Consider the following 56,956-nt stretch of genomic DNA (forward strand, 5'->3'; position numbering starts at 1 on the left):
GCGCCCTCGCCCACCTGCGCCGGGTGATCGAGTGCGAGGGCCCCGGCGCCATCGCCGCTATTTTGCTGGAACCGATTCCCGGCGCCGCCGGCATCCTGGTGCCGCCGCGCCAGTACCTCAAGGGCGTGCGCGAACTGGCCGACGAGTTCGGTATTGTGCTGATCTTCGATGAGGTCATGGCCGGCTTCGGGCGCACCGGGCGCTGGTTTGCCTTCGAGCACTTCGAGGCGGTTCCTGATCTCATCGTCTTCGCCAAGGGCGTCAATTCCGGCTATGTGCCCTGCGGTGGCGTGGTGATCTCCGATGCCATCAGTCAGCACTTCGACGACCGCATGTTCTTCGGCGGCCTGACCTACTCCGGCCATCCGCTGGCCATGGCGTCTATCGTCGCCACCCTGGACGCCATGCAGGACGAGGGCGTGGTGGCAAATGCCGACCGGGTCGGGAACGGCCCGCTGGCTCAGGGACTGGCCGGCCTGGCCGAGCGTCATGCCATCGTCGGCGAGACCCGCGGCATCGGCGTCTTCCATGCCCTGGAGCTGGTCAGCGACCCGGCCAGCCGCACGCCCCTGGCACCCGACGCCGTGGCCGATATCCGCGGCCGACTACTGGATCGCGGCCTGATGCCCTTCGTTGGCGGCAACCGCATTCATGTCGTGCCGCCCTGTATCGTCAGCGAGGCCGAGGTGGCCACAGGTCTCGCGATCCTCGATGAGGTGCTCGGCGACGCCTCACGCAAATACGTCAATTGACCCGCAGAGCCGTTGCGGGCCCTGCGATGAACCCCATCATGCTCCCGTGATGAACCATACCCCGTGCCATGACAGCCCGCTGTAGCGGGGTGTGTGGCGCGGGGCATGTGTGGCACCGGTCCTGGTTGACCAAGGCTTCGTTCGCCAGCGCAGGTGTCTCGCCGCCCTGGTTCCTGTCTTGCCTACACTCTCGGTTGCTGCCTCACAGCAGCGAGGCCAGCCGCTGGATACCGGGCACGATGCGCCCGGCCTCGATGGCACCGAAGCCCAGCCGCAGATAATGGCGCGGCGGTACCCGATCGAAGAAGTGCTGGAACCCAGGCTCGATCAGCACCCCCTGCTGCGAGGCCTGCCAGGCTAGGCGCTGGGTATCCACGCCCTGGGGCGCGCGCAGCCAGAATACGCTGGCCTGATCCTCGCTGACCCGATGGCACTGGGGCAGGTAACGACCAATGGCCTCATCCAGCAGGCTCCAGCGCTTGCCCATCTCGGCCGAGAAATCCCTGAGATAGCGCTCGTAGTGGCCCTGAGCGATGAACTGGGAAAGCTGCTGCTGAAGGCTTGAGGGCGGATGACGATACATCAGCCGTCGCAGTGCCCGCAGCTCATCGATCAGCTCGGCATCGGCGACCAGATACCCAAGCCTCAAGCCAGCCGAGAGCGGCTTGGACAGGCTGCTCATATAGATGACCCGTGATCCGATGCGGCTAGCCTTGAGCGCCGGCTGGGCATGGCTGTTGAAGTTGATCTCGGCGTCGTAGTCGTCTTCCAGCAGGATCTGGTCATGCTTGACCACCTGCGCCATCAGGGCCTCGCGGCGCTCACGGCTCATGGTGACCCCTGTCGGCCCCTGGTGGCCGGGCGTCACATACAGGTAATCGCACTCCCGGGCGGCCTCATCCAGACACATGCCTTCCTGATCGACTGGCTGATAGCTCAGTCGCGCGCCTTGCCGCTGGAAGACATTGACCGCCTCCCGGTAGCCCGGGTTTTCCACCGCCACCCGCGTCTTCTGGTCACACAACAGCTGCGCCAGCAGGTAAAGGGCATTCTGCGACCCTAGGGTGATCAGGATCTCGTCGCTGCGGGCATGGATACCCCGCTTGGGCAACACTCGGGTACGCAGCTGCTCGATCAGGGTCGGATCATCACGATCGTAGCTGTCGTAAAGCCAGTGGCGCTCGCGCTGGCTGCCGAGCAGCCGTCGCGAGGCTTCGCGCCATTGCTCCAGCGGGAAGAGCCGGGTATCCAGCTGACCGTAGACGAAGGGAAATTCGAAATCCTGCCAGTTGCTGGGGCGCAGGACGCCCTGCAAGTGACTGGGGCGGTGGGTGAGCCGTTCGCCCCATGATGGTGCATCACTGGGGCGCGGCTGCTCCGCGGCCAGGCCACCGGCGTCCCGGTAGGCAGCGTGCAGGAAGTACCCTCTGCGCGGCCGACTGACCAGGTAGCCATCCTCCACCAACCCCTCATACACCAGGGCCACCGTATTGCGGGACACGCCCAGCGACTGGGAGAGCCGGCGACAAGACGGCAAGGGCTCCTCAGCGGGCAGGGTACCGGCGAAGACCGCTCCCAGCAGTGCCTCGCGCAGCTGCTCCTGCAGGCTGCGCTGGTGATCAAACTCGAGTCGAAAACATTGACCGGACATGGCGCGCTCCTGACGATCGATTACGCGCTAATTTCATGCAATTTTTACACCACAAAATCTGGTTCAGCGCTTCGCTGTCACAACCACGTCGACAATCTGACCCTATGACCAAAGTTGAAGCCTTCATTAGGGTGGATGACAGCCAGCCGGCTGGAGCCTGCTCTCAGCCCCCTGGCAGGGCCACGATCACGACAGGCCCACTCAGACACCGCCCCGACAACAATTAAGGTGGAAGACAAGATGGCAATCTCATCCCGTAATAGCCGCATCCCGCAGCGCTTCTCTCGGCTGATGGCCGCCACCCTCGCCGGCACCTTCCTCGCCCTGTCGGCCACCAGCCAAGCTGCCGACATGAGCGACATCGAGAGCCAGGGCCTGAAGGTCGCGACCGAAGACAACTACGCCCCCTTCAACTTCATCACCAACGGCGATGCGGTCGGCTTCAATGCCGATATGTTAGAAGAGTTGAAAGCCTATGCCGACTTCGAGGTTTCCCAAGAGATCCTGCCCTGGACCGGCCTGCTGGCGGCCGTTTCCACGGGGCAATACGACATGGCCCTGACCGGGGCCTTGGTGTCCGACGAACGGCTGCGGGTCTTCAACTACACCCCGCCCTATGCCTCCGCCCAGCACTTCTACATCAAGCGAGCCGACGACGACCGCCTGACCAGCGTGAAGGACCTGAGCGGCATGACCGCAGGGGTCCAGGCCGGTAGCGCGCTGCTCACTCGCCTGCCGGAGCTCGAGGCCATGCTCGAGGAGAGCGGCGGTGAACTCGGCAAGGTAGTGCAGTACGAGTCCTACCCGGAGGCCTTCGCCGACCTGGCCAATGGTCGCCTCGACTACGTGGTCGACTCTGCGGTGCCGGCCAACGCCCTGGTCGCCTCCAAGCCGGACCTGTTCGCCAAGGGGCAGGCGGTATCCGGTGCGGGCTACGTGTCCTGGCCGATTCCGAAGAACAACCCGGAACTGCTCGCGTACATGACCGACTTCCTGAATGAGATGCGAGAATCCGGACGCCTGGCGGAGCTGCAGCAGAAGTGGTTCGGCGAAAGCTTCCCCGACCTGCCCACCGAGACGCTGACCAGCGTCGAGCAGTTCCACGAGCTCGCCGGCCTGGCCGACTGACCCGACTCCGCCCTGCCCATGGCCCGGCCACGCCGGCCATGGGCCCCGCCCAACAAGGGGAGTGACACCATGGACGCTAGTGCATGGCAAATGCTGCTGGAAGGGGCCTGGACCACCGCCTGGATCTGCGCCGTCTCTATCGTCATCGGCGTGACCGCCGGACTGCTCATCGCTCTCGTGCGCATCGCCAAGATACCCGTCATCGATCAGCTGCTGGTGATCTATATCAGCATCGCCCGGGCCACCCCGCTGGTTACCCTGGCGCTGTTCATATTCCTGAGCGCCCCGACGCTGGGACTGGGCATCGACCGTAACCTGGCCGGCATCCTGGCATTGAGCCTCAACACCACGGCCTTCAACGCCGAGATCTGGCGCAGTGCCTTCCGCAACTTCTCGCGGGAACAGACCGAGGCCGCCATGGCCGTGGGCATGACGCCTTGGGTCCGCTTCCGACGCATCATGCTGCCGCAGATGCTCATCACCAGCCTGCCGGGCCTGGTCAACGAGATGTCGTTCCTGATCAAGGGCAGCCCCGCCATCGCCGTGATCGGCGTGGTGGAACTGACCCGGGTGACCAACCGCATCTCCGCGGTGACCTACGAGCCACTGCCGCCCATCCTCGCGGCTGCGGTCATCTACATGCTGGTGATCGGCGCCCTGGTATGGGCGCAGCGTATCGCCGAACGGCAAGCCAACCGACTGGCCATGTAAGGGGAACGCATGAACAACTGGGAAATCCTCTGGGATGCTCGCGAAAAGCTCTGGAACGGCTTCCTGAGCACCCTCGAGATCTTTGGTCTCTCGATCTCGGTGGCCTTTCTGATCGGCTGCGGCGTGCTCTACCTGCTTGAGGGCAGTCGGCCCCGTCTCGCCGCACCGCTGCGCATCTTCATCGACACCATGCGCACCCTGCCCTTTCTGATTCTGGCCTACCTGCTCTACTACGGCCTGCCGACGCTCGGCATTCGCCTGGACGCCTGGTGGGCCGGAGTCGGGGCCCTGGCCGTCTATCACGGCGCCTACTTCGCCGAGATCATGCGCGGCAGCCGGCTGACCTTTCCGCCCGGTCAGGTGGAGGCCGCCGTAGCCCATGGCTTCACCCGCAGCAAGATGTTCTTACGACTCATCCTGCCGCAGGTCGTGATGCAGACGCGTCCGCTGCTGGGCAACCAGCTGGTGATCGCGCTCAAGGACACCGCCTTCCTGGTCATCATCACGGTTCAGGAGCTAACCGCCACCGCCAATAGCCTCTCGGGCACCTACTTCATTCCCACCGAAGCCTTCATCGTCGTCATCGGCTTCTACTGGGCGGTCAGCATCGTGATGGAAATCATCATCAAACAATGTGGGCGTTTCAGCGCCAAGCGGGGATTCGACAATGTCTGATACGCACGCGGTATCTATCCGCCACCTGTCCAAAAGCTTCGACGATGTCGAGGTCCTCCGTGATGTGACCCTGGACGTCAAGAAGGGCGATGTGGTCACCATCCTGGGGTCGTCGGGGTCGGGCAAGTCCACCCTGCTGCGCTGCATCAACTGGCTGGAGCAACCCGACCACGGCAGCATCCACATCGCCGGCGAGCGCATCGGCCGCAACGAGAACGGACGTCCGATGGCGACGCGCGACCTGGCGCGGGTCCGCGCCAAGACTGGTATGGTCTTCCAGAGCTTCAACCTCTGGCCCCACCTGAACGTACTGCACAACGTCACCGAGGCGCCGATCCATGTTCAGGGCAAGTCCAAGGCCGAGGCCGAGACCCTGGCTCGTTCGCTGCTCGAGAAGGTCGGCATGGCACACAAGGCCGACGCTTACCCCAGTACCCTGTCCGGTGGCCAAAAGCAGCGTGTCGCCATCGCCCGTGCTCTGGCCATGCAACCCGAGGTGATGCTGTTCGACGAGCCCACCTCGGCGCTGGACCCGGAGCTGGTCGGCGAGGTGCTGGCGGTGATCAAGGACCTGTCCGCCGAGGGCTACACCATGGTGATCGTCACCCACGAGATGGCCTTCGCCCGGGCGGTCTCCGATCAGGTGGTGTTCCTGGAGAAGGGCATCATCATCGAAAAGGCCGAGCCGGAAACCTTCTTCACCCGCTCGAGCTCACAGCGGGTGCGCCAGTTCCTCGAGCGCACCGAGGCCTGAGCCGAGCGCCCAGGCCAGGGCTCGCTCTCTTGCTAAGGCCCGCCTCGCGCGGGCCTTGGCGCCGCTGTCTATGACGGCTGCCCGCCTTGCCCCTATTCATCGGACGCTCGGACAGGGACAATACGCGGTTTTCTGACGCTTCCTGCCCGAGACCCACGCCATGCAACTCTGGCAATACTTCGCCATCTTCCTAAGTCTGGCCCTCGCCAGCTATGTCCAGACCCTCACCGGCTTTGCCTTCGGCTTGATCGTCATGGGGCTCCTGACGGCTCTCGAGGTGCTGTCCATCGAGAGCGCCGCCCTGCTTTGCACTCTGCTGGCCTTGTTCAACAACACCATGGCGCTTCGCGGGCACTGGCGCGACATCGACCTCGCATTGCTGCGCCGCCTGCTGCTGTTCGGCATGCTGATGCTGCCGGTGGGCTACTACCTGGCAATCTGGCTGGGCGAGTCTCGCGCCCCCTTGCTGGGGATGTTGCTGGGGTTCGTGATCCTGATCGCCTGCATCGCCCTGATGCGCTCTCCGGAACCCCGCGAGACACGCTCGCCGACCTGGCAATTTCGCCTGGCGGGGATGCTGTCGGGGCTGATGGGCGGCCTCTTCGCCGCCAATGGTCCGCCCCTGGTGGTGATGCTCTACCGCCAGCCGATGACCTTGATCGCGATCCGCTGCACCCTGCTGGGCACCTTCTTGATCATGGGGCTGGCGCGCATGGGGTTCTCGCTGGTGTCACCCGGCCGCGCCGGTGAACAGCTCCACGAGCTGCTGGTGTTGGGTGGCATCGGTGCCGTCGTGGTCGCCATCGTCACCGAGCTGGCCAGGCGGCTACCGCCGCCGCTAAGCGATCGCAACTTGCGTCGCACTGCCTATGCCATCCTGCTGCTGGCAAGCCTCAACCTCATCTACAAGGGGCTGACCGCCTGAACGCGATATCGACTGCACCAATGTGAAAAACGCAGGCCACGCCATGACTTGAGCCCGAAACCTCCTGTACCTGACGCATCCACGGCAGCGGGTGGACCAGCCGAGGGGCATCATGCGGTATCATCGCGGCCCCATGTCCGAGCCAAGGGTCAAAAATGCCGATTCTGACTAGCATCGTTCACACCATCGACAAGGCCGGCAGCGACGCCCCGGCGACCCTCAGGCCCGCCACTGCGGCCAGCGCCGAGAGCCCCGCCATGGGCGAACTGCTGGCCGGCCTCAACAAGGCCTATCACGGCAAGGCCAAGGCCTGGGGGCGCTTCGCCGAGGGCGAGGACGCCGGCGACTTCGCCCCACGCCTCGCGGCCTTCCTGGCGGGCGACCAGGACTTCGTGACCTTCACCCGCGAGCTTGCTGAGCGGGTCACGGCACTGGTCGACGACCACCTGCCGCTCGGCGGCCAGCTGCTCATCGCCCATGAGCGCACATGCGATACGGAATCGCTGATGCTGGCCCTGCTGCACCCGCGCCAGGGCTTCGCCATCGATAACGAGCAGCAGGTGGTACCCGCCAGCCAGCTCAACCTGACTCAGCCCTCACTGGCGGCTCGCATCAACCTCACCCAGTGGCAGGACGCCTCGCCGTCTCGCCAGTACCTGTCCTTCCTGCGCGATCGCGGCGGCAAGAAGCTCGCCGATGATGTCGCCACGTTGCTGGGCGCCCAGGAGGGCGTGGACGCCTCAAGCGAGACCCGCACCCTGCTCAAGGCGTTCAGCGACTATGTGGAGCAGGAAGACCTGCCCGAGGAGCAGAGCCGCGAGAAGACCGATGCGGTGATCGACTATGCCAGCGACCAGGCCAGCCGCGGCGAGCCGATCACCCTCGACGAGCTCTCCGAGCTGGTCGACGAGCAGCAGCCCAAGGCCTTCTACGACTACATTCGTCAGCAGGACTACGGCCTGGCGCCGGAGATCCCGCCGGACAAGCGAGCCCTTAACCAGTTTCGCCGCTTCACCGGCCGGGCTGGCGGCGTCTCGATCAGCTTCGACTCGCACCTGCTGGGCGACAGTGTGGAATACGACGCTGACCAGGACCGGTTAATCATCAAGAAGGTGCCCAACCAGCTGCGCGACCAGCTCAAGCGGAGCTAACCCCCGAACGACGGCTCAGCACCTCGAGAGCGGCCCCCTCTTGCCCCACGTCAGCCTCGGCCCACCCGAGGTTGGCTACCCTGCATTCAGAACCTGCCTCGTTGCGCAGACTCGCGTGCCGGATGGCGAAGCCAGGCGGGCATGCGAGACCCTGGTGGGCAGCGTAGAGACGATGAGCGACAAGACTCGCCAGGCCTGGTTTCGCAAGCTGCGCCGCCTGACATGACACCTGGCGCCCAAGTACCTACTTGATCTCGACCTTGCGCCGGTTGGCTTCCTTCTGCTTGGGCAGGGTCAGTTCCAGCACGCCGTCGTTGAAACTGGCCTCGGCCTTGTCGGTGTCGACCTCGCAGGGGAGCGACAGGGTCCGGGAATAGCTTTTCTGGGAGATCTCGCTGCGGAAATACTCGCCGGTCTCCTCCTTGGTTTCCTGCTTGCTCTCGCCCTTGATCGTGACGCTATCCTCGGTCACCGAGATGTCCAGATCCTCGCGCTTGATGCCGGGCAGCTCGGCCTTGACGATCAGTTCGGCATCCCGGTCGATGACATCGACCTTCGGAAGGTCCTGTTGCTCCAGGTGGCCGAAGCGCTCCCAGAGAGGATGCTCGCGGCGCCACATGGACGGCATCCAGCCGCGCTCGAACATCTTGTCGAACATGCGCTCCATTTCATGGAACGGGTTCAGTGCCTGGTGCTGGGGCTCCGTCAGCGCCTGGTCCGGCTCAGCCGTTGCCTTGTTCACCGCGGCGCTGGTCGGGTTGATGTGCTTGACGTTCTTCCTGGCCATGGTGTGTCCTCCTCGAAAAAGGCCCAATACCCATCAGGAAAGCTAGTCTGCGTCCGTCAACGGCTCGTTGACGTGTATCAAGAAGACAAGGGCCAACGGGAGCGCGGGCCCATTTTCAGTCGCCGGCATGAGCTCCGAATGGCCGATAGAGAAGAACAGCTTCATGATTCCGCCTGCCCGCCCTCAGCCGCCTATCTCATAGGCCGAAGGGATAGGTCTCGGGCACCTCCTCCTTGCGCCAGGGGCCGCCGGTGTCGAAGGGCTCGACCGCTGTGGTCTCGTCGAGATGGAAGACCGCATCGAACTGCCTGGCTAGCGAGGCGCGGAAGTAGTGGCTGCCCCGCTCCGTCTCCGGACGATAGATCACGCCGATGGCACGCTCCAGCAGCGGTTCATCGAGCGGCTCCGCCGCAGCGCCGGCCAGCGGCAGATAGAAGCGGTCCAGGCCGCTCTGGTGAAAGAGCCCCTCGTAGCTGTCCTGGCGAGCCGGGCGCACCCAGCGATGCTCGACCGGCCCATCCCAGTCGCGGGCGGCGGCCACATGGCCGGTGTAAGTGGTGAACCCGACCAGCAGCACCCGTTCGGCACCGAAGCGCTGGCGCGCCAGCTGGCCGATGTTGTGCTGGCCCCGCGCCCTGCCCATCTCGGTGGCACGGGCGTCGCCCAAGTGGGAGTTGTGCGCCCAGACCACCACCTTGCCCATCCCGCCCTGGCGGCGCAGGTGGTCGTGCAAGGCGGCCAGGGTCTCGGTCATGTGGGTATCCCGCAGGTTCCAGGTATCGACCCGGGAGCCGAACATCTCGCGGTAGTATTCCTCGGCGTGGACCACCACCCGCGCATTCTGCTCGGCGAAGAACTGCGCATCGGCCGCCCGCCGACCATCGGCGCTTAGGTAGTCCGGGGCCTTGTGAAGCAGCTCGATCAACAGCCGGATGGAGGCCGCCTCGCAGGAGGGGGTGAGGCCGAAGGCCACATCGCGCCCGTAGTGGAAGGGATCGCCGTGATGATCGAGACAGGCATAGCTCTCGCGGGCACGCTTGGCCTGCTCGGCGTCGATGCCTTCGAGGTAGGCGATCACCGCCTCGGCACTGCGGTGCAGGCTGTAGAGATCCAGGCCATGAAACCCCACCGGCGCCCCGGACCTGGCCGCGTTATGGTCGGCCAGCCAGGCGATGAAATCGCCCGCCTGGGCATTGCGCCACATCCACTGGGGAAAACGCTGGAAGTCGCCGAAGGCCTCGAGCAACGTGTCCTCGCCCTCGCCGGCCACGAAGCGGTTGAGGCGCAAGGCATCGGGCCAGTCGGCCTCGACCAGCACCGCCTCGAAGCCCGCCTCCTCGATCAGTCGCCGGGTGATCTCGCCGCGCAGGCGATAGAACTCGGCGGTACCGTGGGAGGCCTCGCCGAGCAGCACGAAGGAGCGATCAGCGACGCTTGAGAGCAAGGCATCGTAGTCGCTGGGACGCTCCTCGAGTCGCGTGGCAAGCTGGCGGACACAGGCAAGCGGCGTCACCATGAGAAAGCCCTCCCCACCCTTGTGAGCATGCCTTGAGTCTAGTCGCGGACCACGCCTCGACGGTCCGGCAACTGATCGTTCCTTGATGTGGGTCAGGCGCTTGCGTTGTCCGCAGGCACGCCGCAGGGTAAGGCCATCCGAACTTGAGGAGAGCAGACGATGAACAACGGCAAGGTGGTCTACATCACGGGCGGCGCCCAGGGCATCGGCCGAGGCATGGCGCTTGGCCTGCTGTCACGCGGCTACCGAGTCGTGATCGCCGATCGCGATCGAGAAGCCGGCGAGGCGTGCCTGGCGGAACTCGCCGAATGCGTGGAGGGGGCAGCGGCCCCTGGCGACCCCGAGGCCCTGAGCTTCCAGCAGGTCGACGTGTCCGACGAGGACCAGGTCAAGGCCAGCCTCGAGGAGACCCTGACGCGCCACGGGCGACTCGATGGGGTAATCAACAACGCGGCCCTCGCCGACCCCTTCCTGGGGCCCATCGAGTCTTTGACGCTTGAGACCTGGCACAAGGTGCTCGACACCAACCTGACCGGCGCCTTCCTGACCACCAAGCATGCGGCACCGGCGCTACGCAAGCATCGTGGCGCCATCGTCAATATCGCCTCGACCCGGGCGCTGCAATCCGAGCCCGACACCGAGGCCTATGCCGCCAGCAAGGGCGGCATCGTGGCGCTGACGCATGCCCTGGCGATGAGCCTGGGTTCAGCGATTCGCGTCAATGCCATCAGCCCGGGATGGATCGAGGTCGGCGAATGGCAAAAGCCCTCGCGCCGACAGGCCGCCGAGTTGAGTGACGGCGATCATGCTCAGCATCCCGCCGGCCGGGTCGGCGAGCCACGCGACATCGCGTCCATGGCGGCCTTCCTGCTTTCCGATGAGGCAGGCTTCATCACCGGCCAGAACTTCGTGGTCGACGGCGGCATGACCCGCAAGATGATCTATGCCCTCTAGATCTATGCCCTCTAGATCTATGCCGACTAGCTCTTGCCCGCCGGTCACTCCGGCAACGCGAACCTGTTGCATGCCGTCATGAGGCCATCGGGGCATCAGCACGCACTCACCCCTGCAGGTGCTCGTGGCCTAATAGCCCTCATAACAGATGCGGGGCCAGCCACTGCTTGAGCTGAGGGCCCTGCATGACGCCTGCCTGGCGGGCGACTTCCCGGCCGCCCTGAAACACCGCCAGGGTCGGAATGCTGCGGATGTTAAAGCGCCCGGCCAGCGCCTGCTCGGCGTCGGTATCCAGCTTGGCAAAGCGCATGCGTGGTTCCAGCTCACCGGCTAGCTGGGCGAAGATCGGCGCCATCGCCTTGCAGGGCCCGCACCAGGCGGCCCAGAAATCCACGACCACCGGCAGGTCGCTGCGGTTGACCACGGCATTGAAGTTGCCGCCATTGAGCTCGATCGGCGCGCCGGTGAACAGCGCCTGCTTGCACTTGCCGCAGCGTCCCTGGGCCAGTCGGGCGCGAGCAACCCGGTTCATGGCGACGCAATGGGGGCAGGCAAGGGTCAGGGTGTCCGCGGATGAGTCCGTCGTTGTATCGGCCATGAACGCTCCTGAAGTCGATGAAGGGGAAATTGTCAGTACGGGTTAGGTCGTTGGTAATATGGTCACGAGACGCATCTCCTTCAAGAGGCCTTCACCGGACCGCGTCGCCGCAGACCTCTCACCGCGTTCATCACTCGATCGCCACTCTCCATGCCCAGCCGAGGCCTGACACCCTCCATGACATCACGCCCGCATCCCCGCATCCTGCTGCGCCTGCTCTCGCTGCTGAGCCCCTATCGCACCCGCCTGATGCTGGCGGGCCTGGCCCTACTGGTGGCCTCGGGCAGCGTGCTGCTGGTCGGCCAGGGGCTCAAGCTGGTCATCGACCAGGGCTTCATCGCCGAGGATGCGGCGCGCCTCAATCAGGCGCTGCTCGGGTTGCTGGCGATCGTGGCCCTGCTCGCGGGGGCCTCGGCGCTGCGCTACTACCTGGTCACCTGGATCGGCGAGCGGCTGGCCGGCAATCTTCGCCGCCAGGTCTTCGATCATCTGCTGACTCTCGAGCCGGCCTTCTTCGAGCAAGAGGCGACCGCCGCCGACGAACCCCGCCATGGCGGGGCCGGCGAGATCCAGTCGCGACTGACCGCCGACACCAGCGTGCTGCAGAGCCTGTTCGGCTCGTCGCTGTCGGTGGCGCTGCGCAACCTGCTGATGCTGATCGGCGCGGTAGTGATGATGGTCGCGACCCAGCCCTGGCTCTCGGCGCTGGTGCTGTTGGGCATTCCCGCCACGCTATTGCCGATCCTGTGGTATGGCCGCCGGGTGCGGCGCCTGTCGCGATCGAGTCAGGATCGGGTGGCGGAGCTTGGCCGCTATGCCGGCGAGGCGCTGACCGGCATCCGCACGCTACAAGCCTTCGGCCACGAGCCCATTGACCGTCGCGACTACGGCACCCGGGTCGAAGAGGCCTTCTCCACCGCCATCGATCGCACCCGTCAGCGGGCCTGGCTGACCGGCATCGCCATGCTGGTCGTGTTCACCGCCGTCGGCCTGATGCTCTGGCAGGGCGGCCATGCGGTGCTCGCGGGCGACATGAGTGCCGGCGAACTCTCGGCGTTCGTCTTCTATGCGGTGCTGGCTGCCGGCGGTGTGGCAGCGCTAGCCGAAGTGGCCGGCGACGTACAGCGTGCCGCCGGCGCCGCCGAGCGGCTGCTGGAGTTGCTCGATGCCCGCCCGGCCATCACGGCCCCGGCCACTCCGCGAGCACTGCCCGCTAGGGTCGAGGGTGCCATCGGCATCGAGGCGGTGCGCTTTGCCTACCCGAACCGCCCCGACGCTCCGGCGCTCGATGGCATCGACCTGAGCATTCGCCCCGGCGAGCGAGTGGCGCTGGTCGGGCCCTCCGGCGCCGGCAAGAGCACCCTGCTGCACCTGCTGTTGCGCTTCTATGACCCCCAGGCCGGCCGCCTGACTCTGGATGGCATCGACCTGCGCGAGCTCGCCCCCCAAGCACTGCGCGCGCAGCTGGGGCTGGTCGCTCAGGAGCCGATGCTGTTCTCGGGCTCCGCTGCCGACAACATCCGCTACGGCAAGCCCGAGGCGAGCCTCGACGAGGTGCGCGATGCCGCCCGGGACGCCAATGCCCTGACCTTCATCGAGGCCCTGCCCCGGGGCTTCGATACGCCGCTGGGGCCCGGTGGCGTGCAGCTCTCTGGCGGCCAGCGCCAGCGGCTGGCGATCGCCCGGGCGCTGCTGCGGGATCCGCGGGTGCTGCTGCTGGATGAAGCCACCAGCGCGCTGGATGCAGAGAGTGAACGCGTCGTGCAGCAGGCGCTGGATCGCCTGATGCGCGGGCGCACCAGTCTCGTGATCGCCCATCGCCTGGCAACGGTCATCGCCGCCGACCGGCTGCTGGTCTTCGACCAGGGCCGCCTGGTGGCATCGGGCAGCCACGCCGCCCTGCTGCAATCCAGTGCGCTATATCGTCAGCTCGCGACCCTGCAGTTCACGCCGGATCTCTCCTAGACGAAATCAAATGACGCCTGTCGTCACTAAAAGTAATAAAACGTGATTAAAGGTGTGGTCATTCCTGCCGATCATTAGCGTATTAGATAAAACATGCATGTCAGATGTCGTCGCCAATCACGGACAAGGACGATCCGATCCCATGTCTATTGCGCTACTCCTGCCCATGGCTGCCTGCTCAGTGGCACTCGCCGCCTGGTGGTGGGTCGAGCACCTCTATCGACGCCCGCTGAAACGGCTGATCAATCACCTTGACGCCGTCGAGCCCCCCGCCATCGGTGAGGCCTTGCCGAGTGGCCCAGCCCCTCAGGGGACGCTGATCGACCAGCTGAACCAACGGATCATCCGTCTCAACGACATGAACCATCGGTTACAAGAACAGGCCATCAAGGACCCGCTCACGGGACTCGGCAATCGGCGCCTGCTGGAGCAGCGCCTCGACATCGCCCTGCCGCTCAGTCGACGCTGGATGCATACCATCTCGGCACTGGTGATCGACGTCGATCATTTCAAGGAATACAACGACCTCTACGGCCATCAAGCCGGCGACGAATGTCTTGTCGAGATCGCCAACGTGCTGCGTGACACCTTTCGCCGCGAGACCGATATCGTGGTCCGCCTGGGCGGGGAGGAGTTCCTGGTGGTGCTGCTCGATGCAGACGAAGACGAGGCCGTCGGCCTCGCCGAGGCCATGCGCGGTATGCTGCAGGCGGTAGGTATCGAGCATGAGGCCTCCAGCGTCGCCGACGTAGTCACCGTCAGCATCGGTGTCGCCGTGACCCAGACCGGCGAACCCCTCAGCCTCGATGCCATGATCGCTACCGCCGATACCGCCCTCTATGCCTGCAAGGCAGCCGGCCGTAATCGAGTGATCAGCCGACCGGTCTCGCCGTCCGACGACACGGCAATCCCTTCGATCGCCTGACCGGAAGGCTCGCCCTTGTCGTCACTCGAGCTATCATGGGGAGTCAGTGGCCGCGCCTCCCTGGCGATGCTCCCCTAGCTCTCCGGTCTCTCGACGGCAAAGGCCAGACTGCCATGATCCGATGCTTTGCCATCCTGCTGCTTGCCCTGGGGCTCGTCGCCTGCACCGGCCCGGCCCGGGAGCAACACGAGGGTTACCGAGTCGATCATCGCCATGTCGCCATGTCCCATTCGAGCCGCGTGCGCCACCTGGTGATCCACTACACCGATGCCGATGAAACCAAGTCTCTTGTCGCCCTCACCGGCCCAAGCGTCAGCAGCCATTACCTGATTCCCCCGCCCCGCGACGGCAAGCCGCCTCCGGTCTACCAGCTGGTCGAGGAAACGCGGCGGGCCTGGCATGCCGGTGCCAGCGGCTGGGCCGGTCGCGAGAACCTCAACGACACCTCCATCGGCATCGAGATCGTCAATGCCGGCCCAACGCTGACCTTCGCCTCACTCGAGGCCGCGCTGGCCGCCGATGCACCCATCACCTGGGCGTCCTTCCCAGACGCCCAGATCACCGCGCTGATCGCCCTGGCCCGGGACATCATCGCCCGCCACGCCATTTCCCCCACCGCCGTGGTGAGTCATGCCGAGATCGCCCCGACTCGCAAGATCGACCCGGGGCCCGCTTTCCCCTGGCAACGGCTTCACGCGGCGGGCATTGGCCCCTGGCCGGACCCGGCCCGAGTCGCCCGCCATCGCCGCCACTTCGCCAAGGCCCCGCCCTCGCTGGAGCACCTGCAGCAGGGGCTCGCCGCCTGGGGCTTCGCACTGGCGGCCACCGGCCGGCCGGATGCGACCACTCGAGGGGCGCTGCGCGCCTTCCAGATGCGCTATCGCCCCGACGACTACCGGGGCCTGCCGGATATCGGCACCGCCGCGCGGCTGTGGGCGCTGCTCGAGGAATATCGTCCCGAAGCCTATGCCAGGCTCCTCGAAAGCGCTGACTCCCTGGCACCCGCCCCTTGAGGCGCCGGGATTGGCGATGCGCGTCGCCCCTGCTAGGGTCGCGACTACCGCTCCCGCCGATGAGACGACTCCTGCCATGAACGACCTCACCCTGACCACCTGCCAGGGGCAGGGCATCACGCCCTACCTCGAGGCCCTGGCCCGGCTACGCATCCGGGTCTTCCGCGACTTTCCCTACCTCTACGATGGTGATCTTGCCTATGAGGCCGAGTATCTCGCACGCTACGCCGAATGCCCGCAGAGCCTGTTCGTGCTGGCTTTCGACGGCGAAACGCTGGTCGGCGCGGCTACCGGCATGCCGCTCTCGGCCCAGATCGAGGCGTTCCGCGCGCCCTTCCTGAAGGCCGGCTACCGGGTCGAGGACATCTTCTACTACGGGGAATCGGTGCTACTGGCCGACTATCGCGGCCAGGGGGTTGGCAAGGCCTTCATGGAAGCTCGGGAGGATCACGCCTTTCGCCAGGGGTTCGCCAGGGCTGCCTTCTGCGCCGTCGAGCGCGAGCCCAACCACCCGCTCGAGCCCGATGACTACCGGCCGCTGCATGACTTCTGGCTGGGGCGGGACTACCGCCGCACGCCGACGCTTAGCACCACCTTCGCTTGGAAGGATGTCGGCGAGGTCGAGGAGACGGCCAAACCGATGGTGTTCTGGCTCAAGGAACTGACCACATGAGTGCAGGGTCACCCACTGTCAACGTGGCCAGCGCCCAGTACCCCATCGATGCGTTTCACTCCCTGGACGAGTTTCGGGCCAAGGCGAGCCGCTGGGTGCACGAGGCGGCGAGCCGCGGGGCACAGCTGCTGGTGTTTCCCGAATACGGCGGCATGGAGCTGACCTCGCTGCTGCCGGAGGCGATGCGCGACGACCTCGATGCCCAGCTGCACGGCCTGCAACCGTTGCGCGACGCCGCGCTGACCACCTGGCAGGCACTGGCCAGGGCACACGGCGTGACGCTGCTGGCCCCGTCCATGCCCTGGCAGCGAGAGGACGGATGCTTCGTCAACCGCGCCTGGCTGATCGGCCCCGACGGGGAGATGGATTATCAGGACAAGATGATCATGACCCGCTTCGAGAACGACACCTGGGGCATTTCGCCGGGCAGCGAGCTCAAGGTCTTCGATACCCAGGCCGGACGTCTGGGCGTGCTGATCTGCTATGACAGCGAATTTCCGCTGCTGGCCCGCCGCCTGGTCGAGGCCGGCGCCGAGCTGCTGCTGGTGCCCAGCTGCACCGACACCCAGGCCGGTTATCACCGCGTTCAGCTGTCGTCACAGGCGCGAGCCATCGAGCAGCAGGTAGCGGTACTGCATGCTCCCACCGTCGGCGAGGCCCTGTGGTCGCCGGCGGTGGACATCAACATCGGCCGCGCCGCCGTCTATGCGCCCTGCGACCACGGTTTCCCCGCCGATGGCGTACTGACGAAGGCCGAGGACGCCACCCCCGGCTGGCAGTTCGCTCGCCTCGACCTTGCGCGCATCGCCGCCCTCCGCGAATCCGGCCAGGTCAACAACCATGCCGACTGGGCCCTGCAGGCCGGCCCTCTCGCCGCCGGCATCGATACCGTCACGCTGGGTTGAACGACGAGGCCAGTCGCCTTTTGCCGCCACCCGGCCTTCACCGTACAATGCTTGCAACCCTGCCCGCCGGCCATCAGGCCGGCCGGTGCCCGTTCAAGATTCGAAGGATACGCCGGACCCATGCGCGCCAGCCAACTGTTGCTCTCCACCCTCAAGGAAACGCCCTCCGACGCCGAAGTGATCAGCCACCAGCTGATGCTGCGTGCGGGCATGATTCGCCGCCTGACCTCGGGGCTCTACACCTGGCTGCCGATGGGCCTGCGTACCCTGCGCAAGGTCGAGCGGGTGGTGCGCGAGGAGATGGATCGTGCCGGCGCCCAGGAAGTGCTGATGCCGGCGGTCCAGCCCGCCGAGCTGTGGCAGGAATCCGGCCGCTGGGAGCAGTACGGCCCGGAGCTGCTGCGCCTCAAGGATCGCCATGACCGCGACTACTGCGTGGGACCGACCCATGAGGAAGTGATCACCGACCTGGTGCGCAAGGAGATCGCGAGCTACAAGCAGCTGCCGGCCAACTTCTACCAGATCCAGACCAAGTTCCGCGACGAGATCCGTCCGCGCTTCGGGGTGATGCGCTCGCGGGAGTTCATCATGAAGGACGCCTACTCCTTCCATATCGATGAGGCCTCCCTGAAGGAGACCTACCAGGCGATGTATGACGCCTATGTGCGCATCTTCACTCGCCTGGGGCTGGACTTCCGCCCGGTGATCGCCGACAACGGCGCCATCGGCGGCACCGGCTCCCACGAATTCCACGTGCTGGCCGACTCCGGCGAGGACGATATCGTCTTCTCCACCGCCTCCGACTATGCCGCCAACATCGAGAAGGCCGAGGCCCTGCCGGCACCGCTGGGCAGCGAGGCCGTGGCTGGCGCCCCGAGCGAGGAGCTGCGCCTGGTCGACACCCCGGAGACCAAGACCATCGCCGCCCTGGTCGAGAAGCATGGCCTCGCCATCGAGAAGACCATCAAGACGCTGATGGTGCACGCCGAGGCCGGTGGCCTGATCGCCCTGCTGGTACGTGGTGATCACGAGCTCAACGAGGTCAAGGCCGAGAACCTGCCCGAGGTCAAGGCACCGCTGACCATGGCCACCGAGGCCGAGATCCGCGCCGCCGTGGGCGCCGGCCCCGGCTCGCTCGGCCCTGTCAACCTGGACATGCCGGTGATCGTCGATCGCAGCGTGGCGCTGATGAACGACTTCGGCGCCGGCGCCAACGTGGACGACAAGCACTACTTCGGCATCAACTGGGAGCGTGACCTGCCGCTGCCCCAGGTCGCCGACATCCGTAACGTGGTCGAGGGCGACCCCTCTCCGGACGGCCAGGGTACGCTTGCGATCAAGCGCGGCATCGAGGTCGGTCACGTCTTCCAGCTGGGCACCAAGTACTCCAAGGCCATGAATGCCACCGTGCTGGGCGACAACGGCAAGGCCGTCCACCCCTGGATGGGCTGCTACGGCATCGGCGTGACCCGCGTGGTGGCCTCCGCCATCGAGCAGAACCATGACGACGCCGGCATCATCTGGCCCGACGCCCTCGCCCCCTTCGAGGTGGCCATGGTGCCGATGAACGCCCACAAGTCCGAGCGGGTCCGCGAAACCGCCGAGCGGCTGTATCAGGACCTCACGGCCGCGGGTATCGACGTGCTGCTTGACGACCGGGATATCCGCCCCGGGGTCAAGTTCGCAGATCAGGAGTTGATCGGCATCCCGCACCGGCTGGTGATCGGCGATCGCAGCCTCGACAAGGGTGAGCTCGAGTACAAGGGACGTCGCGATGATCAAGCCACCATGGTACCCGCAGACACCATCATCGACTTCCTGCGTGGCCGCATCGGGTAATGCCCGTGGTCGGAGCGTCTGGCTGAACGCCACGCGACTGAAGCTGTCACTGCTGAGCCTGGCACTGCTGGGCTCGGCGCTGCTGTCGGTCAGCGCCCCGGCCACTGCCGCTCAGAGCTATTCAGCCCCTCTCCACCAGACCCTGGAGAGCGTGCTCGAGACTCCCAGGCCCCCCATCGAGCGCTGGACGGATCACCAATGGCGCTCGACCATGGCAACACGGCTCTCCCGCTACGTCGACGATCCCGACCGCCGCCTTCGCCTGCTCGACCGCATTCAGCAGGAAGCCCGGCTGGCCGGGCTCTCCCCCGGCATCGTGATGGCGGTGATTCAGGTCGAGAGCGCCTTCCAGCCGAATGCGGTGTCCAGCGCCGGCGCCAGGGGACTGATGCAGGTGATGCCGTTCTGGGTCGAGGCCCTCGGACGCCCGGATGACAACCTCTTCGATCCCCTCCTCAACCTGCGCTATGGCTGCACCATTCTCGCCCACTACCTGGCCGTAGAGGATGGCGACCTGACGCGCGCCCTGGCCCGTTACAACGGCAGCCGTGGCAAGACCTGGTATCCCGAACGCGTGATGAGAGCCTGGCGCCAGCACTGGTGGCTGTCCCCTTGATCGAGACTTGCCCCCCGGCCACGGATACCGATACGTTTCCTCCAAAACAACCATTTACGTCGGGCCGTTCAACGCCGATGATGCAGGTACCCCCTGCCTTGGCTTCCCGCCGGACGCCTGCGACAAAAGGATTTGCTGTGCCTCGAGTCCCTCATGTTCTGCTGAGCATCCTGGTGCTGGCGACTGTCACCCTCAACAGCCTGGACGCCAAGGCCGCCCGCATCACCGTCATTGATGCGGCAACCGGCCAACCGCTCCCCGATGCGGTTGTCGAGGTGGATGTTGCAGACACACCGCCGGCCGATACCGCTTCGTTCGAGATCTTCCAGCGCGATGCCGCCTTTCATCCCCATGTCAGTGCCGTGCCGGTCGGCAGCCGCATCAGCTTTCCCAACCGCGACACGACCCGTCACCACGTCTATTCCTTCTCGCCCACCGGCGTATTCGACCTGAACCTCTACCGGCAGGACACGCCACCCCCCGTGCACTTCGACAGGGCAGGGGTGGCGGTGCTCGGCTGCAACATCCATGACCATATGCAGGCCTTCATCGTGGTCAGCGACGCCGACTACCAGGCGATCGCCGACGAAAGCGGCCAGGTCCGCCTGACCGATCTGCCCCCGGGTGAGCATCGTCTGCGTGTCTGGCACCCTCGCCTCGATGAGACCCATCAGCAATGGTGGCAGGCCCCCACGCCGATCACTGCCGACGATCGGCGCAGCGTCTCGCTATCGCTCGCGGTCTCGCCGAGACCAGCGCCCAAGCACTCATCACTGCAACAGCGCTTCAATCGCGCCCTGAGCCAGTGAGGCCCGGATGAGCTTCCGTTCCCGCCTGCTCATCACCATGCTCACGGTCGTGATACTGGCCCAGGTGGTGACAGCCGCCGCCACCTTGAGCGCCGTTCGAGCCGATATCATGGCCGCCGGCCAGCGCAACCTGGACATCGGCCTCGGCGTGTTGCGCGAGGTACTCGATGCCCGCGGCGAACGGCTACGCGATACCGTCGATATTCTCACAGACGATTTCGGCTTCAAGAGCGCGGTGGCCACCCAGGATACCGCCACCCTGGAATCGGTGTTGATCAACCATGGCAGTCGTGCCGAAGCGGACATGGTGCTGCTCGCCGACCCCGAGGGACGGCTACTGGCCAGCAGCCACCATGAGACCGGGAGCCAGCTGCCCTTCGAGGGCCTCTGGCGCGCGGCCCGGGACGGCCAGGGCAGCGTGGAGGTGGTGCTGCAGGACGACGTCCCCTACCAGTTCGTGCTGCTACCCGTGCGTGCCCCTCACCTGATCGGCTGGGCGGGCATGGGCTTTCGGCTCGACGCCGAGCTCGCCCTGGAGATCGATGCCCTGACCCAGCTACCGGTAAGCTTCATCGGCCACCGCCTGGGCGAGGCCCGCGCCAGCTATACGGCCACCTCTCGCGCCGCCTTGCCACCAACCGAGATTTCTCGGCTGCTGTCGGCGCTCAACGGCCTGGGCAGCGTCGAGGACCTGGATGCCAGTGCCGACTACCTGACTCGCGCCAGTCTGCTACGCCGCACCGGAGAGAGTGAAGCCTTCGCCCTGGTCCAGGCGTCCCGCCAGAGCCTGATGGCACCCTATCGTGATATCCAGTGGCAGCTGCTGGCGCTGTTCGCGGCGACCCTGACGCTGACCGCCCTGGTCGCAGCCTTCAGCGCCCGGGGCATCAGCCGTCCGCTACGCCGGCTTGCCGATGCCGCCCGACGCATCGGTCGGGGCGAGCGAATCGGCCATCTCGAGTCCGGCCAGCGCGGCGAGATGCGGGTGCTGGCAAACACCCTGATGACCATGCAGGAAGATATCGTGCAACGCGAGGAGAGCCTGCTGCATCAGTCCCGCCACGACCTGCTAACGGATCTGCCCAACCGCACCTCGGCTCAGCATGACGTCCAGGACGATATTGCCACCGGACAGGCGTTTACCCTGCTGCGCCTGGCGATCCGCGACTTTCGCCGCATCAACGACACCTTCGGCTATGCCCTCGGCGATCAGGTCCTGATCACCCTGTCGCGGCGGCTCGAGCAGCTGCCGGCGCCGGCCGTTCAGCCCTACCGCATGGGCGGTGACGAATTCCTGCTGCGCCTGAACACGCCGGCCTGCCCGGCCGACTGGTTCGAGGCGATGCAGTCACGCCTCGCTGAACCGATCGATCTGGACGGCTCGCCGATACGGCCGCGCCTGTCGTTCGGCGAGGTGCGCTACCCCGACGACGGTGACAGCGCCGCCCTGCTGCTGCGTCGCGCCGACGTGGCCCTGGACATCGCCCGTCATCACCACCATCACCACCAGCGCTATATCGCCGGCCAGGACGAGCGACACCTGCGCCAACTGACCCTGATCCGCGATCTCCAGGACGCGGTCGACCAGCATCAGTTGACCATGGTCTACCAGCCCAAGGTGCTGGCAACCAACGGCGATATCGTCCAGTTCGAGGCACTGATGCGCTGGGAACACCCGAGTCTCGGCTTCATTCCGCCCGACGAGTTCATCACCCTGGCCGAGCGCTCGGGCAATATCCGCCTGCTCAGTGGCTGGATGATCGAGACGGTCTGCGCCCAGTTGCGTCACTGGCAGGCTCAGGGCCACGAACTGCGGGTGGCCATCAACCTGTCGGCCGAGGACGTGATGGACGAGACCCTGACAAGCCGGCTGAAAGAGGGACTCTCGCGGTATGGCCTGGTGCCGGACCAACTGGGACTCGAGGTCACCGAGAGCGCCATCATCAAGGACCCGGCGCTCGCCACCCGACATCTTGAGGAGCTGCGTCGCGCCGGCATGACACTGGCCATCGACGACTTCGGCACCGGCTACTCGTCCCTGGCTCAGCTCAAGCGGCTGCCGGTTCAGGAACTCAAGATCGACAAGTCCTTCATCCTGCGCCTGGACCGCTCCCCCGACGATGAGGTCATCGTGCGTTCGACCATCGAGCTGGGACAGAACCTCGGCCTCAAGGTAGTGGCCGAGGGCGTAGAGACCGAGGCGAGTCGCGCCATGCTCAGACGGTTCGGCTGCCACTGCCTGCAGGGCTATCTGATCGCCCGGCCGCTGCCCGCCGATCAGGTACCCGACTGGATCGCCGGCTATCGGGCCATTCCGCCCGCCACCCCAGGAGCCTGATCATGACGCCCTCAGAATGCCTCGTAAGCGCGATGCCAGGGTCTCTCGATTCCCGCGACCTCGGCGTGCGGGGTTCCGCCCCGCGCACAGGGCGCCTCCAACGTCTGCAGCTGCGTCGGGCTCGGGCGCCCCTGGCCATGCTGGCCCTGGCCGCCCTGCTGCTTCCGCCCTCTGCCCAGGCCGGCAGCCGCCTGCTGGGCACCGGCGGTGTCACCCAGATCGAGGGCGCCGCCGGCGGCGGACTCTCGCCCTGGGGCGTGCTCGCCGGCACCGCCAGCGAAGGCGAAGTCGCCGCCACTGCCAGCGTCACCCAGGCGCGGGTGGACGACTACACCTTGGGGGTGGCTGGCGTCGCCGCCAACCTTCACGACCGCCTGGAGCTGTCGCTGGCCCGTCAGCGCCTCGATCTGGATACCCTGGGCGGGCGCCTCGAGCAGGACATCCTGGGGGCCAAACTGCGCCTCTACGGCGACCCGCTCTATGACACCTGGGGCACCTGGAGCCTGGGGGTTCAGCGCAAGCAGATGGTCGATGGCGAACTGGCCACGGCGCTGGGCGCCAGGGACACGGAGGGTACCGACATCTACCTCGCCACCAGCAAGCTCTGGTTCGCGGCGATCGGCGGACGCAACCTCCTGACCAACCTGACCCTTCGCTCGACCCGCGCCAACCAGGGCGGTCTGCTGGGCTTCGGTGGCGATGAAGAGGCCGACCGCTCATTGGTCATGGAGGGTTCATTGGGGCTGATGCTCGCGCCCGACTGGGTGGTGGGCCTCGAGTATCGGCAGAAGCCCGACAACCTGGGCGTCGCCGCCGAGCACGACTGGCGCGATGTCTACGTGGCACATTTCTTCAACAAGCACGTCTCGCTGACCGGTGCCTGGCTCGATCTCGGCGATATCGCCGGCCTCGCCGACCAGCAAGGCGGCTATCTCTCGCTGCAGGTGGCGCTATGATCGGTTCTTCGCTCACCCCGCCTAGCTCATCCACTCGCGCCTCGCGCCGCACCTCCTTCCGCCAAGCATATCGGTCGGCCCCCTCGAGCCTGGCCCTGATCGCCGGCCTTGTGATGCTCGGTGGCTGCGCCCACTCAGCCCCCTCGACCAGCCTGGACGCCCAGGGGTCGCCCCCGGGCGGCGGCCTGTCGAGTGCGGAAACCAGCGCATCCGCCGACCACGAGACCCTGTATGCCACCCTTGGCGGGGAGACCGTCATCGCGGCCGTCGTCGATGACTTCCTCTACCGGATCGCCGGGGACCAACGTATCGTCGGCTTCTTCGCCAACACCAACATCGATCACTTCGACGAGGCCTTCGCCACCCAGCTGTGCGATATCAGCGACGGTCCCTGTGACTACACGGGCCCCTCGATGGCCCGTGCCCATCAACAGATGGGCCTTACCGAGGCCCACTTCAATGCGGTGGTCGGCCACCTGCGCGCCGCCCTGATCGACCAGGGCGTGGCCACCGGGCCGCGCAACCGGCTGCTGGGACGCCTGGCCAGCCTTCACGATGCGGTGATGCTCCGTCAGCCGTGAGGCCGGCACCTGCCCCTTCGCGCCGGATCCTGCCCCGGCCCCTGGCAACACGATGGAGACACAAAAAAGCCGACCCGAAGGTCGGCCACCGGAGAAGGGATCAAGACTCGGGGACGCCGCCTCCTTCCTAGCGAATTGATCTGGAGCAGATATGCTCATCTGGCAGCACCAGGCCAGTCTCTGAGCCCAGGGTAGCGGCGCATCACACGCCAAGGATCACAGCACCTTGCGATCCTCGACCTTGGCATGATCGGTGCCTTCCGGCAGCGGATGGCCCTTGGCCAGTTCGGCCCGGGTCGCCTCGCGCACCGACAGCACCTCGAGCTCGTAGGTGAGGGTCTCTCCCGCCAGCGGATGGTTGGTGTCCACGGTGACCTGGGTGGCCCCGACCTCGAGCACCGTGACCACCTGTGGGCCATCTTCGCCGGGGGTCTGGAAGCGCATACCGGGGGTTAACTCGGCGACCGGGAAGGAGCCGCGGCCGACCTGCTGCACCTTTTCCTCGTCTCGCTGGCCGTAAGCCTCATCGGGGCCGAGGGTGGCACTCAGGGTGGCGCCGGGCGCCTGGCCCTCGAGGGCGCGCTCGAGGCCGGCCACGATATTGACGTGGCCATGCAGATACTCGAGGGGCGTCTCTCGGGCACGAGAATCGTCGAGCAGGGTACCGGTGGCATCCGTCAGGCGATAGTGCAGGCTAACGACCCGATGGGAGGCGATTTGCATGAAGAACACTCCTTGAAGGGAATGCGCCGTCCGGCGCTTACTGGGGACGGCGCAGCTGGGCGATGGGCATTTCCAGACGCTGCTGCTTGTGCAGCATGTTGAGCAGCACGATGGCACGCTCCTCGCCCTTCTGGGACTCGAACACCGCCTTGAGATCCTGGAAGGGCCCCTCGGTGATCTCGACGCTATCGCCGGCGCGGAAGTAGACATTGGCCACTTCATCCTCGTGCGCGTCACTGGCATTGGCCCTCAGTGTCTCGATCAGACTGTCGGCCACCGCCACCGGCTCTTCGCCGAAGGTCAGCAGCTTCAGCACGCCGCGGGTCGAACGGATCGGACGCCAGTTGCTGGCGATGCGATCCAGGCGGATGAACAGATAATAGGGGAACAGCGGCTCGGCCACCCAGGCGAGCTTGCCCCGGCGTTTCTTCTGCACCTCGAGCACCGGATGAAAGACCTCATAGCCCTGATTGCCGAGATGTTCGGCCGCGCGGAAGGATTCCCCCCCCTTGCACTGGATCACGTACCAGCGCGGGATGGCCTTGGTGTCATGCACCTGACCGTCGGTGGCATCATTCATGAGCGTCCCTTCTCCTTACGCGCGTCCTTGGCAGCGACTGCGTCACTTGTCACACTTGTGTTGCTCATCGCTCTCGTCACACTCAGATCCTTGGTCACATGAACGGGGCCGCGACGCCTGATGGTCGGATAGCACCGCGCATGGACGAGGATAACTAATTGATTTTACATGGCGTCATACGACGCGGCTTGCGCCCATTCTAGCATCGCCCCCCGGCCGCGTGTACGTCCCATCCCGATCCGGAGTGTTTCGATGCCCTCGTTATCCCCGCGCCGTAGCTGGCGCGATGCCCTGTCGGTCTACCTGCACGCGCCGGTCATCACCATGCTGTTTCTGGGGTTTTCCGCCGGCCTGCCATTCCTGCTGGTATTCTCGACCCTCTCGGCCTGGCTGCGCAGTGATGGCGTCGAAGTGGCCGCCATCGGCTTCTTCGCCTGGATCGGCATGCTCTATTCGATCAAGTTCTTCTGGGCACCGGTGGTCGATCGCCTGGCACTGCCCTGGCTGACTCGACGCCTCGGCCAGCGCCGCAGCTGGATGCTGCTCGCCCAGGCGATGATCGCCACGGGCCTGGTGGGACTCTCCAGCCTCGAGCCGCAGGGCCACCTGGCGCTGGTGGCGGCCTTCGCCCTGCTGGTGGCGTTCGGCTCGGCCACCCAGGACATCGCCATCGACGCCTTTCGCATCGAGTCCGCCCCCGAGGAGGTTCAGGCCGCCATGGCCTCGACCTACATCATCGGCTACCGGGGCGGACTGATCGCCGCCGGCGCCGGCGCTCTGTACCTCGCCTCGCTGATCTCCTGGCAGGCGGCCTACCTTGCCATGGCAGCGCTGGTGAGCGTCGGCATGCTGACCGTGCTGCTGCGCCCGGAGCCCGCGCGGTCGTCGCTGTCGGTGCAGCTGATCCATGAGCCCCGGGTGCGGGCCTTCCTGCGGGCAACCCGCGGTCGCCCCCGAGTGCTGCGGCGCCTCGGCGCCTGGACCATCGGCGCGGTGGTCTGCCCCTTCACCGACTTCTTCGCCCGTCATGGCCGCCAGGCCCTGTGGCTGTTGGTATTCGTCGGGGTCTTTCGCATCAGCGATCTGGCGATGGCGTCGATGGCCAACCCGCTGTATATCGATCTGGGCTTTTCGCTTGCCACCATTGCCAACGTCACCAACGTATTCGGCATCGCCATGAGCATCGGCGGCGGCATTCTCGGTGGGCTGCTGGTGGTGCGTTACGGGATCGGGCCGATCCTGGTGCTGGGCGCCATGGCCGCGGCGCTGACCAATCTGCTGTTCGCCTCACTGGCTCTGGCCGGCGACAGTCTGCCGATGCTGGTGGCGACCATCACCGCCGACAACCTGGCCAATGGCCTGGCAAGCGCGGTCTTCATCGCCTTCCTGTCGAGCCTGACCTCACGCGCCTACACCGCCACCCAGTATGCGCTGTTCTCGTCGCTGATGACCTTGCCCGGCAAGTTCCTGAGCGGCTTCGGCGGCATGGTGGTCGCCGCCGAGGGCTATCCCACCTTCTTCGTGATGGCATCGGCCCTTGGCCTGCCGGCGATCCTGCTGGCGATGTGGATCCACCGCCGGTCCACGCTGCTGACCCAGCCGACACCCACCCGCTGATACACATCGGGCCGCGACAAATATCGCGGCCCGATGTGTGATCGCCCGTGGCCGGGCGATCGGATAGCTAAGGTTTAGGATATAGGCTCAGGGCATGCGCACAGGCATCAGGCCTTCAGGGTCTGGCGCTCACCGTCCAGCCAGTCCAGCGCCCCTTTAGTATTGGACCACTGATCACGCATCAGGGTGCGATACTGCCAGGCCTCGGCGCGGCTGCCGGGCTCGGGGGCATCCGCCTGGCGACCCCGCACCTCGCGTCCCTTCGGGTCGCAGAGCATCGCCATCACGTGAGGGTTGAGTCGACGCACGTCCTCAAGCGCCTCATGCGCCTCATCGAAACGCTCGAGACGATAGAGCGCCAGCACTCGCCCCATCAGCACCCCAAGCAGGGGCGGCGTCTCGTTGGCCTGCAGGCTGACCTCGAGCGCCCGCTGGTTGCGGTTCTCACGCAGCAACTGGTCGAGCACCAGCTCGCGCAGCCCCAGCGAATCCTGCGTATCCAGGCTCAGCAGCCGCTCGGCGAGTTCCCGGGAGCGTTCACGGGCACCGCGCTCCATGCCCACCACCAGGGCGAGCCCGGTGCGCAGCAGCACGGCATTGTCGGCGGCGTCCCACTCGAAGTCGCCCTCCCCTTCACTCTCGAGCTGAGTCAACCAGCGCTCCAGGCGCACCGCCAGCGGCTCGAAGAGGCTCGGCGCCATCCACGGCAGGCTGCCGAAGCGGCTGGTCAGGGCCAGAGTCAGCGACTGCACGACCTGCGGCGAGTCGAGCCACTCGGGATGCGAGCACAGCTCGCCCAGCCAGTCGCTGGCATGGGGCCAGGGGTCGTCCACGAACCCGAGCGCCGCCTCTTCATCGACCAGCACCTGAAAATGCTTTTGCCAGGCGGCGAACAACGTGTCCTGACGCGCGGTGCTGTGGTATTCGAGACTGCCCTCGGCAGTGCAATTGAACTCGAGCCGCGGCGCGGTCGGCAGCGACTCGAGCAGCGCCTGCAGGGCCGCCAGCGGATCGGCCAGGTCTTCCTCGGAATTGACCATCTGCTCGGCAAGGGTCGCGCCCGGATTCTCGGCCAGATCGGCCAGGAACTCGAGCTGTTCGGGATCGAGGTCGCCGCGCCGCGACAGCCGGCGAAACCAGAAACGCGCCCGCTCGGCGGCTTCCTCGACGTTGCCTTCATGGAGCAGCAGCATGGCCTCGATGTAGGCAAGGGTCGGCGAGTCCGGCAGCGCCTGTTGGGCACGCACGAAGGCCTCCCTGGCGCTTGCCAGATCATCATCATCGAGATACATCAGGCACAGCCGCTCCAGCGCCACGCCGCGCAGGAAGAGCGGGCCACGCTCGAGCACCTCGTCGAGCAGCGCCGTGCGCTTGCGGTGGAAGCCGCGCTCCTGATAGAGATCGATCAGCAGCTCGAAGGCCGGCTCGGCCTGCTCGGGGAGTCGCTCCCAGTCCGCGGACTGGAACAGCGCCTCGAGGATCTGCTGGGCGCGACCGCGCTGGCCGCCCTCGGCCGCAATCAGCCCGGCCTCGAGCAGTGCCTGGGCCGGTGCCCGGCCACTGTCCAGCGCCGCCTTCAGGGTCTCGCCCTTCCACTCGCGCAGTGACAGCATCCACATCAGGTGATCGGGCACCGGCCCGGGGAGACTCTCGGCGCCGCAGCACTGCTTGGTCTTGAGCCCGGAATCACACCAGCAGGGCTCGTTGCGTCCCGGGCGGGCCAGCGACTCACTGGCGAAATCCAGCCGCTCGAGCGGCGTCTGCGACCACAGTTCGGGCCCCAGCGCCTGCGCCAGAGTGAGCTTGCCGCCGACCAGCGCCGGACCGTCTTCGCGTACCCAGGCCATGAAGGACGGATAATGCTCGTTGTTCCGAATCGCCGTCAGTGCGCCGGAAGCGAAGCCCAGCAACTGTTCTACCCATACCGCCAGCATGTCATCTCCCTTCACCGAGGCTTTGCGCAGGCCGGACCTGCACCGAGGGGCAGCATGCTACCACGCCGCCCTTGGCCCCCTCACCATTGTCGACCCGACACGCTCAGCGTGTCTCGCGATTCCCTTCCCGTGACATGGCACCGGGACGCACTAACACATGCCTGCGCTCGCCAAGCACCTCGGCCAGGCGCGCGATATGCGAAGGCCCCACCTCACAGCAGCCGCCGATGATCTCGATGCCGTGATCGATCCAGCGGGTCGCCGTGCGGGTGAAGGCCTCCGGGTCGAGGTCATGGCGTGCTTCGAGAGCACTGACGGTGCCGCCGGGGGCCAGCGCCTCGACGGAGGTGAAGCCGTTGGGATAGGCGCCGGTCGCCCCGGGAAAACCTGTCAGCACATCGAGGCTGGCCTCGATGGTCTCGGGCTGGCTGCAATTAAGCAGCAGCGCCTGCACGCCGAGCGCCTGGGCCAGCCTCACCGCCTCCACCAGCGGTTCCTGGCTACGCAGCCGGTCGGGGTTTGCATCATCGAGGGTCACGGCGACCCACACCGGCAGGCCCGTTTCCGAGGCGGCCGTTGCCGCCGCGCGCATCTCGTCGAGCGAGGCCATCGCCTCGCACAGCCACAGGTCCACGCCCTTCCCGGCGGCGACCAGGCGACGATAGCTGGCCAGTGCCGCCTCGCCCGAGGGGGACTGATCGGGCCGATAGCTGGCGACCAGCGGCGGCAGACAGCCGGCAATCGCGACATCCTCACCACAGACGGCCACCGCTTTCTGCGCCCGCTCGAGCGCACGCTGATGGAGCATCTCAAGGGATGCTGCCTGACCGGCACGGGAAAGACGCTCCGGCGTTGCCGTATAGGTCGCCAGGGTGATCACCCGGGCGCCTGCCCGAATGAAGTCCTCATGCAGGCCCTGCACCAGCTCGGGATACTCCTTCAGGACATGGGTGGACCAGAGCGGGGTGGGCGGCTCGCCGGCACGGCGGATGAGCTCCTGGCCCATGCCGCCATCCAGCAGCACGATCGATGACATACCTTGACTCCTGACTCGCAGTACATTTTGCATTCGACTGACCTTCCCCGCGCTCACCTGCACCGGCCTCAAGGGCCAGGGACATGAGCCCACAGACGCAGCACTCACAAACGCAGCACGGGGCACCCGCGGGCACAGGATTTTAGCATGCTCATGATAGGGCTGTTGCGCTCAGGTGCGGGGTGCTACTGTAGCGCCCGCCGACGCTCGTCGGCTCCTCCCGTTCGACGCTCATGAAGGCTACCGTGCTCGTACCCAACCCCTTTCGCCGCCGTGGCAAGGACGGCTCACACGAGACCTCTCAGGTCCGCCTCGAACGCGAGGGACGCGACGAGATCGAGCGCATTACCCGCGCCGTGGAGAAAGTGCCCTGGTCGGTCAGCCTGCTGCAGATCCTGTGGACCGCCGGTCCCGTCACCCTGCTGGGCGCCTGGGGCGGCTATCTGCTGGGCTATGGCCGCGCCCCCACCGCCGAGAACTACATCTTCTTCATCAGCTACACGGTGATCACGGGTGCGACCGGCATCATCGCCAACCTGGTGCATCAGTTCACCGGGGCGCGGCATGCCGAGAAGACCACCGCCAAGATCGAACGCGTCATCAAGGCCCTGCCGGACCTCTTGCTGACCACCCGTGATCTGATCGTCGAAAGCCTCGAGGGGGATGCCCGGCGTCGCGAGGCCGCCGCCATGCTGCTGCGCAAGCAGGACCTGTCGCCGGAGGGAGTCGAACTGGCCGCCCTGGAGCTGCTCGATGATCGCGACAGTGCCCGCATCATCAGCCAGATCGACATCTACCGGCGGGTCGGCCTGCATGCGCGTATCCGCGACATGGTCGCGCTCTACGGTGAGACCCTGGAGCCCCAGTTCCAGGAGCTCGCCGAACTGGCCCCGGAGGCCACCGACCTGTTGCGCGAGCGCTTCACCGGCCAGGCTCCGGCGCTGCAGCACGGCGTCTCACGGGATGACAACTTCATCGAGCGAGTGCTGGCGGCCATCGAGCAGGACGATGAGCTCTTGATGACGCTGCAGGACGTGGAGGAGATGCTGATCCTGGCCTTCGAGCTGATCAGCGGTCGGCAGATCCCCATGCTGACCTTCGAGTACAAGGGCCGCTGGAAGCTGGCTCAGGCCTTCGATGCCCTGGAGCAGGCCCGCGCCCGGCACCGCATCGCCCAGGCCACCGGCCTGTCGCGCCTCAAGGCGTTGATGGCCTACCTGGCAGAGCAGTCGGGCACCCTGGTCGAGGATTCCGCCTCGGGGCTTCGCGCCGAGGTGCTGGTCGAACGCTCGCACAACGCCATGGATGCCCTCGCCGAGCAGATCCAGCATCTGGCCAAGGCGGTGCGCAGCGGCCAGCACCAGCATCGTCGCGCCCTGGACCACAAGGCCGAGCTGCTATCCAATGCGGTGCGCCTGCTCAAGCAGGTATCGGAAGCCTATGAGCAGGTCGGTCGCCAGCATGCCCAGCTGCTCAAGATGGTCGAGCGCTGGGAGCGCATCAGCCATACCAAGGACAGCGATGGAGCCCGCTTGCAGTTAAGCCCGGGGCGGCGTGGCCTGCGCATCCGCGAGCACGTCATCGAGCTCGATGACGAAGCCAAGGCCAAGGTCTGCAAGCGGCTCGACCAGTATCTGGGCAGTAACGAATTCGACCAGCATCGCCGCACCACCCTGGGCATCGAACGGGAACGGCGCCTGTCGGTCGGCGTCGGGGTGTCCAAGCGCCTGGCGGTCGAAATCGCCCTGGCGCTTGAGCCGCATATCCATTTGTCTCGCCCGGCGGTGCAGCGTGCCATCAACAGCACCAACGCGGCGGATTTCGGCCAGCTCGAACCCAACCTCTCGGCGGCCGCCAAGGCCGCGATGGGGGCGGCCATGGTCAAGGAGATCGAGGTCGACCTGTCGCGCCCCGCCGAGCAGCTGGCCCTGGCGCTGGTGCGTCACTACCATGTGGAGCTGGAGCCCGAAGCCATCGACTTCCTGGTGCAACACTACGGCGCCCGGGAAGCCACCCTGACCATGCTCTCCAACTACCATGCCAGCCATGCCGGCAGCGAGACGCCCAACATCAGTTACCTGAGTCAACGCCCGCCGATGGTGGGCAAGCCCCACCGCGACTGGTACCGCGCCCTGGTAAAGGCGCGACGGGCGCTGGGCCTGAGAAGTGGCGAGCGACGCTGACCCCGGCTCGCTTGATTCCCTGTTAACGGCTCAGCCCTGTCGCGCCCAGTCGAGCAGCGGCCGGGCCCGCCCGGCCATATCAAGGCGTGCCTGCAGGCGCACCAGGTTCCAGTAGTGACCGTTGAGGGTACGCGACAGCAGCAGCGTATCCGCCGGCGGCTGCAGGCGGTCCATCGCCGCCCATACCCGCGGACTCAGCTCGCGCAGCCGACGGTGCACCCGCACGTCACCCAGGTCCTGCTCGCCGGGCGCGAACAGGGGCGCTATGGCCGAGGCGCTATCTCGATACAGGCTCAGCGGCGCCCCCTCCCCCTGGCGCCCCCCCATCGCCAGCAGGGCCGCCTCCATGGCCATCGGATCGTTCTCCAGGGTGGCCTCGAGCAACGTGATCATCTGCCGCAGACGCGCCTTGGGTACCGGGATCACCGCCCCCAGGTCATAGATGATCAACCGCCCCTCGCCATCGGCGGCAAAGTTGCCGGCATGCGGGTCGGCGTGCAGCTCCCCATGGGTCAAGAGCTCCTCGGTCATCCAGTCGGCGAGGCGTACCGCGAGGCGTTGTCGCAGGGCATCACCTGCCTGATCCATCTCGCGCAGCGGCGTGCCCGGCACATAGGCCATGGCCAGCACTCGGGAGGTGCATAATGGCTCGATCGGCGCCGGAATGACGATGTCTTCGCTTCCCGCGTAGCGCTGTCGATAGCGCGACAGGGCCACGGCCTCGGCCCGGTAATCGAACTCGCCGCGCAGGCTCTCGGCGAGCTCCTCGAAGAGCGCATCCAGGCGCGCCTGGGGCACCTTGAACCAGCGTCCCAGCCTCATCAGCCGGCGCACCTGGGCCAGGTCGCTCTCCAGCACCTCGGCGAGTCCCGGGTACTGCACCTTGAGCACCAGGGTCTCGCCCTCGTGCGTCGTGGCCCGATGCACCTGCCCCATGGAGGCGCTGGCGAAGGGGCGCTCCTCGATCGCTGCGAAACGCGCGTCCAGATCGCCATACTCGGCCTCGAGGGTGGTACGGATCTTCTCCCAGGGCATCGGCTGTGCCTGGCGCTGCAACCGGGCGAGCTCGTCGGCAAGCTCCGGGGGCAGCAGGTCGTCCCACTGCGACATGATCTGGGCGAGCTTCATGGCCGGCCCCTTGAGCTCCGAGAGCCCCTCGAACATCGCCTCGCCGAGGGCTCGCCAGTCGGCCTCGCCTCCCAGGCGGGTCCTGAGCATCGCGCCGCCGGCTCGCGCTCCGAGCCCCAGCAGCCGCCGGGTTCTGCCACGCTCACGCATAGTGATACAAACCTTGTACTAATTTGGCCTTAGGTTACACCTGGCGGTCCGGTCAGGATACTGGAAGAATGTCCATGGTTTTGACGCGACGTCATGACCGCCATTGCACCCTCTGCCCCCACTGCCACGAGGCCCCCATGCGCCTGATCATCGCCGAGAAACCGAGCCTTGCCCGCGCCATCGCCGAGGCCCTGCCCGGCCAGGTCCGGCGCAGTGACGGCGCCCTGGTGGCCGGCGATACCACCGTTACCTGGTGCCTGGGCCACCTGCTCGAGCAGGCGCCCCCGGATGCCTATGACCCGGCCCTCAAGCAATGGCGCCTCGATCATCTGCCGATCCTCCCAGCCCCTTGGCGTCTGATACCTCGGCCCAAGGCCCGCGGCCAGCTGGTGGTGATCCGTCGCTTGCTCAAGGAGGCCAGCAGCGTGGTACATGCCGGTGACCCGGACCGTGAAGGCCAACTCTTGGTACAGGAGGTGCTTGACTACCTGAAGTGGCGCGGACCGGTGGCGCGTCTGCTGGTCAACGACCTCAACCGCCCGGCGGTGGTCAAGGCGCTCGGGCAGCTTGCCGACAACGCCGACTTCCAGGCGCTCTATCGCGCCGCCGAGACCCGTTCCCGGGCCGACTGGTTGTATGGCATCAACCTGACCCGTGCCTGGACCCTGACCGGCCGCCAGGCGGGTCACGACGGCGTGCTCTCGGTGGGCCGGGTGCAGACGCCGGTGCTTGGGCTGGTGGTGCGCCGCGACGCCGAAATCGCCGCTTTCACGCCACGCCCATTTCATGTGCTGTGGGTCGATCTGGCCGTCGAACACGGCAGCCTGCGGGCCTGGTGGCAGCCCGGCGAGCAGCACCCGCTGGACGATCAGGGGCGCCTGCTCGCGCGCGCGCCTGCAGAAGCGCTGGCGGCCCGCCTGCCGGGCAGCCAGGGCAGGCTCACCTCGCTGAATGCCAAGAAGAGCCGCCAGGCTGCCCCGTTGCCCTACTCCCTGTCGTCGCTGCAGGTCGACGCGGCGCGCCGCTACAAGCTCTCGGCCAAGACGGTACTCGATACCTGCCAGAGCCTCTACGAGCGCCACAAGCTGATCACCTACCCGCGCTCGGACTGCCGCTACCTGCCCGCCGCTCACCACGGCCCGGCAAGGCAGGCGCTTACCAACGCCTGCCAGGGCGATGCCACCCTGGGCCCCTGGCTTGCCGGCGCCGATTTCTCGTTGCGCTCCAAGGCCTTCAACGATGCCAAGGTCAGCGCCCACCACGCCCTTTCGCCCACCGGCACCCGACCCGATTTCTCGCGGCTTTCGGCCACCGAGGCCAACATCTTCCGGCTGATCGCCCGCAACGTGCTGGCCCAGTTCTATCCGCCGCTGGAGACCCGCGAGGTCAAGGCCGAATTCACCATCCTCGAGGAGCGCTTTCGCGCCCAGGGTCGGGAGATTCTCGCCCCGGGCTGGAAGCCCTTGTTCACCACCCGCGACGAGGCGCCGCCGCTGCCCCCCCTGCAAGAGGGCGAGCCTGCTAAGGTGCGTGAGGTGGGAATCGAGGATCGTGAGACCCGGCCGCCGGAACCCTTCAACGATGCCAGCCTGATCAAGGCGATGATGAATATCGCCCGCTACGTCCAGGACCCCGCGGTCAAGCGCACCCTGAAGGACTCCGACGGCCTGGGCACCGAAGCGACCCGCGCCGGCATCATCGAGACACTGCTCGATCGCGGCTACCTGGTGCGCCAGCAGCAAGCCCTTCGCGCCACCCAGATCGGCCATGCGCTGATCCACGCCCTGCCCGAGGCAGTCGGCCGCGCCGAGCGCACCGCCCTGTGGGAGCAGCGCCTGACCGACATCGCCGAAGCCGGCAGCGACCCCGCGCCCTTCATGGCAAGCCTGGTCGAGGACCTGCGCGGCCTGCTCGACGCCACCGATGCCGAGCGCATGCGCAGCGCCCTGAGTGAGGCACGCGGCGTGGCCGCGGCCGCGCCGAGCGCCACCACGTCGCGGCGCAAGCCGCGCCGGCAAAGCACGAGCAAAGGAGCAACCAGCAAGCGCGCGTCTGCAAAACGCACGACTGCCAAGGGCGCATCAACCAAGAGTTCGTCGACGAAGGGCAGCTCCGGCAAGACGACCGGCAGCACAAGACGCCGCAAGAAGCAGGACGACGCATGAGCACAACGACAGACAAGATGACGCGCGAACGCCCCGTTCACGACGCGCACCACGCGCGGCCCAGCCACTGGATCGTCGGCCCCGGGGCCGTGGGACGGTTGCTGGCCATGCACCTGGCCCGCCAGGTGCCGGTCACCCTGATCGGGCGTCGCGAGCCGCCTGCCCGGCTGACGCTGACCACGCCCGAGGACGAGCGCGAGATTCGTGCGCTGCCCGGCGCTACCCTGGAAACCCTGCCGCCAATACCGCCGGCGACGATCCATCTGACCACCAAGGCTCATGGCGCCGAAGAGGCCGTGGCGGCTCTGGCCAACCGACTGCCGGGCGAGACGCCGCTGGTGCTGTGGCAGAACGGGTTCGGCGTTCAGGAGAGCCTGACCCGCGCCTGGCCGGGCCCGGTGCTCTGCGCCAGCACCACCGAAGGCGCCTATGTGGACGATGCCCCGGCAACCGATGGCGAGGGCGACCATGGGATGAGACATGGCGTCGTCCACGCCGGCCATGGCCGCACGGTGATCGGCCACCTCGACGGCGCCTACCGGGAGCTAGCCGAGCCCCTCGCCCACACCCTGAGTGTGGCCGGCCTGCCCTGCGAGGCAGTCGCCGACATCCGCGTGCGGCTGTGGCACAAGCTCGCCGTGAATGCCGCCATCAACCCCCTGGTGGCACGCTTTCGCATCCGCAACGGCCAGCTCCGCGACCGCCCCTTCCGCCCCATGGTCGAGGCCGTGATTGACGAGCTTGTCACCATCATGGCCGCCGAAGACATCCCTGCCCCGCCCGACGGCTGGTCGGCGCTGGTGTGGGGCGTGGTGGAGGCGACCGCCAACAACCGCGCCTCGATGCTCCAGGACGTGCTGGCCGGGCGCCGCACCGAGGCCGACGCCATCCTCGGGCCGCTCCTCCATACGGCCCGCCGGCACGCCCTGCCCTGCCCGCATCTGGAGGCCCTGCAGGCCGGCGATTGAGGCGCCGTCGTTTCGCCCGCGATCCCCAAACCAAGGCTCGCCGAACAGCAAGGCCGAGGACGCCGGGCGTCAGCGCGATACCAACGCCACGCACGACAGGTTCCGGCTCGGGAAGTGGGGCCGCGAGGCGACAAAGCGGAAGACAATCTGGCAATGCCCCTCAGCCTCGCCTCTACCGCGGCTCTGGCTAGCGGCGAGCACCGCGGTAAGGATTATGGTCGCGGGGGGCCTGGCCGTCACCATCGTGTTGCCGGCCGCCGCGGCGCGAACGAACTCCTCCAGCTGTTCAGACTGAATTCAGTTTACCCCGGCATGATCGACGCCTCTCACTCATCGCGAAGGAATCGTCCATGGCCGCCGCGAAGCCTCCCTCGCTTCCCCTATCACGTCACCAGCTACTCAAGTCGGGTGCCGGCCCGGGCCTGCGCCCGGCCTAGGCCAATCATTGGGGACCGAAACCGAGCCCGGTCGCTCTTGTTAACGGCGACATGGCGTTACGAATCGAGCCAAGACCGAGAAAAGGTGCTGACATGGTAGCCTTGGCTGTATCGCCACGCGTTGCAGCAAGTGCTTCACCTCCAGCCACCTATTAGCTGCGATGGCAGGCTAGCAGGTTATACGGCCCGAGCGATTTGAAAGCCGGGAAGACAACCATTCGAGACCCGATCCCCATACAAAAAGGACTACGTCAAAGATGTTCAAGCTTGCTCTAGGTGGGCTCATTACCCTACTCCTCCTTGCACTCGGGGGAATGACATTCATGCATAGCGGTATGTACAACGTCGCCGCGACTGATCCCCACCTGCCGTTTGTCGAATCGATGATGCATTCCACCATGCATGCTTCGGTCGAGGCCGGTGCCGAGGAGGTCGAGGTTCCCGACTTGAACAGTGACCGCATGATTCGAGAAGGCGCCTCTGCCTACGATCAACTCTGCGCCGCGTGTCACCTCAAGCCCGGGCTCGAGAGCACGGTCCTGCGCGCCGGCCTCAACCCCATGCCACCGACCTTCTCGGCATCGACTCACCAGAGCCCGGCTCAGCAGTTCTGGATCATCAAGAACGGCATCAAGATGACCGGCATGCCAGCCTGGGGCGTGACTCACGAGGATCAGGAGCTCTGGGAGATCGTGGCCTTCCTGCAGCGGCTGCCGGAACTGTCTCAACCCGAGTACCTGGCCATGGTCACGCCCAGCGGGCCTGAAGCCGATAACTCAGCGCATGATGGTCACGACCATGAGCACGGCGACACCAGTGCAATGGCCACACCGGAGCCGGCACCTTCTCAGCCACAAGATGATGGCCACGATCATGATCATGGCGACATGAGTGCCTTGTCCGCACAAGGAACTGCGCCTGCAGACTCAGAGATGAGCACCTCCACAGACTCCACACTGGCCGGCGAGAACGAGAGTGTAGCGCTGGAGCAGGATACCGAGACTTCAGCACCATCGGAGGATGATCACTACGCGGATGGGCATACCCACTGAGCCCCCTGCAGCACGGCCCCGAAGGGTAAGGCAACTATCATGGTATCGATGACCTGAGCATTGGCGTCCCTCTGTGCCTCTGTGCCTCTGTACTTCCTGCCCTGGCCATTCGTCATGCCCCCGGTCAGCTGCCGACATCTTCCCGTTAGCCGCTCACCCAATCTACTCTTCGGGAGTCGCATCATGTTCACCGATTGTTTCACCACCATGGGGCACATGGGCTGGCTGGGTTGGCTGATGCCGCTGGCCGTCCTGCTGCTTCTCAGTCTCAGCATTGCCGCCCTCATCAAGTATCTGTTTACCTCCAACAAGGGAGATCGTTGATGAAGATCACCATACCCCACCTTTTCATGGCGACCGGTCTGCTGCTGGGCGCCACCACCGTCCATGCCGCTCTGCCGGACGAGGCCACTCTTTACAAGAATCCCCAGTGCGGTTGCTGTGATGGCTATGCCCGCCACCTGGAGCGAATGGGTATCGACGTCACCATCGTCGATGACAAGGACCTGAGCGCGGTCAAGAAGGCGGCAGGCGTACCCTACGGAATGGGTGCCTGCCACACCGTCATGATGGGCGACTATGTGATCGAGGGGCATGTCCCCCTGGCAGCAGTAGAGGCGCTCTTCGAACAACAGCCCGACACCAATGGCATCGGACTGGCCGGCATGCCGAGTGGCACGCCAGGCATGCCGGGGCCGCAGACGGAGCCTTATGAGGTCTACCAGTTCCAAGATCACCAGGACGCTCCCTTCATGACGCTCTGAGGAAAGCCAATCGATGCCCGTCAGGTCACGCTCTGGGGGGATCGGCGGACATCTAACGCGCTCATGCGTCACCACAGTGTCCGTGCTCCGGCCAGGCGTGGCTCTATAGCGAAAGCCACCGCTCGTCTCATGGGTACCTATGGTCAGGAGATCATTCCTGACGCTATTCCTCGTTCGGCATTCAGCCCAAATTCAGCTTGATGACTTAGTAATGGACCTGTCGACTGACCCCATGGAGCTACCCACATGCGCAAGACAATCCTAGCAATGACCCTGAGCCTCGCCTCTACCGCGGTCCTGGCCAGCGGCGAACATGGCAGTGAGAATCACGCCCAGGTGGACCGCACCATCAGCTTCGAGGCCGGTGACATGTGGTTCACGCCCGGCGAACTCGCTATCGCGCCGGGGAAGACGGTGAAGTTCGAGATCACCAACACCGGCAACCTCGAGCACGAATTCGTGATCGGCAATGCCGAGGCACAGGCGAAACATCGCGAGATGATGCTTGAGATGGCATCGGGTGGCGGGCATGACATGTCCGGCGGGCATCATGGTGGCGACCACGGCGACGGCATGCCCTCCGTGACCATCGCCCCGGGTGAGACCGCGACCCTGGTGTGGACCGCCCCGCAGGACACCGATAAGCTCGAATTCGCCTGCAACATTCCCGGCCACTACGAGTCAGGCATGAGCGGAGACATCAACTTCCAGGGATGAAAGCATGAAGCTGTTGCTCGTCGAGGACGATGACCTGCTGGCCGAGAGCCTGGCAGAGACCTTGCAGGACGAGGGCTACAGCGTCGATACGGCCACACGCATGCGTGTGGCCGACGCGTTGATGGCCACGGAAGACTATGCCCTCGCCATCCTCGATATCGGCCTGCCTGACGGTTCTGGCCTGGACCTGCTGCAACGCTGGCGGGAGCAGGGTCATCGCTTGCCCATCCTGGCGCTGACCGCACGGGACACCTGGGAAGACAAGGTCGTGGGGCTGCGGCGCGGAGCCGACGATTACATGACCAAGCCCTTTCACGAGGCCGAGCTGCTGGCCCGCCTGCATGCCCTGTTGCGACGACAGTCTGGCGGCCTGGCCCAGCGGCTGACCGTCAACGGGGTGCAACTGGACGAGCAGACCCAGGAAGTCAGCACCGATGGGGTGACCTGGCACTCCCTGACGGCCACCGAATTTCGGCTCCTGCGCTACCTGATGCATCATCCGGATCACGTGCACTCCAAGGTGCTCCTGCTCGACCAGCTCTACACCCTGGATCAGGATGCCCCCGCCCCGAACCTGGTCGAGGTCTATATTGGCCGGCTGCGCCGCCGCCTGGGCAAGCACATCATCCAGACGCGTCGCGGCCAGGGGTATGTCTTTGCTTCACGTTGATCGTCGTAGCCTGCGCTTTCGCCTGTTCCTCTGGCTGGGTGGCGTGGCATTCATCGCCGTCGCTATCACCTGGCTGCTGCATGGCATCCTGCTGCGTGAGCTGGCCCGCGACTTCCTGGGCGACCGCCTGCGCCAGGAGGCGCACTACACGCTGCAACGGCTGCATCAGGAACAGTCCCAGGTAAAACCCTGGCTGGACTCCGCCAGCTTGACCTCGCAGATGTTTCACCACCTCTATGTGTTGCGGCTGGATGACACGGTCAGCACCTCCCACCCCGGCTGGCTGAGCACCCTCGCCCCCTACCTGGAGGGCGTGGACGATACCCTGCTCGAGGTGCGGAGGCAGGAGCGGCACCTGCTGCTCTATCGTGAGGTCTTTACCCTGGAAGACGGCACCTCCGGCACCCTGTTGATTGGCGAGGACTTCGCCGAGGTGGAAGCCGGCCTGACCACCCTGCACTGGTGGGTCGGTGGCATCGCAGGCCTGGTGCTGCTCCTGCTGATCACGCTCAACCTGGTGGCCGTGAATGCAGGACTGTCACCCTTGGCACGGCTCCAGCGGCAACTCGATGAGCTGCGTGAGGGGTATCGCGAGCGCCTGCGCCTGGACACCCCCTCGGAACTCGATGGCCTGGTCGGTCAGCTCAACCGCTTCATGGACGAACAGGAGAAGCGACTCCAGCGCTCGCGGGTCGCCGTCGCCAACCTCTCCCATGCGCTGAAGACGCCCCTGGCGGCCGTCACCCAGGTGCTGCGCGGCTCCCGCCCCATCGACGGCGAGCGCCGCTTGAAGCTATTGGCTCGCCTTGAAGACATGCAGGCTCAGCTCGACGCGGAGCTGCGTAGTTCACGCATCGCCGGCCCCTATGCCGGCCAGCTCACCTGCATCCGGCAAGAGGCCGAGCGGCTGATCGAGATGTTCGCCACCCTGCACCCCGACAAGCGCTTTCACCTTGATGGACCGCAGGACGACCGGGCCACGGTCAGCGTCGAACGCCAGGACTTCACCGAGATGCTGGGGATCGTGCTCGACAATGCCGGAAAATGGGCGCAGCGCGACGTTCACTGCCGCCTGAGCGTGACGACGACGCTGAAGCTGGTCATCGAGGATGACGGTCCCGGCGTGGCAAGGGCGGATCTCGCCCAACTGGGCCGACGCGGGCTCCGCCTCGACGAAGGGCGCCCGGGTCATGGCCTGGGGCTGTCGATCCTTCGGCAACTGGTCGAGCAGTATGGGGGGCACGTGACCTTCGCCGCGGCGGTCGCGGGGGGCCTGGCCGTCACCATCGTGCTGCCGACCGCCGCAGCGCGTACGAATTCCTCCAGCGGTTCAGGCTAGATTCAGTTTAACCCGGCATGATCGACTCCTCTCACCTCATCGCGAAGGAATCGTCCATGGCCGCCGCGAAGTCCACCTCGCTTCCCCTATCACGTCGCCAGCTACTCAAGACAGGGGCCGCCCTGGGTCTCGGTACCGCGGCCCTGGGTCTGCGCCCGGCCTGGGCTAATCCCTGGGGCCAGGCCGCTGGCTATCCTCAGGGTGTCGAGACCGGGCCCGACCTGGCCTTGGCGATACGCCGTGACACCCTGCCCATCGCCGGCAAGACCGCCCGCCCGATCAGCATCAATGGCACCAGCCCCGGCCCGCTGATCCGCCTCAAGGAAGGCCAGGATGCCGTGCTCCGGGTCACCAACCTGCTCGAGGAACCGACTTCCATTCATTGGCACGGGATGATCCTGCCCCCCGGCATGGACGGCGTACCCGGCCTCAGCTTCGCCGGGATCGCACCCGGTGAGACTTTCACCTACCGTTTCCCGGTTCGCCAGAGCGGCACCTACTGGTATCACAGCCACTCGGGGCTGCAGGAACAGCTCGGCCATGCCGGTCCCCTAGTCATCGATGCCGCCGAGCGGGAGCCCTTTCGCTATGACCGCGAGCACGTACTGCTGCTGACCGACTGGACCTTCGAGGATCCGGCCAGTGTCTTTCGCAACCTGAAGCTCGGCGAGGGCTACTACAACTTCCAGGAGAGAACCGTCGCCGACTTCTTCGCCGACGTGGAGCAGCATGGCTTCGCCGATACCGCGGCCCAACGGGCCATGTGGGCCCGTATGCGCATGAGCTCGCGGGATATCGCCGACGTTACCGGCAGCACCTATACCTACCTGCTCAACGGCCACGCCCCGAGCGATAACTGGACCGCCCTGTTCAAGCCCGGTGAGACGCTGCGCCTGCGCATCATCAACGGCTCGGCGATGAGCTACTTCGACATGCGCATCCCGGGCCTGAAGATGACGGTGGTGGCCGCCGATGGTCAACCGGTACAACCCGTCCCGGTAGACGAGTTCCGCATCGGCGTGGCGGAAACCTATGACGTCCTCGTCACGCCCAAGGATGACGGCGCCTACCCGCTGTTCGCCGAATCCATGGATCGCAGCGGCTTTGCCCTGGGCACCCTGGCGCCGCGCCTGGGCATGACGGCCGCCGTGCCGGCGCGACGCCGGATCGCCGATCGCGGCATGGAGGCCATGGGCGCTCATGGCGACATGAACATGTCTGGCATGGATCACTCCAAGATAGCCGGCATGGATCACTCCGGCATGCAGGGCATGGATCATGCAGAGGTGCCCGGCATGGATGGCATGGCATCCCCCCAGGCCGGAACGATGCTCCCCGTGGGGGTGGCCCAGCCCGGCTCCCGCTACGATCAGGCCGGCATCGGCCTCGACCCGACCGAGCGCCGGGTGCTGGTCTATCGAGACCTCAAGGCCTTCGCACCCTGGCCGGATCGGCGCCCTCCCGGTCGTGAGCTGGAGCTGCACTTGACCGGCAACATGGAACGCTACATGTGGTCCTTCGACGGCAAGAAATTCAGCGAAGTCACCGGCCCCATCCACTTCGAGAAGGATGAGCGGCTGCGCCTGATCCTGGTCAACGACACCATGATGGAGCACCCCATTCACCTGCACGGCATGTGGATGGAGCTGGAGAACGGCGCCGGTGACCTGATTCCGCGCAAGCACACCCTGAACGTCAAACCTGGTGAAAGGGTGTCTGCCCTGATCACTGCCGATGCCGAGGGCAGCTGGGCCTTCCACTGTCACCTGCTCTATCACATGGATGCCGGCATGTTCCGGGTCGTCAAGGTCGCGTAAGGAATGTTCATGAAGTCCAAGACTATCGTTATCGGTACCGGCTCGACCCTCGCCATGCTGATGGCCGCCGGCGCTCAGGCCAGTGATGGCTACGATGCCCCGGCGAGCTGGCCATCCCCGATGGCCGAGCACTCTCAGGCCTCGGTGCTGGTCGATCGCCTCGAATATGCCTCCCCCGACAAGGGCGAGGATGCCCTGGTCTGGGATTTCCAGGCCTGGTATGGCGGCGATATCAACCGAGTCTATCTGAAGGGGGAAGGCGAGAATGTCCAGGGTGACAATGAGGATGCGGAATTCGAAAGCCTCGACCTGCTCTATAGCCGCCTGATCGCCGATTTCTGGGAGCTCCAGGGCGGTATCGGCTATCAGGGTGGCATCGCTTCGAACGATCATCCCGAACGCTACTTCGGCGTCATCAACTTGCAGGGGCTCGCCCCCTATCGCGTCGAGACCGATCTCTCCCTGAGGGTCAGCGATGAAGGCGATGTCTCGGCCAGCCTGGAAAGCGAGTATGACCTGCGCATCACCCAGCGGACCTTCCTGCAGCCGCGCCTGGAAGTTTCCGCAGCGGCCGATGAGGTGCCGGAATTCGGCGTCGGCGAAGGCCTCAATTCGGTTCGCACCGGGCTGCGGTTGCGCTATGAAGTCACCCGAAAGCTCGCCCCCTATGTCGGTGGTTACTGGGTGAAATCCTACGGCGACACGGCAGATCTGGCTCGCGCCTCGGGGGGTGCCACGGAGGATACCGGCGTCGTCGCCGGGGTGAGGATGTGGTTCTGAGTCTGCCCTAGCATCATACGGGATCGGACGCCCTCCTCATGAAACGCCGAGGGAGCAGGGTGCTCACGATCCTGGCCCCTCGCTGTGTGATGGCGACAGGAAGGGAGCATGGTGAGCCAGCGGCAAGGGCGCCTCGATGGGTGTGCCGTTCAAGAGCGACGAGGCGATCCAGACGCTGCGCGATATCGACATCTGAACCTATAGCATGCTTGCTCATGAACTACCCTCGCCAGCCATCACCAGCCACTACATAACGAGAGGTCATTTCGCCATACATACTCAAGTGACGGCCCTGTATCTCGCCGGCAGCCTGCTGCTCGGCGCCAGCACCGCCCATGCCGCCCTCCCGGAGACCGCCCGGCTCTACAAGACCCCGTCCTGTGGCTGCTGCGAAACCTATGCCAGGCACCTGGAAGCCCAAGGCATCGAGGTCGAGGTGATCGACAACCAGCCCATGGGACAGATCAAGAGCGCAGCCGGTATTCCCTTCGGTCAGGGGGCCTGCCATACCGTCATGATGGATGGGCTACATCATCGAGGGGCATACGCCCGTCGCCGCCCTCGAGGCCCTCTTCGAGCAGCGTCCAGAGATCGATGGCATTGGGCTTACCGGCATGCCCCAGGGCACACCGGGCATGCCCGGGCCGCAACTGGCGCCCTATGAGATCTATCAGTTCAGTGACGGTCAGGCTTCGCCGTTCATGACCCTTTGAGCACTCGCTTGGCCTTAAGCACCGCTTAAGCCAAGACCATCACACTGGCGAGACATTCTTCCAGACTCGTCTCGCCATGCCGCCTTCGTCCTCCCCGCCTCACCGTCAGGTCTCACCTGCCAAGGCCCGCCCCACCCCTGCCGAACCTGGGCCTGACACGGCCCTGGGTCGGGAGGGCAAGCGTCCAAGTTCACGCTGGCTCACCCGGCTGCTGATCGGCTGGGCCACCTTTCTCGCCGTGATGCTGTTCGGGCGATCCGCTGGCCTGGACTTCAGGCTCGCCGATGCCTTCTATCACCTGCAGGGCGACACCTGGTCGCTGCACCATGCGTTTCTCACTGAGCAGGTGCTGCATGAGGGCGGGCGCCTGCTCAGCCAGAGCATGGGCGTGACAGCCATCCTGGCGCTGATCGCCAGCTGGCTGTTCCCGGCCTTACGCACCTGGCGCCGCCCCCTCGGCTATCTGGTGCTGGCCGTGGCGACCTCGACCCTCGGCGTCTCGCTACTCAAGCAGCTGATCAGCATGGACTGCCCCTGGGATCTCAGCCGTTACGGGGGCGCTCGCGCCCATGTCGGCCTGCTGGCGACACGCCCCGCCGACTACCCGGACACCGCCTGCTTTCCCGCCGGGCATGCCAGTGCCGGCTATGCGTGGATCGCGCTGTACTACTTCTTCAACGCTACCCGCCCCCGCTGGCGCTGGGCAGGCCTTGGTCTGGCAATCGCCATGGGCCTGGCCTTCGGCATCGCCCAGCAGCTGCGCGGCGCGCATTTTCTCTCTCACGATCTGTGGACACTGATGCTCTGCACGACGCTGAGCCTTTCCCTGGCCCATTGGCTGCTTCCCTCATCCGTCAGCCTGGCCGCCCCCAAACGCCCTCTGCCCCGCTCGAGGAAGCCTCGCATGCTTGAACGCCTTCGCCTAGCCGCCAGCTGGCTGGCCGGCCAGTCGCGCCCGTCACTGACCCTATCACCGGAGCGCCTGACCGCGCTGGTCTGTCTGGTCTTCACGCTCTTCTACCAGCAGGCCTTCTGGCAGCAGGTGATGGCCGCGGAACCGGCCCTCACCGCCTGGCAGCTGCTCGCTTACGGGCTGGTGCTGACGGGGCTGCAGTTCATCGTCTTCGTGCTGTTCGTCACCCGTCATACGGCCAAGCCCCTGCTCGCGGCCCTGATCCTGCTGGCGGCGATGGTGAGCTACTTCACCGGCCATTACGGCACCTACGTCGATACTCATATGATCGATAACGTGCTGCAGACGGACACGAAGGAAGCGGGTGAGCTGCTGACGCCTGGCTTCGCCAGCTATCTGCTGCTGTACGCGGGGCTGCCGCTGGCGCTGCTGTGGCGAGTCAGGCTTGCCACAAGCACCTGGCCCCGCGCGCTGGGGCGGCGTCTGGCCTATCTGGCCGGGGGCCTGGTGGTGCTGGCGGTTTCGTTGGCGGTGTCGTACCAGAGCCTGTCGTCACTGATGCGCAACCATACCGAGCTGCGATACCTGGTCACCCCGGGGAATGCCCTGATCTCCACCGGCCGGGTACTGGCGGCCAGCGACCCGCTGCCCGCGCAGCGCCTGCCCATCGGCGAGGACGCCACGCGTCTGCCGCGGGCCGGCGACAAGCCGCTGCTGATGGTGCTGGTGGTAGGCGAGACCGTTCGCGCCGCCAACTGGGGGCTCAATGGCTATGCGCGCCAGACCACGCCACAACTGGCGAAGCGCGATGTGATCAACTTCACCGATGTCAGCACCTGCGGAACCAGTACCGCCGTCTCGCTGCCCTGCATGTTTGCGCCTATCGGCAAGGCCGACTACGACGAGCGCTATATCAAGAGCCATGAATCGCTGCTGGATGTGCTCAAACATGCCGGCGTCAACGTACTCTGGCTCGACAATCAGGCCGGCTGCAAGGGCGTCTGCGACGGCGTGAGCCACAAAGCCATCCGTCCCGACCACCACCCTCAGCAGTGCGCTGACGGTCGCTGCCTGGACGAAGCCCTGGATGAGGAGCTGCGGGACCGTCTGGATGGGCTCGACGGCGATACCGTCATCGTCCTTCACCAGCTCGGCAATCATGGGCCCAGCTACTACCAGCGCTACCCGGAGGCGTTTCGCCGCTTCACGCCGACCTGCGACAGTGCCGACCTGAACGGCTGCTCACAGCAGGCGATCATCAACAGCTATGACAACGCCATCCTCTACACGGACAGCGTGCTCGATCATCTCATCGGTGCCCTGGCCGAGCAGTCGCATCATGCCGCTTCGCTGTTGTATCTCTCGGATCACGGCGAATCCCTTGGCGAACACGGCCTGTATTTGCATGGCCTGCCCTACGCCATCGCCCCACAGGAGCAGACCCAGGTGCCCATGGTGTGGTGGTCCTCGTCGGCCTTCGACGATGCCGTTGGGCTCGACAAGGGCTGCCTGTCCACCACCCGCGATGCCCCTATCCGCCATGCCAACCTCTTCTACACCGTGCTGGGTGCGATGGAGGTCGACAGCCGCATCATGAAGTCGCAGCTGGACATGACCCACGCCTGCCGAGGCCACCGCTAACCCAGAGCATCAAGACTTTAGTCTAACTTTTGTATTGACAGCAGGTCTTAAGAAAGCCTTAAGATAGACATTGTAAGCTTGCTAACTTTAAGCTCCCGATGCTCGGCCACTCGCGCACCGGAATCGACACAAGGAGTACCACCATGCCGGATATGTCGCATCCTACCCTCTCGCTCGAATCCCTCGCCGCTGACCTGCCGATCGCTCATCCTGCCACGACGCTGTCGCAACTGACCGTCGATAGCCCGGCCAGCGCCCTGCTCACCGACTTCACCCGGGTGCGTGCCCGCACCATCGGAACCGAGACCCCCGCCGAAGAGGCCCGCCTCATCATGCAGGCCAGTGGCGTTCGCCTGCTGCTGGTGGCCGATGCCGATGGACACTGCCAGGGTATCGTCACCGCCAAGGAACTGCTCGGCGGGCGTCGCACGACCCAGGCCATGCAGACACACCAGATTGCCCGCACCGACGTGACCGTCGGCATGGTGCAATCGTCCTGCTCGATGCTGCACGCGCTGCCTCTGACACGCCTGGCGCATCTGACCATCGGCGACCTGGTCAAGGCGTTGCAGGCCCACTGCGACCAGCACCTGCTGATCGTCGATCAGGACGAGCAGCTAAAACCTCGCCTGCGCGGCCTGGTCTCGGCCTCCGATGCCGGGCGCGCACTAGGCATCGAGCTTGGCCAGTTGCTCAGGGAGCCGCATAGCTTCGCCGATATCTGTCGCGTCATGCTCGGCCACGAGCTGTGATGTCCCGCCAGCCCCGGGAGGCGTGATAACCTGATATAAACTGACCGTGCCGGCGCCCTGCCGGCATCTGCGACATTGCACAAGGCGCGTCATGGCACACGATCACGCTCATGCTCACGGCCACCACCATCACAGCGACAGCGAAGCCCGGCTCCTCTGGGCACTGGGACTCACCGGAACCTTCATGATCGCCGAGGTGGTCGGCGGGGTGCTTTCCGGCTCGCTGGCGTTACTGGCCGACGCCGCCCACATGCTCACCGACAGCGCCGCCCTGGCGCTGGCCTGGTTCGCCGCCCGCTTGAGCAAGCGCCCCTCCGATCGACGACGCACCTTCGGCTATCACCGGGTGCAGGTCCTCGCGGCCTTCGTCAACGGCCTGGCGCTGATCGGCCTGGTCATCTGGATCGGTGTCGAGGCCATCGGTCGTCTGCTGAGCCCGGTCGACATCCAGGCCAATACCATGATGGGGGTCGCGGCTCTCGGCCTCGCGGTCAATCTGGTGGTGTTCGCCATCCTGCACCTTGGCGATCGCGACAACCTCAACATCCGCGGGGCGGCACTGCACGTGCTGGGCGACCTGCTCGGCTCGGTGGCGGCCATCGTTGCCGGCGCGGTGATTCTCGTCACCGGCTGGATGCCGATCGACCCCCTGCTGTCGCTGCTGATCGCCCTGCTGATCCTGCGAAGCGCCTGGCAATTGACCCGCGAATCCGCACACATCCTGCTGGAGGGGACGCCGGACGGCCTCGACGTGGACCAGATCGAGCGCGATATCCCGCGCCAGGTAACGGCCGTCTCGGAGGTCCACCACGTGCATGCTTGGTCCCTGACTCCGGCCTGGCCGATGGTCTCGCTGCATGCCACCCTGCTCGACGGCATGGATCGTCACGAGGCGCTGATCTCCATCAAGACGCTGCTGGATGAGCGCTTCGGCATCCGTCATGCCACCATCCAGCTCGAGGCACGCGGCCACTGCCTGGACACACCGGATTCAGAGGGCTGCGAAACATCAGATCAACGGACGCTCACTCGCACGGGTAACGCTAGCGACACTCACGTCCCCTCATGACAGACAAGGATCACCATGTGGCTCTCGATTCTCGCCATCAGTGGCGGTGCGGCATTGGGCGCCAATGCCCGCTGGTTGCTGGGACTGTGGCTTAATCACTATTTCCCGGCCATCCCCCTCGGCACCCTGGTCGCCAACACCCTCGGCGGCTACCTGATTGGCCTCTTCGTGGCACTGTTCAGCGAGCACCCTCACATTTCGCCGGAGTGGCGGCTGTTTCTCGTCACCGGTCTGTTCGGCGCCCTGACGACGTTTTCGTCCTTCACCGCCGAGATCCTTGCCAACCTTCAGGCCGGTCGCCCAGGTCTCGCACTGACCGGCATCGGCCTGCACTTGGGCGGCTCGCTGCTGTTCGCCTGGCTGGGGATGCTCAGCGTGAGTCTGGTGCGCAACCTGATGGGGGCCCTGCCCTGAGCCCCTGTCCCTGATGGCGGCAAGCCACATTCTCGAGCCTGTCGCCTGATCGAGACTCCCGAGGCTCGGTCGCGACTGATAGGATGCCTCCTTGTCCCTTGAATCGATCCTCTTATGAGCCCCGACCGGCCTTCCATGGATAGTCCTTCTACTGAGCCCTCTGCCGAGCCGCTCGCTTCAGAGCCGTCCACCCACGAGCCGTCCACTGATGCTCAGGCCCTCGCCGCGCAGGGGCCTGCCAGTTCGCGCCTGGTGAACATTCAGGCACGCATTGCAGGCCTCAGTCAGCGCCTGAGGCCCTATGCCTGGCTGTGGCCTCCCGTGGCCTTCAGCGCCGGGGTGGCGAGCTTCTTCCTGGTCGACCGCCAGCAGTGGCTAGGGGGCGCACTGGCGCTGGCGATGCTGCTCGCCTGGTTACTGCTACTCTCGGAAAGCCTGATTCAACGACGGCTGGCCAGCCGCGGCTACCCGCACCTGTCACGGGGCGTGACCACCTTCATTGCCCAGATGATCCACCAGGAGACCCTGTTCTTCAGCCTGCCGTTCCTGCTGGCCACCACGGTGTGGTCTAGCGGCCAGGCGGTCTTCACGGTGGTCTTCATGGGGCTGGCCCTGCTCTCGGTCCTCGATCCGCTGTATTTCCGTCTGGCCGAGCGCCATCGCTGGGTATATTTCGCCTTCCACGCCCTGTGCGTGTTCGTGGTGGTGCTGGTGACACTGCCGATCATGCTGCACCTGACCACCGGAGAGAGCCTGGCGATCGCCCTGGCCGTGATGGTGGTATTCGCGGTGCCGAGCCTGGTGAACCTGCTGCGCCCCAAGCGGGCCGCCAGCTGGCTGGCGCTGATCGGACTGGCGCTGCTGCTGGCCGGCGCCGGCTGGGCCGGCCGTGGCTGGGTCCCGCCCGCCAACCTCTGGCTCACGGGCTATGCCCTGTCACCGGCACTCGAGGTCTCGGCCCGCAACCCCAGCGGCGAGATGCCTTTGACCCGCGAGGCGGTGACCTCCCGCGGCCTCTATGTCTACACCGCGATTCGCGCGCCCCGCGGCCTGAGCGAGACGGTCTACCACGAGTGGCGCCATAACGGTGTGCTGATCGATCGTATTCCGCTGCAGATCCGGGGAGGGCGCGCAAAGGGCTACCGAGCCTGGACGCACAAGCAGCGCTTCCCGGCAGAGCCCGCCGGCGACTGGCGGGTGGATGTGATGACGCCCTCGGGACAGCGTATCGGCGTGGTGCGCTTCACCGTTAGCGAGACGATGGAGGAGGCGCAAGTGGTGGATGGCGATATTCAGACGCCGCGAGGCCTACCGGGACTCGACTGGCGCCAGCTGATTCCCGCCAGGGAAAGAGACGAGCAGTAATCACCGCCGTTTGCGGCGGTGATTCAGTCCTCACTCAATCCGGGGTTGCATTGCCCGATGTGAGTTCGGACAATGCAACTATTAGCTGGCGAACTGAGGGCAACCATGCAAAAGAATATCGGCTTCAAGCTGGCCCGCCTGCCAAGGCTCTGGCGAGCCATCCTCGATCAGCGCCTGGCCCCGCTGGGCCTGACCCAGACCCGTTGGGTCACGCTCTATCATCTCTGGCGGCTCGGCGATGGTCAGCCCCAGTGTGACTTGGCCCGAGCCATCGGTGTCGAGGCTCCGTCCCTGGTGCGCACCCTGGATCAGCTGGCCCAGCAAGGCCTGATCGAGCGCTGCCCCTGCGACCATGACCGTCGTGCCAAACGCATCTTCCTGACCAAGGAAGCCTCACCGCTACTCGAGCAGATCGATAGCGTGGTCGAGAAGGCACGGGAGGAGATGCTCGACGGGCTCAGCCATGAGGACATCGAACGCCTCGATGCTCTGCTCTCTCGCATCGAGGATAACGGCCTGAAGATACAGGCCCGGGACGATGTGAAGGCCTAAGTCCGGTCGACAATGTGACGGCAGGCATCAGCGACGCGTTTCATCGCGCATTTCTCGAAACCCCAGCTTGCGGGGCGCCGGTTGATCCGGTCGCCCCGCAAGCTGATCCTGAAGCTCCGTGAGCCGCTGACGAGGTGCTTCGAAGGCGTCGCAATCCAGTGATTCCCCCCACCACAGCGTCAGTGCCCCACGGCTGGACTCCACCACCATGGCATCAGGCGGCAACGCCTGAAGCACTCCTTCCAGGCGCGTCAGCAGCGCCTCCGGCAAGGCCCGCAGCGGCTCGATCCGCCAGCGCCACCCGTCGCCGAACGACTTCAGCGACTGACCTGCCGCCCCCTCTCGCACCAGCACGAAACGTGGTCCCGGGTACTCACTCGGATAGGACCAGCGGTAACTGGCCATCTTGCCGGCATCATGCAAGGGTGGCTCCTCGAGCTTGACCTCGATGCCGGCTTCCATCGCCGCCGTTCGCAACCGCCCGACCCTACGCTGCCTGGGATTGGGGCGCAGCCACAGCATGGGCGACAACATCAGTCCTATCACCAGCACAATGATCAACCAAACCATATACACCTCGACCTGCCAAGTCGGCCAAGCACGGATCGGCATGATGACGCCATGCGCCAGCAAGCCACCTCTCGGGCAAAATATAAGAGTTAACTAAAATATTCTAAAAGATTGATCTACATCGTTGTAGCGAGCCGATGTCACGCCTAGAGTCTAGTCAGGCCCATTTACTTTCCAGCGGGGAACTCCTATGAGCAACGAGTATCGCCATATCCTGGTCGCCGTCGATCTGACCAAGGATTCTCACAAGGTGCTGGAGCGCGCGCTGCCCATTGCCGATCGCAACAAGGCCAAGCTTTCCATCATGCATACCCTGGAGCCGCTGGGCTTCGCCTATGGCGGTGATATCCCGATGGACCTGACCAGCATCCAGGATCAGCTGGACGACCACGCCAAGCAGAGGCTGGCCGAAATCGCCGACCCGCACCAGGTCGCCAAGGAAGACCAGCATGTGGTGGTGGGCATGCCCGACACCGAGATTCATCGCTTCGCCGAGGAGCATGACGTCGACCTGATCGTGGTCGGCTCTCACGGTCGGCATGGCTTCGCGCTGCTGCTCGGCTCCACCTCCACAGGCGTGCTGCACGGTGCCAAGTGCGACGTGCTGGCCGTGCGCGTTGGCGAGGACGACAGCAAGGAATAGATCAGCCTCGCGCGGCCTCGTTCGCCCAACGACATCGCTTCTCTAACACCGAAGCGGCGGCGCCTCCAGGGCGCCGCCGCTGCTTGGTCAGGACACGCAATCAGGCCTCGCCGGCGGCCATCGCCTCGAGCTCCATCCAGCGCTCCATGGCCTCATCGAGCTCGCCCTGCTTGTCGGAGAGCGCCTCCAGGGTAGCGGTGACCGTGGCAGCCTCCTGCTGATAGAAGCTCGGATCCCCGGTCTTGGCCTCGAAGTCCGCGACCTCACTCTCTAAGCGCTCGATCAGTGCCGGCAGTTGATCCAGCTCCCGCTGCAACTTATAGGAGAGCTTGACGCGCTTCTTCTCCGCCGGCTCGGCCTTGGCAATATCCGCGCTCGGCGCCGGCTCGCCACGGGCGGCCTTGGCTTCGCTGGGTGATTCGGCCTTGGCCTGCCCCGCAGCCTTGGCCGCATCGAAGTCCCAGGGCGCCGGTGGCAGCTTGCCCCCCTGGCGAACCCAGTCACTGTAGCCACCGACATACTCGCGCACGATGCCGTCACCCTCGAAGGCCAGCACCCCGGTCACCACGTTGTCCATGAAGGCTCGGTCGTGGGAGACCAGCAGCAGGGTGCCATCGAAGTCGAGCAACAGCTCCTCGAGCAGCTCCAGGGTCTCGACATCCAGGTCGTTGGTCGGCTCATCGAGCACCAGCACGTTGGCGGGCTGGGTGAACAGCTTGGCCAGCAGGAGGCGATTCGACTCGCCGCCGGAGAGCGCCTTGACCGGCTGGCGGGCACGCTCCGGGGTGAACAGGAAGTCCTGCAGGTAGCTGATCACATGGCGATCCTTGCCGCCCACAGTGACCCGGTCGCTGCCCTGGGCCACATTGTCGTAGACGGTCTTCTCGGGCTCGAGCCCGGCACGCAGCTGGTCGAAGTAGGCCACCTGCATCTTGGTGCCCAGCTTGACCTTGCCTTCCTTGGGCTCGAGCTCTCCGAGCAGGATCTTCAGCAGAGTGGTCTTGCCGGCGCCGTTGCGGCCGATCAGGCCGATCCGGTCGCCGCGCTGGATCTCGAGGCTCAGGTCGCGAACCACATAGTCACTGCCGAAGGACTGGCTGACGCCCTTGAGCTCCACCACCTGCTTGCCGCTGCGCTCGCCGCTATCCACCGACAGGTTGGCCTTGCCCTGACGCTCGCGGCGCTGGCCGCGCTCGCGACGCATCTGCTCGAGCGCCCGCACCCGCCCTTCGTTGCGGGTCCGACGAGCCTTGATGCCCTGCCGGATCCAGGTCTCCTCCTGGGCGAGCTTCTTGTCGAATTCGGCGTTCTCGCGGGCCTCGACTTCAAGCTCGTGAGTCTTCTGCTCCTGGTACTTGGCATAGTCACCCGGATAGCGTCCCAGGCGGCCGCGATCCAGCTCGAGAATGTTGGTGGCCAGCCGTGACAGGAAGGCACGGTCGTGGGTGATGAACAGCACGGCGCCACCGAAGGCGGCGAGCTGATCCTCGAGCCAGGCGATGGTGTCCAGATCCAGGTGGTTGGTGGGCTCGTCGAGCAGCAGCAGATCAGGCTCGGCGACCAGTGCCCGGGCCAGGGCGACTCGCCGTCGCCAGCCACCGGAGAGCGCCTCCATGGGGTCATCGGCGGGCAGGCCAAGGCGCGTCAGCACGGTATCGATGCGCTGATGGAAGGACCAGCCGTCGATTGCCTCGAGTTGCGTCTGCAGCCGCTCCATGCGCGCCATGTCGGGATCCGGGTCCTGGATCAGGTGATGATACTCGGCGAGCAGTGAACCGGCCTCGGGCAGGCCCTGAGCGACCACATCGAAGATGGTCTCGCCGGAGGCCGCCGGCAGGTCCTGCTCGAGCACGCCGATCTTCAGCCCCGGCGCTCGCCACAGGCTGCCGCCATCGGCCTGAATTTCTCCCGACACCAGCTTGAGCAGAGTCGACTTGCCGGTACCGTTGCGGCCCACCAGCGCCAGGCGCTCGCCGCGCTCCAGCACCAGATCGGCACCATTGAGCAGGACCTGAGGGCCATAGGCCAGTTGCAGCTGTTCCAGACGTAGCAGGGTCACGCGTTTACCTCTTGGTGTTCATCATTCGGCGTGCCGCCTGGGCACGCGCCAGTGGCCCTAGTGTACCGCGGCCGGCGCCCCGCCGTCGGCCCTTGTGGTGCCCGGGCGACGACGGCGGACACGCGTGACCACGCCGGCAGCGGGCGGGTACAATGCGTGGCCATTTTTCGAGAGGAAACGCCCCTTGGCCGAACCGACCGCCACCTTCGACGATGTACTGCCCGAGGCGCTGCGCTTTCGCTCCCCGGCCCCGCTGGTGGACATCGGCGCCAACCTCACCCACGAGAGCTTCGCTGGCGACCTCGAGGCGGTGATCCAGCGCGCGCGAGCCGCCCATGTCGATACCCTGATCCTCACCGGTACCGACCGCGAGCATGCCGAACAGGCGGTTGAGCTCGCCCGTCAGTATCCGGGACTCTATGCCACCGCCGGCGTGCATCCTCACGACGCCAGCGGCTGGAGCCCCGAACTTGCCCGTGCCATGGCCGCGCTGCACCGGGAGCCCGAGGTGGTCGCCGTCGGTGAATGCGGACTCGACTTCAACCGCAACTTCTCCACGCCGGCCGACCAGGAGCGCGCCTTCGAGGCACAGCTGGGGCTGGCCGCCGAGTCCGGCCTGCCGCTGTTTCTGCACGAGCGCGATGCGGGACGGCGCATGCTGGAGATGCTGCATGCCTGGCGCGACGACTTAAGCCAGGCGGTGGTGCACTGCTTCACCGGTGAGCGCGAAACGCTCTACGGCTATCGCGACCTGGATCTGCACATCGGCCTGACCGGCTGGCTGTGCGACGAGCGCCGTGGCCATCACCTGCGCGATCTGGTGCGCGAGATCCCCCTCGACCGGCTGATGGTCGAGACCGACTGCCCCTACCTCTTGCCGCGCAACCTGCCGGCCAAGCTCAAGGGACGTCGCCACGAGCCGGCGTTGCTGCCGTGGATCGTCCGCGAGATCGCCCACTGGCGCGGCCTCGACGAACAGACGCTGGCCGAGGCGACCACCGCCACGGCCCGCACCTTCTTCCGACTACCTGCTGACAAGGATTCCTGACATGGCCGATGTTCCCGGCTTCATTGCCGTCGAGACCGGTGAAGAAGGCGGCCTGCCGCTGGCGATCGCCTGGTCGCTGAACGACGGGCGCATCAAGCACACCCTGATCCAGCCCGACTGCGACTGGCTCGAGGATGACCTGGTCGCGCTGGGCGACTACAGCCAGGAAGAGCTTGAGAGCCTGGGAGTCAGCGCGCTTGACGTGATCCGCGAGCTCGAGACCGATCACTTCAACGCCACACTCTATACCGCGGGCGTGAGCGACGACGAGGCGGCCCTGTCGCGGCTGTTCGAGACCTTCGGTCTCGACCCCTTCGTCGAGATGGCCCCCGCCGAGGCGCTTTATCCGGACCTCCCCCCCGGGGAATGGTCACGGGAGCGCGGCATGCTGTTCGCCGAACAGGGCCTGGAACCGATGCGACCGGAACAGGAAGTCGAAGTCATGCTGATGCTGCATCGTCGGCTGATGCTGGGTGAGGACACCGAATTCGGCCATGACGGCAGTCACGACATCGACCTGGAAGATTAAGCCAGCGCCCCTGAACCAAAAGCGCAAGAGGCCAGAGTAAAGGGTAGGAGACCCGGTCAGAAGAGCGGCTCAGCCGAATCATGGGCCGAGGCCGACGTTCAGGCCGGGGTGGGAACGCATACCGCCTCGAGCCGGCGCCGGCCCCGGGCGCTCGCCTCCGCCAGCGGCTTTTCCTCCAGGTAGAAGGCCGCCAGGGCATCGCGAAAGGCCGCGGCGCGGGCCGGCAGACCCTCGGCCTCGACCCGGGCCGCCCGCGCCTCGACCCGGGCCCGGAACCCCTCCCGGTCGACCTCCACCTCCCCCAGGTTATCGACGCTTACGTTGAAGGGCAGCCCACAGGCCCGCGTGAACAAGAGCTCCAGTGCCTGGGGCGCCACCTCTACCGCCTCGAAGGATTTCTGCTGCT

At 65.8% G+C, this 56,956-nt stretch carries 53 protein-coding genes (2 of these 53 running past the window's edge); 41 read left to right on the forward strand and 12 right to left on the reverse strand.

Annotated features, from left to right (window positions below):
• Window positions 1–752: the 3' portion of an aspartate aminotransferase family protein gene (locus tag IEJ03_RS09435; RefSeq protein WP_192034622.1), read on the forward strand. The gene continues 568 nt to the left of window position 1, outside the view; 752 of the gene's 1,320 nt are visible here — the last part of the coding sequence; its start codon lies off the left edge, out of view; its stop codon occupies window positions 750–752.
• A gap of 202 nt (window positions 753–954) precedes the next feature.
• Here the strand turns inward: IEJ03_RS09435 and IEJ03_RS09440 are convergent, their stop codons facing one another.
• Window positions 955–2,403 (reverse strand): PLP-dependent aminotransferase family protein, encoded by a 1,449-nt coding sequence (locus IEJ03_RS09440; protein WP_192034623.1) that lies wholly within the window; start codon window positions 2,401–2,403, stop codon window positions 955–957.
• Window positions 2,404–2,643: 240 nt separating this feature from the next.
• Here IEJ03_RS09440 and IEJ03_RS09445 point away from each other — a divergent pair, with 240 nt between their 5' ends.
• The 6 genes from IEJ03_RS09445 (at window position 2,644) to yejK (ending at window position 7,747) form a co-directional block, all read left to right on the forward strand.
• Window positions 2,644–3,531, forward strand: a complete 888-nt coding sequence (locus tag IEJ03_RS09445; RefSeq protein ID WP_202884363.1) for a transporter substrate-binding domain-containing protein — start codon at window positions 2,644–2,646, stop codon at window positions 3,529–3,531.
• Window positions 3,532–3,600: 69 nt separating this feature from the next.
• The gene (locus tag IEJ03_RS09450) at window positions 3,601–4,242 is read left to right on the forward strand and encodes an amino acid ABC transporter permease (RefSeq protein WP_192034624.1); all 642 of its coding nucleotides are present in this window, start codon (window positions 3,601–3,603) and stop codon (window positions 4,240–4,242) included.
• Between the two features lie 9 nt (window positions 4,243–4,251).
• On the forward strand, window positions 4,252–4,917 hold the full coding sequence (locus IEJ03_RS09455) for an amino acid ABC transporter permease (RefSeq protein WP_192034625.1): 666 nt from the start codon (window positions 4,252–4,254) through the stop codon (window positions 4,915–4,917).
• Complete coding sequence (locus IEJ03_RS09460; RefSeq protein ID WP_192034626.1) at window positions 4,910–5,671, forward strand: amino acid ABC transporter ATP-binding protein; 762 nt, start codon at window positions 4,910–4,912, stop codon at window positions 5,669–5,671. Before IEJ03_RS09455 ends, IEJ03_RS09460 begins: the two co-directional genes overlap by 8 nt.
• Before the next feature lie 160 nt (window positions 5,672–5,831).
• The gene (locus IEJ03_RS09465) at window positions 5,832–6,596 is read left to right on the forward strand and encodes a sulfite exporter TauE/SafE family protein (protein WP_192034627.1); all 765 of its coding nucleotides are present in this window, start codon (window positions 5,832–5,834) and stop codon (window positions 6,594–6,596) included.
• 155 nt (window positions 6,597–6,751) lie between these two features.
• Window positions 6,752–7,747: a nucleoid-associated protein YejK gene (yejK, locus tag IEJ03_RS09470; protein ID WP_192034628.1), complete on the forward strand. Its 996-nt coding sequence runs from the start codon at window positions 6,752–6,754 to the stop codon at window positions 7,745–7,747.
• Window positions 7,748–7,991: 244 nt separating this feature from the next.
• Here the strand turns inward: yejK and IEJ03_RS09475 are convergent, their stop codons facing one another.
• Both IEJ03_RS09475 and IEJ03_RS09480 read right to left on the reverse strand, forming a co-directional pair.
• On the reverse strand, window positions 7,992–8,534 hold the full coding sequence (locus IEJ03_RS09475; protein WP_192034629.1) for an Hsp20/alpha crystallin family protein: 543 nt from the start codon (window positions 8,532–8,534) through the stop codon (window positions 7,992–7,994).
• A gap of 196 nt (window positions 8,535–8,730) precedes the next feature.
• Window positions 8,731–10,050 carry an erythromycin esterase family protein gene (locus IEJ03_RS09480; protein WP_192034630.1) on the reverse strand — a complete coding sequence of 440 codons (1,320 nt, stop codon included), beginning with the start codon at window positions 10,048–10,050 and terminating at the stop codon, window positions 8,731–8,733.
• 159 nt (window positions 10,051–10,209) lie between these two features.
• On the opposite strand from IEJ03_RS09480, the gene IEJ03_RS09485 reads away from it, so the two are divergent.
• Window positions 10,210–11,004 (forward strand): glucose 1-dehydrogenase, encoded by a 795-nt coding sequence (locus IEJ03_RS09485; protein WP_192034631.1) that lies wholly within the window; start codon window positions 10,210–10,212, stop codon window positions 11,002–11,004.
• Between the two features lie 139 nt (window positions 11,005–11,143).
• Here the strand turns inward: IEJ03_RS09485 and trxC are convergent, their stop codons facing one another.
• Window positions 11,144–11,602, reverse strand: coding sequence for a thioredoxin TrxC (gene trxC, locus IEJ03_RS09490; RefSeq protein ID WP_192034632.1), 459 nt, complete (start codon window positions 11,600–11,602; stop codon window positions 11,144–11,146).
• A 177-nt stretch (window positions 11,603–11,779) separates the two neighbouring features.
• Between trxC and IEJ03_RS09495 the strand changes: the two genes are divergently transcribed.
• From IEJ03_RS09495 to IEJ03_RS09545, 11 genes are all read left to right on the forward strand, one after another.
• The gene (locus IEJ03_RS09495; protein WP_192034633.1) at window positions 11,780–13,567 is read left to right on the forward strand and encodes an ABC transporter transmembrane domain-containing protein; all 1,788 of its coding nucleotides are present in this window, start codon (window positions 11,780–11,782) and stop codon (window positions 13,565–13,567) included.
• Between the two features lie 142 nt (window positions 13,568–13,709).
• Window positions 13,710–14,492: a GGDEF domain-containing protein gene (locus IEJ03_RS09500; RefSeq protein WP_192034634.1), complete on the forward strand. Its 783-nt coding sequence runs from the start codon at window positions 13,710–13,712 to the stop codon at window positions 14,490–14,492.
• A gap of 113 nt (window positions 14,493–14,605) precedes the next feature.
• Window positions 14,606–15,505, forward strand: a complete 900-nt coding sequence (locus IEJ03_RS09505) for an N-acetylmuramoyl-L-alanine amidase (protein ID WP_192034635.1) — start codon at window positions 14,606–14,608, stop codon at window positions 15,503–15,505.
• Window positions 15,506–15,581: 76 nt separating this feature from the next.
• Window positions 15,582–16,178: a GNAT family N-acetyltransferase gene (locus tag IEJ03_RS09510; protein ID WP_192034636.1), complete on the forward strand. Its 597-nt coding sequence runs from the start codon at window positions 15,582–15,584 to the stop codon at window positions 16,176–16,178.
• A complete protein-coding gene (locus IEJ03_RS09515; protein WP_192034637.1) occupies window positions 16,175–17,083 on the forward strand; it encodes a carbon-nitrogen hydrolase family protein in 909 nt (302 codons plus the stop codon). Before IEJ03_RS09510 ends, IEJ03_RS09515 begins: the two co-directional genes overlap by 4 nt.
• Window positions 17,084–17,203: 120 nt before the next feature.
• Entirely contained in the window at window positions 17,204–18,922 is a 1,719-nt protein-coding gene (locus IEJ03_RS09520) for a proline--tRNA ligase (protein ID WP_192034638.1), read from the forward strand.
• Window positions 18,858–19,538, forward strand: a complete 681-nt coding sequence (locus IEJ03_RS15995; RefSeq protein ID WP_192034639.1) for a lytic transglycosylase domain-containing protein — start codon at window positions 18,858–18,860, stop codon at window positions 19,536–19,538. Before IEJ03_RS09520 ends, IEJ03_RS15995 begins: the two co-directional genes overlap by 65 nt.
• 137 nt (window positions 19,539–19,675) lie before the next feature.
• On the forward strand, window positions 19,676–20,347 hold the full coding sequence (locus IEJ03_RS09530; RefSeq protein WP_192034640.1) for a carboxypeptidase regulatory-like domain-containing protein: 672 nt from the start codon (window positions 19,676–19,678) through the stop codon (window positions 20,345–20,347).
• 7 nt (window positions 20,348–20,354) lie between these two features.
• Window positions 20,355–22,685, forward strand: a complete 2,331-nt coding sequence (locus IEJ03_RS09535; RefSeq protein ID WP_192034641.1) for an EAL domain-containing protein — start codon at window positions 20,355–20,357, stop codon at window positions 22,683–22,685.
• A 2-nt stretch (window positions 22,686–22,687) separates the two neighbouring features.
• Window positions 22,688–23,641: a DUF3034 family protein gene (locus tag IEJ03_RS09540; protein WP_242457925.1), complete on the forward strand. Its 954-nt coding sequence runs from the start codon at window positions 22,688–22,690 to the stop codon at window positions 23,639–23,641.
• A complete protein-coding gene (locus IEJ03_RS09545; RefSeq protein ID WP_242457926.1) occupies window positions 23,638–24,222 on the forward strand; it encodes a group 1 truncated hemoglobin in 585 nt (194 codons plus the stop codon). Before IEJ03_RS09540 ends, IEJ03_RS09545 begins: the two co-directional genes overlap by 4 nt.
• A gap of 216 nt (window positions 24,223–24,438) precedes the next feature.
• Here IEJ03_RS09545 and IEJ03_RS09550 read toward each other — a convergent pair whose 3' ends face one another.
• Window positions 24,439–24,945 (reverse strand): peptidylprolyl isomerase, encoded by a 507-nt coding sequence (locus tag IEJ03_RS09550; RefSeq protein ID WP_192034642.1) that lies wholly within the window; start codon window positions 24,943–24,945, stop codon window positions 24,439–24,441.
• A gap of 37 nt (window positions 24,946–24,982) precedes the next feature.
• A complete protein-coding gene (gene rfaH / locus IEJ03_RS09555) occupies window positions 24,983–25,525 on the reverse strand; it encodes a transcription/translation regulatory transformer protein RfaH (RefSeq protein ID WP_192034643.1) in 543 nt (180 codons plus the stop codon).
• A gap of 252 nt (window positions 25,526–25,777) precedes the next feature.
• Between rfaH and IEJ03_RS09560 the strand changes: the two genes are divergently transcribed.
• Window positions 25,778–27,142 (forward strand): MFS transporter, encoded by a 1,365-nt coding sequence (locus IEJ03_RS09560; RefSeq protein WP_192034644.1) that lies wholly within the window; start codon window positions 25,778–25,780, stop codon window positions 27,140–27,142.
• Between the two features lie 107 nt (window positions 27,143–27,249).
• On the opposite strand, the gene IEJ03_RS09565 is transcribed toward IEJ03_RS09560, so the two are convergent.
• Window positions 27,250–29,076, reverse strand: coding sequence for an SEC-C domain-containing protein (locus IEJ03_RS09565; protein ID WP_192034645.1), 1,827 nt, complete (start codon window positions 29,074–29,076; stop codon window positions 27,250–27,252).
• A gap of 103 nt (window positions 29,077–29,179) precedes the next feature.
• On the reverse strand, window positions 29,180–30,112 hold the full coding sequence (locus tag IEJ03_RS09570) for a homocysteine S-methyltransferase family protein (protein ID WP_192034646.1): 933 nt from the start codon (window positions 30,110–30,112) through the stop codon (window positions 29,180–29,182).
• Between the two features lie 245 nt (window positions 30,113–30,357).
• On the opposite strand from IEJ03_RS09570, the gene IEJ03_RS09575 reads away from it, so the two are divergent.
• Window positions 30,358–32,295, forward strand: coding sequence for a hypothetical protein (locus IEJ03_RS09575; protein ID WP_192034647.1), 1,938 nt, complete (start codon window positions 30,358–30,360; stop codon window positions 32,293–32,295).
• A gap of 30 nt (window positions 32,296–32,325) precedes the next feature.
• Here the strand turns inward: IEJ03_RS09575 and IEJ03_RS09580 are convergent, their stop codons facing one another.
• Entirely contained in the window at window positions 32,326–33,573 is a 1,248-nt protein-coding gene (locus IEJ03_RS09580; RefSeq protein WP_192034648.1) for an AarF/ABC1/UbiB kinase family protein, read from the reverse strand.
• A gap of 137 nt (window positions 33,574–33,710) precedes the next feature.
• Between IEJ03_RS09580 and IEJ03_RS09585 the strand changes: the two genes are divergently transcribed.
• From IEJ03_RS09585 to slyA, 17 genes are all read left to right on the forward strand, one after another.
• Window positions 33,711–35,738 (forward strand): DNA topoisomerase III, encoded by a 2,028-nt coding sequence (locus IEJ03_RS09585; protein WP_192034649.1) that lies wholly within the window; start codon window positions 33,711–33,713, stop codon window positions 35,736–35,738.
• A gap of 17 nt (window positions 35,739–35,755) precedes the next feature.
• Entirely contained in the window at window positions 35,756–36,706 is a 951-nt protein-coding gene (locus IEJ03_RS09590) for a 2-dehydropantoate 2-reductase (protein WP_192037268.1), read from the forward strand.
• A 694-nt stretch (window positions 36,707–37,400) separates the two neighbouring features.
• Window positions 37,401–38,195: a cytochrome c gene (locus IEJ03_RS09595; protein ID WP_192034650.1), complete on the forward strand. Its 795-nt coding sequence runs from the start codon at window positions 37,401–37,403 to the stop codon at window positions 38,193–38,195.
• Window positions 38,196–38,378: 183 nt separating this feature from the next.
• On the forward strand, window positions 38,379–38,519 hold the full coding sequence (locus tag IEJ03_RS09600; RefSeq protein WP_192034651.1) for a hypothetical protein: 141 nt from the start codon (window positions 38,379–38,381) through the stop codon (window positions 38,517–38,519).
• Entirely contained in the window at window positions 38,519–38,959 is a 441-nt protein-coding gene (locus IEJ03_RS09605) for a DUF411 domain-containing protein (RefSeq protein ID WP_192034652.1), read from the forward strand. The genes IEJ03_RS09600 and IEJ03_RS09605 overlap by 1 nt, the downstream gene beginning before the upstream one ends.
• A gap of 246 nt (window positions 38,960–39,205) precedes the next feature.
• Entirely contained in the window at window positions 39,206–39,676 is a 471-nt protein-coding gene (locus IEJ03_RS09610) for a plastocyanin/azurin family copper-binding protein (RefSeq protein WP_192034653.1), read from the forward strand.
• A gap of 4 nt (window positions 39,677–39,680) precedes the next feature.
• Window positions 39,681–40,346 carry a response regulator transcription factor gene (locus tag IEJ03_RS09615; protein WP_192034654.1) on the forward strand — a complete coding sequence of 222 codons (666 nt, stop codon included), beginning with the start codon at window positions 39,681–39,683 and terminating at the stop codon, window positions 40,344–40,346.
• Window positions 40,327–41,685 carry an ATP-binding protein gene (locus IEJ03_RS09620; RefSeq protein ID WP_192034655.1) on the forward strand — a complete coding sequence of 453 codons (1,359 nt, stop codon included), beginning with the start codon at window positions 40,327–40,329 and terminating at the stop codon, window positions 41,683–41,685. Before IEJ03_RS09615 ends, IEJ03_RS09620 begins: the two co-directional genes overlap by 20 nt.
• Window positions 41,686–41,741: 56 nt before the next feature.
• A complete protein-coding gene (locus IEJ03_RS09625) occupies window positions 41,742–43,502 on the forward strand; it encodes a copper resistance system multicopper oxidase (RefSeq protein ID WP_192034656.1) in 1,761 nt (586 codons plus the stop codon).
• Window positions 43,503–43,511: 9 nt separating this feature from the next.
• Entirely contained in the window at window positions 43,512–44,282 is a 771-nt protein-coding gene (locus IEJ03_RS09630) for a copper resistance protein B (protein WP_192034657.1), read from the forward strand.
• Between the two features lie 521 nt (window positions 44,283–44,803).
• Window positions 44,804–44,995: a DUF411 domain-containing protein gene (locus IEJ03_RS15925; protein WP_242457927.1), complete on the forward strand. Its 192-nt coding sequence runs from the start codon at window positions 44,804–44,806 to the stop codon at window positions 44,993–44,995.
• Between the two features lie 76 nt (window positions 44,996–45,071).
• Window positions 45,072–47,549, forward strand: a complete 2,478-nt coding sequence (locus IEJ03_RS09640) for a phosphoethanolamine--lipid A transferase (RefSeq protein WP_242457928.1) — start codon at window positions 45,072–45,074, stop codon at window positions 47,547–47,549.
• 143 nt (window positions 47,550–47,692) lie between these two features.
• Complete coding sequence (locus IEJ03_RS09645) at window positions 47,693–48,301, forward strand: CBS domain-containing protein (protein ID WP_192034658.1); 609 nt, start codon at window positions 47,693–47,695, stop codon at window positions 48,299–48,301.
• A gap of 91 nt (window positions 48,302–48,392) precedes the next feature.
• The gene (locus IEJ03_RS09650) at window positions 48,393–49,370 is read left to right on the forward strand and encodes a cation diffusion facilitator family transporter (protein WP_192034659.1); all 978 of its coding nucleotides are present in this window, start codon (window positions 48,393–48,395) and stop codon (window positions 49,368–49,370) included.
• Window positions 49,371–49,385: 15 nt separating this feature from the next.
• Complete coding sequence (gene crcB, locus IEJ03_RS09655; protein ID WP_192034660.1) at window positions 49,386–49,784, forward strand: fluoride efflux transporter CrcB; 399 nt, start codon at window positions 49,386–49,388, stop codon at window positions 49,782–49,784.
• A gap of 135 nt (window positions 49,785–49,919) precedes the next feature.
• Entirely contained in the window at window positions 49,920–51,149 is a 1,230-nt protein-coding gene (locus tag IEJ03_RS09660) for a DUF5924 family protein (RefSeq protein WP_192034661.1), read from the forward strand.
• Window positions 51,150–51,254: 105 nt separating this feature from the next.
• On the forward strand, window positions 51,255–51,701 hold the full coding sequence (gene slyA / locus IEJ03_RS09665) for a transcriptional regulator SlyA (RefSeq protein WP_192034662.1): 447 nt from the start codon (window positions 51,255–51,257) through the stop codon (window positions 51,699–51,701).
• Window positions 51,702–51,728: 27 nt separating this feature from the next.
• Here the strand turns inward: slyA and IEJ03_RS09670 are convergent, their stop codons facing one another.
• Window positions 51,729–52,271: a preprotein translocase subunit YajC gene (locus IEJ03_RS09670; RefSeq protein ID WP_192034663.1), complete on the reverse strand. Its 543-nt coding sequence runs from the start codon at window positions 52,269–52,271 to the stop codon at window positions 51,729–51,731.
• 190 nt (window positions 52,272–52,461) lie between these two features.
• Between IEJ03_RS09670 and IEJ03_RS09675 the strand changes: the two genes are divergently transcribed.
• Window positions 52,462–52,914 (forward strand): universal stress protein, encoded by a 453-nt coding sequence (locus IEJ03_RS09675; protein ID WP_192034664.1) that lies wholly within the window; start codon window positions 52,462–52,464, stop codon window positions 52,912–52,914.
• 100 nt (window positions 52,915–53,014) lie between these two features.
• Here the strand turns inward: IEJ03_RS09675 and IEJ03_RS09680 are convergent, their stop codons facing one another.
• Window positions 53,015–54,973 (reverse strand): ATP-binding cassette domain-containing protein, encoded by a 1,959-nt coding sequence (locus IEJ03_RS09680; RefSeq protein WP_192034665.1) that lies wholly within the window; start codon window positions 54,971–54,973, stop codon window positions 53,015–53,017.
• A 184-nt stretch (window positions 54,974–55,157) separates the two neighbouring features.
• Between IEJ03_RS09680 and IEJ03_RS09685 the strand changes: the two genes are divergently transcribed.
• Both IEJ03_RS09685 and IEJ03_RS09690 read left to right on the forward strand, forming a co-directional pair.
• Entirely contained in the window at window positions 55,158–56,021 is an 864-nt protein-coding gene (locus IEJ03_RS09685; protein ID WP_192034666.1) for a TatD family hydrolase, read from the forward strand.
• 1 nt (window position 56,022) lies between these two features.
• Complete coding sequence (locus tag IEJ03_RS09690) at window positions 56,023–56,550, forward strand: hypothetical protein (protein WP_192034667.1); 528 nt, start codon at window positions 56,023–56,025, stop codon at window positions 56,548–56,550.
• A gap of 98 nt (window positions 56,551–56,648) precedes the next feature.
• Here IEJ03_RS09690 and IEJ03_RS09695 read toward each other — a convergent pair whose 3' ends face one another.
• Window positions 56,649–56,956, reverse strand: partial view of an elongation factor P hydroxylase gene (locus tag IEJ03_RS09695; RefSeq protein ID WP_192034668.1) — the 3' portion only. The gene runs 259 nt beyond the window's last position; the window shows 308 of its 567 coding nt (coding positions 260–567); the start codon falls outside the window, past its right edge; its stop codon occupies window positions 56,649–56,651.

The sequence above is a fragment of the Halomonas sp. YLGW01 genome, assembly GCF_014840935.1.
Taxonomy (GTDB): Bacteria; Pseudomonadota; Gammaproteobacteria; order Pseudomonadales; family Halomonadaceae; genus Onishia.

Excerpts from the sequence above, each read along its gene's own strand:
- IEJ03_RS09440 (WP_192034623.1), bottom strand. The coding sequence starts at position 2,403 with ATGTCCGGTCAATGTTTTCGACTCGAGTTTGATCACCAGCGCAGCCTG.
- IEJ03_RS09445 (WP_202884363.1), top strand. The coding sequence starts at position 2,644 with ATGGCAATCTCATCCCGTAATAGCCGCATCCCGCAGCGCTTCTCTCGG.
- IEJ03_RS09450 (WP_192034624.1), top strand. The coding sequence starts at position 3,601 with ATGGACGCTAGTGCATGGCAAATGCTGCTGGAAGGGGCCTGGACCACC.
- IEJ03_RS09455 (WP_192034625.1), top strand. The coding sequence starts at position 4,252 with ATGAACAACTGGGAAATCCTCTGGGATGCTCGCGAAAAGCTCTGGAAC.
- IEJ03_RS09460 (WP_192034626.1), top strand. The coding sequence starts at position 4,910 with ATGTCTGATACGCACGCGGTATCTATCCGCCACCTGTCCAAAAGCTTC.
- IEJ03_RS09465 (WP_192034627.1), top strand. The coding sequence starts at position 5,832 with ATGCAACTCTGGCAATACTTCGCCATCTTCCTAAGTCTGGCCCTCGCC.
- yejK (WP_192034628.1), top strand. The coding sequence starts at position 6,752 with ATGCCGATTCTGACTAGCATCGTTCACACCATCGACAAGGCCGGCAGC.
- IEJ03_RS09475 (WP_192034629.1), bottom strand. The coding sequence starts at position 8,534 with ATGGCCAGGAAGAACGTCAAGCACATCAACCCGACCAGCGCCGCGGTG.
- IEJ03_RS09480 (WP_192034630.1), bottom strand. The coding sequence starts at position 10,050 with ATGGTGACGCCGCTTGCCTGTGTCCGCCAGCTTGCCACGCGACTCGAG.
- IEJ03_RS09485 (WP_192034631.1), top strand. The coding sequence starts at position 10,210 with ATGAACAACGGCAAGGTGGTCTACATCACGGGCGGCGCCCAGGGCATC.
- trxC (WP_192034632.1), bottom strand. The coding sequence starts at position 11,602 with ATGGCCGATACAACGACGGACTCATCCGCGGACACCCTGACCCTTGCC.
- IEJ03_RS09495 (WP_192034633.1), top strand. The coding sequence starts at position 11,780 with ATGACATCACGCCCGCATCCCCGCATCCTGCTGCGCCTGCTCTCGCTG.
- IEJ03_RS09500 (WP_192034634.1), top strand. The coding sequence starts at position 13,710 with ATGTCTATTGCGCTACTCCTGCCCATGGCTGCCTGCTCAGTGGCACTC.
- IEJ03_RS09505 (WP_192034635.1), top strand. The coding sequence starts at position 14,606 with ATGATCCGATGCTTTGCCATCCTGCTGCTTGCCCTGGGGCTCGTCGCC.
- IEJ03_RS09510 (WP_192034636.1), top strand. The coding sequence starts at position 15,582 with ATGAACGACCTCACCCTGACCACCTGCCAGGGGCAGGGCATCACGCCC.
- IEJ03_RS09515 (WP_192034637.1), top strand. The coding sequence starts at position 16,175 with ATGAGTGCAGGGTCACCCACTGTCAACGTGGCCAGCGCCCAGTACCCC.
- IEJ03_RS09520 (WP_192034638.1), top strand. The coding sequence starts at position 17,204 with ATGCGCGCCAGCCAACTGTTGCTCTCCACCCTCAAGGAAACGCCCTCC.
- IEJ03_RS15995 (WP_192034639.1), top strand. The coding sequence starts at position 18,858 with ATGATCAAGCCACCATGGTACCCGCAGACACCATCATCGACTTCCTGC.
- IEJ03_RS09535 (WP_192034641.1), top strand. The coding sequence starts at position 20,355 with ATGAGCTTCCGTTCCCGCCTGCTCATCACCATGCTCACGGTCGTGATA.
- IEJ03_RS09540 (WP_242457925.1), top strand. The coding sequence starts at position 22,688 with ATGACGCCCTCAGAATGCCTCGTAAGCGCGATGCCAGGGTCTCTCGAT.
- IEJ03_RS09545 (WP_242457926.1), top strand. The coding sequence starts at position 23,638 with ATGATCGGTTCTTCGCTCACCCCGCCTAGCTCATCCACTCGCGCCTCG.
- IEJ03_RS09550 (WP_192034642.1), bottom strand. The coding sequence starts at position 24,945 with ATGCAAATCGCCTCCCATCGGGTCGTTAGCCTGCACTATCGCCTGACG.
- rfaH (WP_192034643.1), bottom strand. The coding sequence starts at position 25,525 with ATGAATGATGCCACCGACGGTCAGGTGCATGACACCAAGGCCATCCCG.
- IEJ03_RS09560 (WP_192034644.1), top strand. The coding sequence starts at position 25,778 with ATGCCCTCGTTATCCCCGCGCCGTAGCTGGCGCGATGCCCTGTCGGTC.
- IEJ03_RS09565 (WP_192034645.1), bottom strand. The coding sequence starts at position 29,076 with ATGCTGGCGGTATGGGTAGAACAGTTGCTGGGCTTCGCTTCCGGCGCA.
- IEJ03_RS09570 (WP_192034646.1), bottom strand. The coding sequence starts at position 30,112 with ATGTCATCGATCGTGCTGCTGGATGGCGGCATGGGCCAGGAGCTCATC.
- IEJ03_RS09580 (WP_192034648.1), bottom strand. The coding sequence starts at position 33,573 with ATGCGTGAGCGTGGCAGAACCCGGCGGCTGCTGGGGCTCGGAGCGCGA.
- IEJ03_RS09585 (WP_192034649.1), top strand. The coding sequence starts at position 33,711 with ATGCGCCTGATCATCGCCGAGAAACCGAGCCTTGCCCGCGCCATCGCC.
- IEJ03_RS09590 (WP_192037268.1), top strand. The coding sequence starts at position 35,756 with ATGACGCGCGAACGCCCCGTTCACGACGCGCACCACGCGCGGCCCAGC.
- IEJ03_RS09595 (WP_192034650.1), top strand. The coding sequence starts at position 37,401 with ATGTTCAAGCTTGCTCTAGGTGGGCTCATTACCCTACTCCTCCTTGCA.
- IEJ03_RS09600 (WP_192034651.1), top strand. The coding sequence starts at position 38,379 with ATGTTCACCGATTGTTTCACCACCATGGGGCACATGGGCTGGCTGGGT.
- IEJ03_RS09605 (WP_192034652.1), top strand. The coding sequence starts at position 38,519 with ATGAAGATCACCATACCCCACCTTTTCATGGCGACCGGTCTGCTGCTG.
- IEJ03_RS09610 (WP_192034653.1), top strand. The coding sequence starts at position 39,206 with ATGCGCAAGACAATCCTAGCAATGACCCTGAGCCTCGCCTCTACCGCG.
- IEJ03_RS09615 (WP_192034654.1), top strand. The coding sequence starts at position 39,681 with ATGAAGCTGTTGCTCGTCGAGGACGATGACCTGCTGGCCGAGAGCCTG.
- IEJ03_RS09620 (WP_192034655.1), top strand. The coding sequence starts at position 40,327 with ATGTCTTTGCTTCACGTTGATCGTCGTAGCCTGCGCTTTCGCCTGTTC.
- IEJ03_RS09625 (WP_192034656.1), top strand. The coding sequence starts at position 41,742 with ATGGCCGCCGCGAAGTCCACCTCGCTTCCCCTATCACGTCGCCAGCTA.
- IEJ03_RS09630 (WP_192034657.1), top strand. The coding sequence starts at position 43,512 with ATGAAGTCCAAGACTATCGTTATCGGTACCGGCTCGACCCTCGCCATG.
- IEJ03_RS15925 (WP_242457927.1), top strand. The coding sequence starts at position 44,804 with ATGGGCTACATCATCGAGGGGCATACGCCCGTCGCCGCCCTCGAGGCC.
- IEJ03_RS09640 (WP_242457928.1), top strand. The coding sequence starts at position 45,072 with ATGCCGCCTTCGTCCTCCCCGCCTCACCGTCAGGTCTCACCTGCCAAG.
- IEJ03_RS09645 (WP_192034658.1), top strand. The coding sequence starts at position 47,693 with ATGCCGGATATGTCGCATCCTACCCTCTCGCTCGAATCCCTCGCCGCT.
- IEJ03_RS09650 (WP_192034659.1), top strand. The coding sequence starts at position 48,393 with ATGGCACACGATCACGCTCATGCTCACGGCCACCACCATCACAGCGAC.
- crcB (WP_192034660.1), top strand. The coding sequence starts at position 49,386 with ATGTGGCTCTCGATTCTCGCCATCAGTGGCGGTGCGGCATTGGGCGCC.
- IEJ03_RS09660 (WP_192034661.1), top strand. The coding sequence starts at position 49,920 with ATGGATAGTCCTTCTACTGAGCCCTCTGCCGAGCCGCTCGCTTCAGAG.
- slyA (WP_192034662.1), top strand. The coding sequence starts at position 51,255 with ATGCAAAAGAATATCGGCTTCAAGCTGGCCCGCCTGCCAAGGCTCTGG.
- IEJ03_RS09670 (WP_192034663.1), bottom strand. The coding sequence starts at position 52,271 with ATGGTTTGGTTGATCATTGTGCTGGTGATAGGACTGATGTTGTCGCCC.
- IEJ03_RS09675 (WP_192034664.1), top strand. The coding sequence starts at position 52,462 with ATGAGCAACGAGTATCGCCATATCCTGGTCGCCGTCGATCTGACCAAG.
- IEJ03_RS09690 (WP_192034667.1), top strand. The coding sequence starts at position 56,023 with ATGGCCGATGTTCCCGGCTTCATTGCCGTCGAGACCGGTGAAGAAGGC.